The sequence below is a fragment of the Mycolicibacterium canariasense genome (genome assembly GCF_002101555.1).
GTDB lineage: Bacteria > Actinomycetota > Actinomycetes > Mycobacteriales > Mycobacteriaceae > Mycobacterium > Mycobacterium canariasense.
In genome coordinates, this window is the sequence record NZ_LQOL01000034.1 from 56,994 (window position 1) to 112,599 (window position 55,606).

The following is a 55,606-nucleotide window of genomic DNA, read 5'->3' on the forward strand; positions in this document are numbered from 1 at the left end:
GCCGAAGGCGATGCCCGCGATCCCGGCGACCACCGTCCACCACAGGGACAGGCCGAGGCTGGGGCCCACGAACCCCAGCGCCAGGGTGAAAGGCTGGAAGTTGCCGACGAACCAGAACGGACCCTGGTGGCCGACTTTGCCGTGCCGTTCGTCGTCGGGCACGTAGTCGATCGAGCGGGTCTCGATCAAGGTCCCGGACCGGTCGGTGCTGGGAATGGTCATGCGTGTTCTCCCTGTGTGGCGTTGGTCATACTGTCGCCGGATTCGCAGCCCGATGCCATAGCGATTTTGTTCAGTCTGCCCATTAGCATTGGACGATATGTACAACCGGTCGGTCCTGCGGTGATCACCGTCCGCGATGTCGCCACGGCGGCGTCACTGCACCTCACGGTGGTGGCCGGTGCGGCCGGACTGGACCGCGAGGTCGCCTCGGCGCACGTCTCGGAGCTGGTCTCCCCGGGAGACTGGTTGCAGGGCGGTGAGCTGTTGATGACGGTGGGCCTGCTGCTGCCGATGACCGACGAGGACTGCCGAGCCTACGTGTCCACCTGCGCGACGGCCGGCGTGGCGGCGCTGGCCCTGGGCGTCGGGCACGGCCTGCCGTACCGGGAGTGTCCGGAGCCGTTGCGCGCGGCGGCCGAGCAGGCCGGCATCACCATGCTGGTGGTGCCCGACCGAACCCCGTTCATCGCCGTGACCAAGTGGGTGTTCGAGACGATCGCCCGGCAGGAGCGGCGCGGCTTACAACAGGCCATGGAGAACAATCGCCGGCTCACTGCAGTGGCCACCAGTTCCGCGCCGCTGCCTGCGCTGCTGTCGGCCTGGGCGGCGACGAGCGCCACCCCGTGCGTGGTGTGTGACGGTGCGGGTGGCCTGGTGGCCGCGAGCCCCGGCACCCCGCCGGACATCGTCGAAAGGGCACGCGCGAGTTGCGGGCAGATGGACGGCCGCAGCTGGGCGGTGGTGGACGGGTTCGAGGTGCACGCCATCGGCGCCCGGGTACCGCTGGCCTATGTCGCGCTGGGGGCCGATATGGACGCCGCCACCCGGGCGTCGTCGACGGTGCTGGTCTCGCTCATCGCCGTGGACCGCGAGCGGCGCGAACTCTCCGACGAGCCCGAGCGCCGCCGGCGCGAGCAGGTGTTCGGGCAGCTGCTGCGGGCCGGCATGAAACGCGAACGCGCCCAACAACTGGCGGCCGGGGTGGGGCTGTCTGGCGAACACTGCCACGTCGCCGTGGTCGATGGCGCGGGCGAGGAGCTGGCCTTCCGGTTGCGGTCCACCCTCGACGGTGCACTGGTCCGGGTGAACGGCCCGACGGTCGAGATCGCGCACTGGGATCTGGGTGCCCTGACCGAGACCCTGGCCACCCACGCCGGTGGGCTGCCCACCGGCGTCGGCGCGGCGACCAGTCCGGAGACGCTCGGGGTGTCGGCCGCGCAGGCCCGGTCACTGGTGCCGGTCAGCCGGCGGCTGGGCCGCATCGTCACCGCGGGTGAGGGTGAGACGGTGTCGCTGCTGTTGTCGCTGGGGGAACCCGAGACGGTGCGCGGATTCGGTGACGCGGTGCTCGCACCGCTGGACCAACTCGAACCGGGGGAGCGGGTGGAGCTGTTGCGCACCCTTGACCAGTGGCTGCGGGTCAACGGGGCGTGGGATCCCGCCGCGGCCCGGTTGTCGGTGCACCGCAACACCGTTCGCAATCGCATCGAACGGATCGCCCAGCTGACGGGGCGACGCTTGGACGACGGCGACGACCGCATGGAGCTGTGGCTGGCGCTGAAGGCCCGCACCGCGCTGCCGTGACTACACTGCGCTGATGACCCGGATCGCATGTTGTCAGATCGCGCCCGTGTTCGGTGACTTGACGGCCAACACCGCCCTGGTCGTCGAGCAGATCCGCGCCGCGGTCACGGCCGGTGCCGATGTCGTGGTGCTGCCCGAACTGGTGACCTCCGGCTACATGTTCGCCGACGCCGACGAGGCTCGCGCGCTCGCGCAGCCGGCCACCGCGGACACGTTCGCCGAGTGGATCGCCGCGGCCGGTGACGCCGTCGTCGTCGGCGGCTTCCCGGAGAGCGGCCAGGACGGGCTGCTCTACAACAGTGCGGTGCTGCTCGACGGATCCGGTGTGCTGGCCTTCTACCGCAAATCGCATCTGTGGGACCGGGAGAAGTTGATCTTCACTCCCGGCGCGGCGGTGCCGGAGGTGGTTGCCACCCGGCACGGCGCCATCGCGGTGATGGTGTGCTATGACCTGGAATTCCCGGAACTGACCCGGCCGGTGGCGCTGGCCGGGGCCGAACTCATTGCCGCACCGGTCAATTGGCCACTGTTTCCCCGCCCCGACGGCGAACACTCCGGCGAGGTGATCAACGCGATGGCCACCGCCAGGGCCAGCAAGGTGGCCGTCGCCTGCTGTGACCGGGCGGGGGTGGAACGCGGGCAGGCGTGGACGGAGGGCAGTGCGGTGGTGTCCCCCGACGGGTGGGTGCTCTCGGCCGTGGGCTCCGGCGTGGGCATGGCGATCGCCGATGTCGACCTGAGCGTCACCCACAACAAGGCGCTCACCGAGTACGTGGATCTGTTCGGTGATCGGCGTCCCGAGTTGTACTGACCTGTCAGCGCGTGGATTTCACCAGTTGTGCGAAGTTGAACTGCCAGCGCTCCACGATGTGGAAGCCCATCCGCTCGGGCACCTGGTAGGCAGGCGCCCGGCTCAGCCGCGGTCCCGGGTCCAGTGCGGCGCCGCTCTGCCGGTCCGGGACGGCGCGATCGCGTTGGGATACCGTCCACAGTACGGTGCATGCGCGAACCCGGTCGGCCACCCCCCAGATGCCCAGATGCGCGTCCCACAACCGATTCCGGTCCGCGGCACGCATCCCGCGGCCGGGATCGATCAGCTTGGCGTAGGCCGCCGGTCGGGCCGCGGTCAGCGGACGGATCGGGCCAGGCATCCAGTTGGTGGTGTTGTCCACGATCAGGCAATCACCGGGTGCGGCGTGCGCGGTGATGACGTCGGCGACCTGGCTGAAATCCATGCCGCCCTTGGCGTACGGTCCGCGCTGGACGATCAGGAAATTCGGTGTCGCGGCGACGGCGAGGACGGCCAGCACCGCGGTGGCGCGCTCCCGCGTCCGTACGATGCCCACGATGCTCACCCCGAGCAGCAAGGCCATTGCCGGGGCGGTGTACGTGAGATAGCGCGGATAGTAGATCGGTTCGGCCACAAACGAATACGCCAGCAGCACCGCGGTGGGCAGCACCACCCAGGCCAGGCTGAGCCGAAGCAGCGTGCGCGCCCCGGGCTCGGTCGGCCGTAGCCGCCGGATGAACAACGGCAGCAGCAGGATCATCCCGGCGCACACCGCGAACGCCAGGCTGTCGTCGAAGTACTGCTCCTTGAGAATCTCGCCGACGGTATGTGCCGACGGCGGTGAGATCCACCGCACCTGGGCTATCTGGGTGCGGCAGAACAACACCAACGGCGCGACGGCGAGTACCGCGACGCCGGCGGCGCCGGCCCACGCCGCGGTGCGCCGGCGGTCACGCAGTGTCGCGACGAATACTCCGTGCGGCAACACCAGCAGCACCAAGAAGACGTTGAGCACGGCGGCCAGCGCCAAACCGGCGCCGTAGGCCACCCACAGGCGGGGCCGGCGCGTCGACGCGACCAACAGCACCGTCAGCCACACCGCGACGGCGGCCGTCAGCGCGTACGAGCGTGTCTCGATGCCGGCCCACGTGACCCTGGGCAAAATCGCGAACACCACACCCGCGGTGACCGCGGCCGAGCGGCCGACGAACCGCTTGCCCAGCGTCACCACTCCGGCCGCGGCGAGGCCGACGGCCAGGCAACTGGAGAATCGGGACCAGAACTCGGTGGCCGGGAACACCGCGAACCAGCCGTGCATCAGCAGGTAGTACGCGCCGTGCACGGCGTCGATGTTGCCCAGCAGGCGAGCGAGCTCCGGGATGGTGCGCGTGCTCGCGGAGATGGTGGCCGCCTCGTCGAACCAGAACGAGGGCCTGGCGGCACCGGCCGCGCTCACGGCGATCGCGAAGACCGCCACCAGCACCCCGTCCAGGCGGCCCGAACGCAGCAGCGCAGTCGATTCTCGCCGCGTGAGCAGGGACAATTCCACCTGGTCGACCCCCGTTCAGGTTGTGGGCGCAACCGTAATGCCCCCGCCGGTACCGGTCCAGTCGACGCCAGCGTGAGGTCAGTGGGGCTGGGGCGCAGGACCTTCCGGGCGTGCTGCCGATCGGCTTGGCCGCCCGCGTCGGTCCCGTCTCCAAACACCGGCGCGGCGAACGATATTGAGTGTCGATGTGATGGCCGCACAACGGGTGTCGACGGTTTGACCTCGGTCACGTCCGCGGCCCGTTACGGGCATGTCCTGCGTCACCAAAATGCCTGATCCGGGGGACGAGCCGATACCATCGGTACCCGAATGACGTCGCCGGGCGTGACCGGCGCGCCGGGTGTCGCCAATCGCGCCCCCGGTCGTCGAGCAAAGGGTTACTGTCTCGGGTGGCGTAGCTATGGAGAAGGTTCTGAGACTGGGAGGGCATGAATGAGCGCCTATCGGACCGTGGTCGTCGGTACGGACGGATCGGATTCGTCACTGCGTGCCGTGGAGCGTGCAGGGGAGATCGCGGCCAATGCCGGGGCAAAGCTGATCGTCGCGACGGCATATTTCCCGCAGAGTGAAGATCATCACGCCGCCGACGTCCTGAAGGACGAGGGCTACAAGATGACCGGCAACGCCCCCATCTACGCCATCCTCAAGGAGGCCAGCGACCGGGCCAAGGTCGCCGGAGCCACCGACATCGAGGAAAAGGCCATCGTCGGAGCGCCCGTCGACGCGCTGGTCGACCTGGCGAACGACTCCGGGGCCGACCTGCTGGTGGTCGGCAACGTCGGGCTGTCCACCATCGCCGGCCGGCTGCTGGGATCGGTGCCGGCCAACGTGGCGCGCCGCTCCAAGATCGACGTCCTCATCGTGCACACGTCCTGACACCGCCTCGATAAGCCAACGAAAGGCCCGGCGCTCGCGCCGGGCCTTTCGCGGTGTTCCGGCCGGAACCGGGGAACCGGCGAAAGGTCGGCCGAGACACCGGATCTGGTCTGCGGCCCAGCGGGCTCGCGGGGAGCTTGCGGCCGGGCGCCCTTGGACTTGCCGGCCTGAAATGTCCGACCCCTTCTGCAGAATTCGGCTACAGACAGCCGCACGTGGTGTCACACTCGGCCATGAGGGAGGTCGAGCCATGACCGCAACACTGCGCCATACCGGTATCGCACCCCGCCGCAACGGCGCACCGCCGCCCGAGGTGCCGTTGGCCGATATCGACCTCGGCTCGCTCGAGTTCTGGGAGTGGGACGACGACCACCGCGACGGCGCCTTCGCCACCCTGCGCCGGGAGTCGCCGATCACCTTCTTCTCGGTGCCCGAATTCGCCGGCTTCCCATCCGGCGCCGGACACTGGGCGTTCACCACCTACGAGGACGTGCGGCACGCCAGCCGCCATCCGGAGATCTTCAGTTCCAGCCCGACGAGCACGTCGTTGTCCGATGTGCCGGCCGAGATCGCCGAATTCTTCGGGTCGATGATCACCCTCGACGATCCGCGACACCTGCGGTTGCGGGGCATCGTCAACCGCGCGTTCACCCCCAAGGTGGTGGCCCGCATCGAGGACAGCGTGCGTGAGCGGGCGCGGCGCCTGGTCGCGCAGATGATGGATCGCCACCCGGACGGTGAAGCGGACTTCGTGGCCGAAGTGGCCGGGCAGCTTCCCCTGCAGATCATCTGCGACCTGATGGGCATCCCCGAACAGGACGAGGCTGACGTCTTCCATTGGACCACCGTGCTACTCGGCGCCGGGGACGACGAGGTCTCGGGCGACTACGACGAAATCGTCAAGGTATCAACGGATTTGGCAATGTACGGGATGGAACTGGCCGAGCAGCGGCGGGCGCGACCAGAAGAGGATCTGACCACCAACCTGGTGCAGGCCGAGGTCGACGGGGAACGGCTCAGCTCCGCCGAGATCGCCTCGTTCTTCATCCTGCTGTCGGCGGCCGGCAACGAGACCACCCGCAATGCGATCAGTCACGGCATGGTCGCGCTGACCCGCTATCCGGAACAGCGCGAAATCTGGTGGGGCGACTTCGACGCCGTCGCCCCGACCGCGGTCGAAGAGATCGTCCGGTGGGCATCGCCACTGATCTTCATGCGGCGCAACCTGACCGAGGACATCGAGATGCGCGGCATCTCCATGAAGGCCGGCGACAAGGTCTCGATGTGGTACGCCTCGGCCAACCGCGACGAGACGAAGTTCGCCGACCCGTACCGGTTCGACGTCACCAGGAACCCGAACCCGCAGATCGGCTACGGTGCCGGCGGCGCGCACTTCTGCCTGGGTGCGAACTTGGCCCGCCGCGAGATCCGGGTGCTCTTCGACGAACTGCGAGCACAGGTGCCCGAGATCGTGGCCATCGCCGAGCCGGCCATTCTGCGGTCGGCGTTCATTCACGGCATCAAACGGTTGCCCGTCGCTTGGACATAACCCGGCTGAACATGACCGGGGGGCAGGGCTGCTACCAGCCGCGCTGCTTCCACTCCGCCAGGTGCGGGCGTTCGGCGCCCAGGGTGGTGTCGTCGCCGTGGCCGGGATAGACCACGGTCGAGTCGGGGTAGCGGTCGAACACCTTGGTGCTGACATCGCCGAGCAGTCGTTCGAAGTCGCCGTCCTTCCAGGTCTTGCCCACCCCGCCGGGGAACAGGCAATCCCCGGTGAAGAGGTGGGTCACCTCACCGTCGGCGCCGCGCAGCGCCAGCGCGACCGAACCCTCGGTGTGGCCTTGCAGGTGGATGACGTCGAAGGTGAGCTTCCCGATGGGGACGGTGTCGCCGTCGGACAGGATCCGGTACGGGCGCACCGGTAGTGGTTCGGCGTCCAGCGGATGCGCGGCGGTCGGCGCCCCGGTGGCCTCGGCCACGGCTTGCAGCGCCTGCCAGTGGTCGGGATGCTGGTGGGTGGTCACAATGAGAGAGATGTCGGGAGCGTGGGTCCTGATCAGCTCGATGAGCCGGTCGGCGTCGTTGGCCGCGTCGATGAGCAGGGTTTTCCCGGTCTCGGAACAGGTGATCAGGTAGGCGTTGTTGTCCATCGGGCCGACCGAGGCCTTGATGATCGTGGCCGCGGGCAGGGTGCGCCGGGCGGCGGTGCCGGGGTCGAGGTGGCCGGTGTAGTCGTCACTGACGAGGTTGTGTGGACTGTTCACAGTGCCACGCTATCCGGCCCGACCGCGGCCGGCTCCAGCTTGGCTGGGTCTTGTCGGGGGGTACACCTAGCATGGCTGTGAATTCTGTCCTCAGGAGGAAAATCGGTGTCTGACCGTCTAGTCGTCAAGGGTGCGCGCGAACACAACCTGCGCGGCGTCGACCTTGACCTGCCCCGCGACGCGATGATCGTGTTCACCGGTCTATCGGGATCGGGGAAGTCGTCGCTGGCGTTCGACACGATCTTCGCCGAGGGGCAGCGCCGCTACGTCGAGTCGCTGTCGGCCTACGCGCGGCAGTTCCTCGGCCAGATGGACAAACCCGATGTCGATTTCATCGAGGGCCTGTCCCCGGCGGTGTCGATCGACCAGAAGTCCACCAACCGCAACCCGCGGTCGACCGTCGGCACCATCACCGAGGTGTACGACTACCTGCGTCTGCTCTACGCCAGGGCCGGCACGCCGCACTGCCCGGTCTGCGGTGAGCGCATCGCCCGGCAGACCCCGCAGCAGATCGTCGACCAGGTGCTCGCGATGGACGAAGGCCTGCGCTTCCAGGTGCTGGCCCCGGTGGTGCGCACCCGTAAGGGCGAGTTCGTGGACCTGTTCGACAAGCTCAACTCGCAGGGCTACAGCCGGGTGCGGGTGGACGGTGTGGTGCACCCGCTGACCGACCCGCCCAAGCTGAAGAAGCAGGAGAAGCACGATATCGAGGTGGTCGTCGACCGCCTCACCGTGAAGGCCAGCAGCAAACAGCGGCTCACCGATTCGGTGGAGACCGCGCTGGGTCTGGCCGACGGCATCGTCGTGCTCGAATTCGTCGACCGCGACGATGACCACCCGCACCGTGAACAGCGCTTCTCCGAGAAGCTGGCCTGCCCCAACGGGCACCCGCTGGCCGTCGACGACCTGGAACCGCGGTCGTTCTCCTTCAACTCGCCCTACGGCGCCTGCCCGGAATGCACCGGCTTGGGCATCAAGAAGGAGGTCGACCCGGAGCTCGTCGTCCCGGATCCGGAGCTGACGCTGGCCGAGGGGGCGGTGGCGCCCTGGTCCATGGGGCACACGTCGGAGTACTTCACCCGGATGATGGCCGGCCTCGGTGAGGAGATGGGGTTCGACGTCAATACACCGTGGAAGAAGCTCCCGGCCAAGGCGCGCAAGGCGATCCTGGAGGGCTCCGACCACCAGGTGCACGTCCGGTACAAGAACCGCTACGGGCGCACCCGGTCCTACTACGCCGACTTCGAGGGCGTGCTGGCCTTCCTGCAGCGGCGGATGGAGCAGACCGAGTCCGAGCAGATGAAGGAACGCTACGAGGGCTTCATGCGCGACATCCCGTGCCCGGTGTGTGCGGGCACCCGGCTCAAGCCGGAGATCCTCGCGGTCACCCTGGCCGCCGGTACCTACGGCGCCAAGTCGATCGCCGAGGTCGCCGAGCTCTCCATCGCCGACTGCGCGAACTTCCTCAACGCCTTGACCCTGGGCGCGCGTGAGCAGGCCATCGCCGGCCAGGTGCTCAAGGAGATCCAGTCCCGGCTGGGCTTCCTGCTCGACGTCGGGCTGGAGTACCTCTCGCTGTCCCGCGCGGCGGCCACCCTGTCCGGCGGCGAGGCGCAGCGCATCCGCCTGGCCACCCAGATCGGCTCCGGCCTGGTCGGCGTGCTGTACGTGCTCGACGAGCCCTCCATCGGGCTGCACCAGCGCGACAACCGCAAGCTCATCGACACCCTGGTCCGGCTGCGCAACCTGGGTAACACCCTGATCGTCGTCGAGCACGACCTGGACACCATCGCGCACGCCGACTGGGTCGTGGACATCGGTCCGGCCGCCGGTGAACACGGCGGACGCATCGTGCACAGCGGCACCTACCAGGATCTGCTGAAGAACACCGAATCGCTCACCGGCGCTTACCTTTCCGGCAAGGAGAGCATCGAGGTCCCGGCCATCCGCCGGCCGGTGGATCGCAAGCGGCAGCTCACCGTGGTCGGGGCCCGCGAGCACAACCTCAAAGAGGTCGACGTGGCCTTCCCGCTCGGGGTGCTCACCTCGGTGACCGGCGTATCCGGGTCCGGCAAATCCACCCTGGTCAACGACATCCTGGCCACGGTGCTGGCCAACAAGCTCAACGGGGCGCGGCAGGTGCCGGGTCGGCACACCCGGATCAACGGCATCGACCAGCTGGACAAACTGGTCCGGGTCGACCAATCGCCGATCGGTCGCACACCGCGTTCCAACCCGGCCACCTACACCGGTGTGTTCGACAAGATCCGCACGCTGTTCGCCGCGACCACCGAGGCCAAGGTGCGCGGCTACCAGCCGGGCCGGTTCTCGTTCAACGTCAAAGGTGGCCGCTGCGAAGCATGTTCGGGTGACGGCACGTTGAAGATCGAGATGAACTTCCTGCCGGATGTGTACGTGCCGTGCGAGGTGTGCCACGGCGCACGGTACAACCGGGAAACCCTGGAGGTGCACTACAAGGGCAAGACCATCTCCGAGGTGCTCGACATGCCCATCGAGGAGGCCACCGAGTTCTTCGAACCGATCTCCTCGATCCACCGTTATCTCAAGACACTGGTGGACGTCGGGCTGGGTTACGTCCGGCTGGGGCAGCCGGCGCCGACGCTGTCCGGCGGCGAGGCGCAACGCGTCAAGTTGGCCGCCGAACTGCAGAAGCGCTCGACCGGCCGCACCGTCTACATCCTCGACGAGCCGACCACCGGCCTGCATTTCGAGGACATCCGCAAGCTGCTCAGGGTGATCAACGGCCTTGTCGACAAAGGCAATACGGTCATCGTCATCGAGCACAACCTGGACGTCATCAAGACCTCCGACTGGATCGTCGACATGGGTCCCGAGGGCGGTGCGGGCGGCGGCACCGTCGTCGCGCAGGGTACCCCGGAAGACGTGGCGGCCACCCCGGGCAGCTACACCGGGCAGTTCCTCGCCGAAATGCTGGAGCCGCCCGCGGTGGCCCCGGCACCCACCCCAGCGCGCAAGCGGCGCAAGGTCAGCGCGTAGATCGAGTTCAGATGGCGCTCACGGCGCCAACGTTCGAGTAGCAACCGCCGCGCGGGCCACATCAACCGCTCTTGGTCAGCGGGGACGGGAACCGGGGCTTGACCTGCACCCCGTCCAGCCATTCGGTCAACTCGTCGGCCTTGTGCTGCAACCCTTTCAGGGTGTCCTTGGCGACGTCGGCGGTGAGCCGCAGCTGCACCCGGCCGTCGGCGTCGTGCACCCAGCCGCCGACCACTCGGCCGTCCGCCCAGGCGGTGGGACCGGCGTTGCCGTTGCGGTCGAACACCTGCTCACGATGCCCATCCAGATACCACTGCCGGTCGGACCAGCCCATCACCGTGACATCCAGGCCCGGCAGCAGCGCGCACCAGGGCTCGACAGGCGGTTCGGGTTCCAGGTCGTCGGGCAGCGCCACCCCCGGGGACCCGTGGAGGTCGACCTCGACGGCGCCGACGGCGGTCAGGGCTCGCCGCGTCCAGGTGAGGGTGTGGCCGAACCACCAGGCGATGTCCGTAACCGTGGCCGGGCCGAATGCCCGCAGCCAGGTCGCCACCAACGCGGCGCTGGCCGCATCGGCGTCGGCGGTCGCGCCGGCGCCCAGCCACGCGGTGCGTGATGCCCAGCGCGGCCGGGACACCGTCCATGCGCCGGTGTTCGGGCCACGCACGATATCGCCGCGCACCGCCAGCACCGTCAACACCCGAGGGGACACCGGAGTCGCTCCACCCCAAGACTTTCCGGGCGCCGGATCGTGGCTGCCCGCCAGCTCGGGCAGTGCCGCGCGCAACTCGGCCGCACCCGTCGGCCCACGTTCGTCCAAGTACTCGAGCACCGCGGCACATGCGGTGTCCAGCCAGGCCGCCCCGTCGGCGGCGATGCCGCCCTTCTCCACATCGGCGATCAGCTTGCGCCGCTCGTTGGCGGCCACCCGGTCGCTGGACGCCGCCTGCACGGTGTGCAGGTCCTCGGCAGGCACCACCCACAGCGTCCGGCGCATCGCGAGGTGCTTGACCAGCGAACGGCGTTCGTAGAGGGCATCGTCCAGTTCGGCGCGGGTGAATTCGGGCACGCGCGCCCACAACGACAGATACGGCGTGGCCGGATCGGTGGCGTGCAGGCCGACCAGGGCCGCGGTGACGGTCTCCGCGGTGCCGCCCTGCGGTGCGAGGAAATGTCGCCGGGCCAGCCGGGCGCGTCGTTCCTCGACGCCGAACACCCGCTCAGGCGTCACTGGGTTCTTCCGGACGGGCGTCCGGCTGTCCCATCGATTCCCTGATCTGGCGTAGCCGCTCGGCGGCCGCCTCCTGACGCCGCTCGTACTGCTCGGCCACCGACCGGCCCTCGGGAGTCTCCTGGGCCAGCTCGGTGGCGCCGATCGCCGTGCCGAACCGGTTTTCGATCTTCTCCCGAACGGCGTCGAAGGTGGGCACTCCGCCGGCGTCGTACTCCGGATCGGGTGGGCAAGGCTGCTGGTCATCGGCCATATCGTCACGATACCCACCGCAAAGGTTGGGATCGGTAGCAATGGCGTCCGCATGTACTTGTCCTACGCCGCGCCACTGGGGCGCAGGGCGAGACGAAGGGACTCAAGGGAAATGACGAAGAATCGCGTACTGGTCGCGGGCATCGGGATGATCGCGGCGGCCGCGGTCTTGGTCGGCTGCTCCGACGACAACTCGGCCAACTCGACCAAGGGCAGCGCACCCTCTGCCGGCAACGGCAACACCCAGGTCAGCACCGGCGGCAACACCGAGGTCAAGGTCGAGGGTCAGGACCTGGCCGGCCTGGACGTCAAGACCGTGACCTGTGTGAAGCAGGGCGGCAAGATCAACATCGCCAGCGGCGCGATCGGTGGCCAGCAGGGTCTGGGGGTCGTGATGACCGATGAGGCCACCCCGAAGGTCGAGTCGCTGGGCCTGGTGGTGGACGGCAATGCGCTGGCGGTGGCCGCCATGGGCGGTGCGAGCTCCGGTTCGGCCGATGTGAAGGTGGACGGCAATACCTACACCATCACCGGTGAGGCCACCGGCGCCGACCTGAAGAACCCCATGGCCGGGATGATCAGCAAGAAGTTCGAGATCAAGGTCTCCTGCAACTGATCGGGTATCGACGGGATCGACCCCGAAGGCGGCAGGCGCACTGCGCCCGCCGCCTTCGGCTGCCGCCTTATGATGGCGCGATGTCGATACCCGACGATTTGGAGCGGGCTCGTTCGTTGGCCTTCGCCTCCGATGAAGTCGGTGCCAAAGAGCTGCTGCTGTCGTTGATGGCGCCCATCGAGGCGGCTGATCGGGACGACCTGATGCTCGAAGTTCTGGCCCAGCTCGGCGAGCTCTACCTGGTGCGGACGGCCTACGACGGGGTGACCGAGGCCGTCAAACGCGTCGATGACTGCCTGCGGATCTATCGGGAGATCCGGGCCGGCACACGACCCGATCTCGCGGCGCAGACCACCATGACCGACGCCGAGATCGACCACATGGTCGCCCGGTACACCCGGCGCGTCCAGTTTCTGCGGACCGGATTGGCCGCCGCCCACGGTGAGCACGAGGCCGCGGCCGCGGCCCTGCAGTTGCTCGTCGACGATCCAACGCCATTCGACGACCTCACCACGGAGCATGCTTATCTGGTGACGCACGCGCGCATTCTGTGCGCGGTCGCCCTGTGTGACGATGATCTGCACGTCCAGTCAGTTCCACTGTGGGAGAAGGTGTTCGATGCCCTCGAAGGCCCGGGCGATGGCAGCGAGTTCGACGACAGCCTGCGCGTGCTGGCCGCCACCGGCTACGGCCGGTTCTGTGTCGAGACGGGCCGCCTGACCGAAGCCGAACCGTGGCTGCGCCGAGCCGGTGCCCGGGCCAAGGCGCGCGAATGGCACCTGGCCACGGCCAGAACAGAATTGGAACGTGCCACCGCGGCGTGGGCGGCGGGAGACCGGGCCCGCGCTCAGGAGCTGGTGCACGGTGCCTACCCGGTGATCGCCGAGCACGCCCGCGCCCACGACGTTTCGCGCAGCTGGCTGTACCTCGGTCTGATCAGCATCTCGGTGGGAGCCCTCGACGACGCCGACGAACGGTTCGGCCATGCCGAGCGGCACTGGCGCGAGGTGGAAAAGCCACTGCATATTCACCGGATCCTGTTGCAGCGCAGCTGGGTCGATATCCTTCGCGGTGACTTCGCGGCTGCCACCGACCGGACCAACGCCGCGCGTGCACTGCTTGACGGCTGGCCCCGGCACAGCTGGCTCCAGTACGCCAGGCTCGACGATCACCTGGGCTCGATCCTGCGTGCCGAGGCACTCGCCGACCCGGCAAACGCCGATGAGAAGTTCGCTCAGGCCGCCGAACTCAAACTGCCCGCCGCACTGGCGGTCGACACGGTGCGATACGCCATCACCGACGCCGACGCGCGGATGCGATGGGCGACCCACGTCTCGGCGCGGCTGCTGGCGGGGGCATTCGCCGTCGCCTGGGAATGGGGGAACACCACGCTGGTCAGCGAACTCATCGAATATCACTGCGCCCGAGGCGCACTCAGCGTGCCGGAGGCAACACATGCGGTGGATTGGGCGGACACCGCGACCGCTGCGGTGCCCGTCGACGAGTCGGAGGACTATGCGCTGGTCGCGTCCGGACCCGTCTCGGTGGCCCGCGGCTCGCTGACCCGGCTGGGGGCACTGCCACCGCTGCGAATGGATCCGACCACCGCGCCGGTTCTGGCGCGCTACCGTGAACTCGCACAACAACGTTACGGGATCACCGTCACATCCACCGACGCCGAATGGGCCACTTGGCCGTGACCGAGCCGCTCACCCTGGTGTTGCGCTACGCCGATGTCGGTGTCGCCAGTTACGCCAGCCTGCGCATCGTCGGGCAGCCCGAACGGACCGTCACCTGGGTGGTGGCCGAGCAGGTTCTCGTTGCCGTACACGATGAACTCGGCGCGGCATTACCGGATCCCCGTCACGACGAAACGCCGCTGGAGGGATTGGCGCGCGCGCTGTCGGAGGGCGCCTTCACCACACCGTCGACCGAGCTGTCGCTGGCCTACCGTCTCGGCGCGCTGCTCATCTCCGAACAGGCATGGCAGCTGCTGACCGAATGCGTGACGTCGCCGCGGGCCGTGCTCTTCATCGCACCGAGCGCCCGCCTGGGCCGCGTGCCATGGAGTCTGCTGGCCAAGCCGACGTCGTTCCCTGCGGCGGCCGACGTGCTGGAGAACCGCACCGAGGCCGTCACAGTCGAACTCACCGAGGGTTACCGGCTGATGGAGCTCGTCGACGTACTGATGGCGGTACCCACGAACATCGCCGCGTCGCGCCGCGCCACCGCACCACCGGCCGGCGGTGACCCGCTGTTGATCCTCGATCCGCGGGTGCCCGGCCAGCGCCCGGACTCGACCCTGGGTTCGGTCTTGGGGCGTCCGGCCCCGGACACCCTGTTGGCCCGCCACTATGCGGGCGTCCTGCAGCGGCAACCGGTGCTGCCACGCGTCGACACCGCCGTGGAACTGTTCCGGCGCACCGACGCCGACCGCAGCTGGCTGGCACGCATGCTCGCGCAGCGTCCGGGACGGTTGGTGTTCGTCGGACATGCCAGCGTCGCCGACGGCGATGTCGGGCATGCCGACCGGGCGGCCCTGCACTTGGCCTGCCATGCGAGCACGCCGGGTCTGGCCGAGCCGATCGGGGACCACCGACCCCTCACCGCGGCGGACCTGATGGCCGCCGACCTGGTGTTCCCGTGCCGGGTTGCCTTGCTGGCCTGTGCCTCCGGCGGCGACTACCGGTTCGACGAGGCCACCGGCCTGGTGGCCGCGATGGTGCTGGGCGGCGCCCAGATCGTCACCGCCACGTTGTGGTCGTTGCCCACCACGGCCGGCTACCGGCGGTTCGCCGACTCAGCCGATCACGCCGATCCGATGGGCGAGGTGATCGCCGCGGTCGACACCGCCCACCAGCAGGAGTCCGTCGCGGAGGCCGGTCGCGCGGTGAACCGCTGGCAACGTGAACAGATGCGCCGCTGGCGTGACGGGGACACCTCGGCCAGTCCGGTGTACTGGGCCGCACTGGCGACCTTCGCCCTGTCTCAGGCCGGCGGCACGCACACCGCGACCGCCGACTCGTCGCCGCGGCGATAGTAGGCGTCCACGATGCTGCCCGGGCAGATCCGGTCCAGCGCCGTCACCGGGATCAGTGCGGTCTCGTGCGCCGGGAACTGACCACCCTCGGGTTTGCGCACCATCAGATCGAGCACCACCTCGCGGTGTTCTTCTCGGGTGGTGCCGGTCGGTTGTGACGCGGTCACCACGCCGCGGCTCCTGGTGCCGTGCCGGATGAGTTCCAGCTGGGCATCGGTCACCAAACCCTTGTCGAGCAGCATCCGGTCGAATGTCGCTCGCGCCGCTGTGATCTCGTCGGGCCGGATGAGTCGTTCGGCGGCCGCGGGATAGGTTTCGGCCGCCGGTTCGGTGGCGCGGCGCAGGAATGCCAGCGCCAACAGTGCGGCCCCGGTGGCGCCGGCGACGATCAGCAGCACCAGCATCATGGCTTCGAACATGCAGACCAGCATCGGGGTAACCGTCGGCTACCGAACCCAAGTTTTGCCGGCGCACCCTATCCTGGGTCGATGGCCACCCAGGCGAGCGAAGCGACGGGGGATGTCGCCCAGGCGAGCGAAGCGACGGGCGTCGTTACGCCGGACGCCGCGCAGCGGGCGTCCGCGGCCCGCCGCGCCGTGATCGACCGGGCCTGGCGGGCACTGGGCCCGGGTGTCGAGGTGCTGAGCGCCGACGACGGCGGACCCCTCAGCCGGACCGTCAAGCGCATCCTGGATCCGCTGGTGCTGCGGCTGCGGTCCAATCCGCAGTATTCGACACCGGTGGTCACCGCCGAGGTGGCCGACGAGATGCACCAGCTGATCCTGGCCCACGCCGGCCGGTTGCGCGCAACCGCCGAGTGGTTCACGGTGCTCAAGGCGCACCGGCGGCGGCTGCGGCTGACCACCGGTAACGCCCAGGAGCTGTATTTCCCGGTGTGTTTCGAGTTGGCCGTCACCAATGGCGAACCGGGGCAAGGGGACGATCTCTCGGAGATCGCCGAGCGGGTTCTGCGCGGTGTGCACGGGGATCGGGATCGCACCGCCATCGAGGTCCTCAACCGGTACGTGACCGATGCCGGTGCGATGACAGCGTTGTCGGCGCAGTTGCAGCGCAGCTGGCGCGATGTGCGTCCGTCGGACGCCATCACCGAGCCGTTTCTGGCCGGTTTGGCCACCGTTCTCGGTGACGCCGACGGTCATTCGGCACAGGCGGCCCGGCAGCGGGTGTGGACGGCGCTGGTGGCCGACGCCACGCCCTACAACCTCGGCGCACGCGCCCACGGCCCGGATCCGCAGCTGCCCTGGTCGATCGTCGAACTCGGCCTGAGTTCGACTGTGCCGCAACCCCCGCCACCGGTGGATGGGGGATCCGACGGTGACCGTCCGCTCGACCGCAGTGTGGTAGACCGGGTCCGGGCCACGCTGCGGCGCGCCCTCGACCGCGACGAGTTGCCCGACGTGCCGATGCTGTGCTCGGAGGAGGTGGACCGGGCGTGTGCGCCGTGGGGTCTGCTCGCCGAGGACATGCAGGCGACCCTGGTGGCCGGGGTGGAGGTGGCCGTCGAGCTGGCGCCGCTGAGCGAGAACGCCGCGCCGCGCTACCGGCTGGCGGCGCAGATCCAGGCCCGGTTGCGCAAGGAGGCCTATGTGCTGCACGCGCGCCGCTATCTGAGCGCCGATGCGGCGTTACACCCGCGTCAGCAACAGGTCACCGACGAGTTGGCCGCCTTCGCCAGGCCCTATCTGAACCGGTTGTGGGCGCGCCTGCACGGCCGCGACGTCTGGCAGGAATCCTGCACCGATGTCGACGATGTCCGCACCCTGCTGGAAGGCGTGGCCCGCTCGGTCAGTCTGGATCACCGGCAGCGCATCAAGGCCATGCTGGAATTGGCGGCGGCACGATGAAACTCGTTGCCGAACAGGGGTTGTGGACCACCGGCCGGCCGGCCGCCGCGCCACCTGCGGTCGCCGTCCTCGAGGTCGCGGGCGCGGTCCTGGCGTGGACCGTCGACGACTCGCTGGCGCCGGTCGCCGTCACTTTCACCGACGTGGCCGCCGCCGACTGGCTGTGGCGGGTGCTGGGCGAGGCCGGCCATGTCAGCGTCGTCGAAGCGCTGTCCGGACCGCCGGCGCACTCAGCGGCCGCAGTGGACCTCGTCGACGTGCAGTGGGCCGCCGCCGCGCTGGCTCCGCTGCGCCGGCTGGCGCTGGGACACTGGCTGCGCCGCTGGTGGCCGGCCAGCGTGCGCGACGGTATTGCTGACCTCGACGCTGCGCTGCTTGACGTCGAGATCGCCGTGCTCACCGCGGCGGCCGAAGAGTTCTTCGCCGACGACACCTTCGATTCCGACGTGACCGGGCTTCTCGAGCCGCATCGCGCGGCGCTGGCGGCCCTGTTGGCCGACGGTGACCCGCGGGTGGCCGCGCTCGTCGCATCGGTGGCCGATTGGGTTGACCTGAACGAGATTCCGGCACAGCGCAGGCAACAGGATTACGCGCTGGCCGCAGGCGGCGTAGGGGTACAGCGGCCCGGCACGATCGCGTCGGGCAGCGCATCCGTTCCGTGGAGTGCGGTGCCGCCCGGCGTGTTCGACGCGGCCGAGGACACCGTGTCCTGGGCGGTGACGGCCGCGGCGGGCGCGGTGCGTGCCGAGATTCGCACCGAATTGATCGGCCCGTCAACAGGTATCCCGGTGACTTTCGACGGCGTCGTGGGGGCGTTGGATGCCCAGGGCCGCGCCACGCTGACCCTGCCGATCTCGGAATCGGCTGCCTGGGAACGGGATTGGTCTTCGTCGGTGATCGGTGTCGGCGGTTCGGCCGGTCCCGGTGACACCCGCGAGGTCCGGGAGCGGCTCCGTGCGTTCGCGCGGGCACGGCTCGCCGGCCCGGCCACCGATGCTTTCCTGGCCGAGATCCTGGCCGCCGAATCGGATTACTGACCGCTCAGCGGGCCACCCCGGGCCCGGAGGCCTGCAAGGTCGGTGGGCCCGAGCGGGGCAGCGGGATCCGCGCCACGCCCGGCGTGCCGATCTGACCGGCAAGCCACGGCAGGGCGGCCTCGAACGCGCGTGACGCGAACGGCCAGTCGTGTTTACCGGGCTGGACGATCACCGCGCAATCGATGCCGTTGGTGCTGCCCAGACCGCACAGCGACTGGGCGGCGACGGCCTGATCACTGGCCCGCGGATGGGAGCCCGGCGGTGTACCGGGGTCGTTGACGGCGAACCAGCCGGCGAGACCGGAGTAGCGGCCGTGCCGGTTCATCACCGTGGTGGGGTCGAACGAGGCGTACTGCGCGACGTTTCCGCCGAACAGCCGGTCGATGGTTTGCGCCTTGTTCCCCGAGTTGGGGCTGATGTCACCGGCGATGTCCTCGAACACCGAGAACATGTCCGGGTGCATCACCGTCAGGTCGACGGCGCACGTGCCGCCCATGGACCAGCCGACCGAGCCCCAGTTGGCGGGCGCGGGGCTCACCCCGAATTTCGAGATCATGGTCGGCACCACGTCCTTGGTGAGATGGTCGGCGGCTTTGCCGCGCAACCCGTTCACGCATTCGGTGTCGTTGTTGAACGCCCCGCCGGAGTCGACGAACACCAACACCGGCGCGTTGCCGTTGTGTGCGGCGGCGAACCGGTCCACCACACGGATCGCGTCACCGGCACGCAGCCAGTCGGCGGGGGTGTTGAATTCGCCGCCGATCATCATCAGGGTCGGCAGCTTCGGCGGGGGATTGGTGGCGTACCAGGCCGGAGGGAGGTACACGAGTTCGCCGCGGTGCCGGAAGCCGGACCCGGCGTCACCGGTGTCGACCGGGACCACGGTGCCGTTGGCGGGGATCATCCGCTGCTGCTGCATGGCGGTGACGGTGGCCATGTCGGTCTGGTCCGGCAGCGGTCCTTCGGTCAGTTGGCTCCAGGCGGTTTGCGCCGTCGGGAAGTAGCCGACCCACAGGTTCAATGCCAGCGCGGCGCACAGGGCGCACAACGGTACCGCCAGTGCGGTGGCACCACGGCGCCACCAGCCGGTGCGCCGCCAGCCGGTCACCAGCACGGCGGCCATGAAACCGATCAGGCCAACCCAGATCCACAACGCACGCGGTGCGGGGTCACCGGCCAACCCCTGGCTGCTGATGTACCAGTGCACGGCGGTAGCCACGGCCACCCCGGCCACCAGTGATATCGGCAGCCCGAGTTGGTGCCAGCGCCTGCTGCGCCAGCCGACGGCGGCGATCACCACGGCCGCGGCGACCAACTGCACGATCACCGGAAGCCAACCGTGCATCAGTGAAATGTGCTGCAAGAATTCGTTATTGGCGTCGGCCATCGAGGGTGCGGCGACCGTCGTCGTCGAAGGTGTCACGCCACCATGGTGGCCGCCGATCCTTGGGGATGGCTGTGAGTTCGCTCCGACGTGTCCTCAGCGCGGTTTTGCCAGCGGGAACGGCAGCGTCTCGCGAATGCTGCGCCCGGTGATGAGCATGACCACGCGATCCACCCCGACCCCCAGTCCGCCGGTCGGCGGCATCGCGTACTCCATCGCCTGCAGGAAGTCCTCGTCGAGCTCCATCGCCTCCGGGTCGCCGCCGGCGGCCAGCGTGGACTGTTCCTGCAGCCGCCTACGCTGCTCGACGGGGTCGGTGAGTTCGCTGTAGGCCGTACCGAGCTCGACGCCCCACGCCACCAGATCCCAGCGTTCGGCGACGCCGGCGATGCTGCGGTGCGGGCGCGTCAGCGGCGATACCGAGGTGGGGAAGTCCTTGTAGAACGTCGGGTGCTCGGTCTGGCCTTCGACCAGCCGTTCGTAGAGTTCGAGCACCACCGCCCCGGCATCCCAGTGCTTCAGGTACGGCACGCCCGCGCCGTCGCACAGCTCGCGCAACCGGGTCAGCTCGGTGTCCGGACCGATGTCCTCGCCCAGTGCCTCCGAGACCGCGCCGTGCACCGTCTTCACCGGCCACACCCCCGAGATGTCCACCGGCTCCAGCACTCCGTCGGCACCCGGCCGCATGACGACCTGCGAACCGTTGGCCGCCTGCGCGGCGTTCTGGATCAGCTCGCGGCAACCGTCGATCCACACGTTGTAGTCGGCATGCGCCTGATAGGCCTCCAGCAGCGTGAACTCGGGATTGTGGCTGAAATCCACACCCTCGTTGCGGAACGCGCGACCGAGTTCGAAGACGCGCTCGACGCCGCCCACGCACAACCGCTTGAGATACAGCTCCGGGGCGATGCGCAGATACAGATCCAGGTCGTAGGCGTTGATGTGGGTCTGGAACGGGCGGGCGTTGGCGCCGCCGTGGATCTGCTGCAAGATCGGCGTCTCGACCTCCAGGAAACCCTTGCCCACCAGCGTCTCCCGGATGGCGTGCAGGATGGCGCTGCGCGCGGTGATCAGGTCACGCGCATCGGTGTTGATTGCCAGGTCGACGTACCGGGTGCGGACCCGTGCCTCGGGATCGGTGAGCCCCTTCCACTTGTCGGGCAACGGGCGCAGGCATTTGCCGATCATCCGCCAGTCGGTCACCAGCAGCGAGGGGGTGCCGTTGCGGCTGTGTCCCATGGTGCCGGTCACCTCGACCAGGTCACCGAGATCGACCGACGCGCCGAAGTCCGGATTGTCCTGGGCGGCCGCGGGGCCGTCGAGCAGCAGCTGCACCTCCCCGGACCAGTCGCGCAGCACGGCGAACAGCACGCCGCCGTAGTCGCGGATCCGCAGGATGCGCCCAGCCACGCTGACGACGTTCGTCGGATCGGTGATGCCCAACGCGGCGGCGACGGTGTGGCTGGGTGGCTGACCCACCGGATAGGCGTCCACCCCCTGGTCTTTCAGACCCTTCAGCTTGGCCATCCGGACGCGCACCTGCTCGGGCAAGCGGTGCACGTCGTCGGCGGGTAGGTCGGCGCGCAGCCCGCTGACGTCCGGCGCGCTGCCGTCCTGGTGCAGCAGTCCGCTGTCCACCAACCGCTGCGGGGCGGCGATGTGCTCGCCGGTGTGATCCTTGCGCCGGGAGAACGGCAGCACCAGAAAGCCTTCGGCGATCACCGAGGCGACGCCGACCCGGGGGATGAGCCGGGCATCTTCGTAGCAGGCGAACCGCGGCACCCATTCCGGCTGATACTTCATGTTCGAGCGGTACAGGGTCTCCAGCTGCCACCACCGGGAGAAGAACACCAGCAGGGCCCGCCAGAGTCGCGCGATCGGGCCGGCGCCCAGCTGGGCGCCCTGCTCGAACGCCGACCGGAACATCGCGAAATTCAATGAGATGCGGGCGATCCCGAGCTCCTCGGCCTGCAGGCAGAGCTCGCTGACCATCAATTCGATGGTGCCGTTGGGGGATTGGGGCGAGCGGCGCATCACGTCCAGCGACACGCCGTTGCTGCCCCACGGGACCAGGGACAGCAACGCCACCACGTCGTCGGCTGCACCGTCGCCGCCGGCCTTGATGGCCTCGACCAACAGGCAGTCGCTGTCGGCGGGGTCGCCGAGCCGACCCAGCGCCATCGAGAACCCGCGCTCGGTCTCGGTGTCGCGCCACTGGTCGGCCCGCGTGATCACCTGGGCCATCTCCTCGGCGGTCAGCTCGCGGTGCCTGCGGATGCGCACCGTCAGCCCGGCGCGGCGGGCCCGGGTGACCGCCTGGCGGACCGGCTTCATGTCGGGGCCGGACAACCGGAAGTTGTCGGGATACAGGATTGCCTCGTCGCCGAGTTCCAGGGCGTTCAGGCCGGCTTCGCGGAACGCCTGCGCCCCCGCGGCGCTGGCCCCCATCACCCCGGGTGCCCACCCGTAGGTCTCGCACAGGCGCAACCAGGTCTCGATGGCGGCCGGCCAGGCCCGCGGATCGCCGACCGGGTCACCGCTGGCCAGGCAGACGCCGACCTCGACACGGTAGGTGATGGCGGCGCGGCCGTTGGGCGCGAACACCACCGACTTGTCCCGGCGGGTGGCGAAGTACCCCAGTGAATCGTTCTTGCCGAACAGTTCCAGCAGACCGCGGATGGCGGATTCGTCCTCACCGGTCAACGCATTGGCGGCGCGCTGAGACTGGAACAGCACCACCGCGGCGACGATCAGCGCGAGCGCGCCGAACAGCCCGAGCAGCGCGTTGACCAGACCGTGCGGATGCCCGCTGAACGCGTCGGCGTCGGCACCGGCGAACGCGCTGACCCGGTTCAGCGCGTACCAGGGCCGGTCGCCCTGGGCCAATGAACCCGGGAACAGCTCCAGCAGCCCCCAACCGACGAGGGTGCCGACGGCCATGCCGGCGACCAGGGTGGCGGCGGCCTTGAACAGCGCCCCGCGGCGCACCTTGGCCCAGAACTGAGGCCGGGCCAGTACCAGCGCGCCGATGGAGGCGACGTGGAACACCAGGCCGATGACCTCGCCGACCTCCTCGGCGAGCGTTTCGTCGCCGGTGGCCAGGTCGCCGAGATTCCAGCCGACCGCGGCCACCATGTAGAGCACCAGGATCCACCACGCGATGCGCTTGCGGGCGGCCAGCGCGGCGGCCAGCAGGGCCAACACCACCGCCCACGCGAAGCTGGTGTCGGGGAAGTTGAAGATGTAGTCGTTGACGAACTCCCGCGGCACCCGGATCACGGTGCGCACCAGCGGCGAGACGCTGGCCAACAACGACAGCGTGGCGATGACGCCGACGATCCAGCCGGCGACGGCGGGCACCCACGTGAATCGGGACCGGTGGCCGGTTCTCGACGGCTGCGGGGCGATTGTCGAGGTCATAGGCCGCGAGGATATGCCTTCGGCCATTGAATTTCGTGTGAGTGGCTACCAGACGGGGCCGGTGTATTTTTCGCCAGGGCCTTTACCGGGTTCTTCGGGGGCGGCGCTGGCTTCCCGGAACGCCAACTGAAGGCCCTTCAGTCCGTCCCGGAGCGGGCCCGCGTGCAGGCCGAGGAATTCCGCCGACGCGGTGACCAATCCGGCCAACGCGGTGATCAGCCGGCGGGCTTCGTCCAGGTCGCGGTGCGGGCTCTCGTCGGGATCCTCGGACGCCAGACCGAGCTTTTCGGCGGCCGCGCTCATCAGCATCACGGCCGAACGCGTGATCACTTCGACCGCCGGGATCTCGGCGAGTTCCCTCACCTGCGGGTCTGCAGCGGCTGGAGTTTTCTGATCGTCGGTCATGCCTGATAGACTGGCATGATCGACCGTCCCGGCGAACGCCAGGGACAGCAAGTGGAGTCCCGCTCCCACCGCAGACCATACCGGTCCAGCGGTCCGGTCGCAGGCATCTGCGGATGTCCTGTTCTGCGCACAGCGCAGACGGCGAAAGCCGTGATCGGTCGGCATCGGGCCCTGCTATATGCAGGGCCTTTCTGTTCGGGAGAACAGAGTGCTGATGGCGTTGGATTCCCCGCTGGCCCGTCGTCTCCCCACGGTCGTGGACGAGAAGACAACGTAGGAGGCCCCATCAGCACTGAGACCCGCATCAACGAGCGCATTCGCGTACCTGAAGTCCGCCTGATCGGACCGGGTGGTGAACAGGTAGGCATCGTGCGCATCGAAGATGCGCTCCGCGTCGCCGTCGACGCCGATCTCGACCTTGTCGAAGTAGCTCCGGACGCCAAACCACCGGTTTGCAAGATCATGGACTACGGCAAGTTCAAGTACGAGACGGCACTCAAGGAGCGCGAGTCTCGCAAGAACCAGCAGCAGACCGTCGTCAAGGAACAGAAGCTGCGGCCGAAGATCGACGATCACGACTACCAGACGAAGAAGGGCCACGTGGTCCGCTTCCTGGAGGCCGGGTCCAAGGTCAAGGTCACGATCATGTTCCGCGGTCGTGAGCAGTCCCGCCCTGAACTGGGTTACCGACTGCTGCAACGCCTGGGCGCCGACGTCGCCGATTACGGCTTCGTCGAGACGTCAGCCAAACAGGACGGCCGCAACATGACGATGGTGCTGGCGCCGCACCGCGGCGCGAAGACTCGCGCCAAGGCGGCCCACGACGCCGATGCGCCACCAGCCCAGCGCGGCACCGCCGAGACCGGCGAGAACCAAGAACCATCGAGTTAGAACTGAGGACACATGCCCAAGGCAAAGACCCACAGCGGAGCTTCGAAGCGCTTCCGTAAGACCGGCACCGGCAAGATCGTGCGCCAGAAGGCGAACCGCCGCCACCTGCTGGAGCACAAGGCCACCAAGCGCACCCGTCGCCTCGATGGTCGCACCGTGGTCGCCGCCAGCGACGCAGGCCGTATCAACAAGCTGCTGAACGGCTAACAGCCGCTTCACCTTTGAACCTTCCCCCGCAAGAATAGGAACACTCCCATGGCACGCGTGAAGCGCGCACTCAATGCCCAGAAGAAGCGGCGCACAGTTCTCAAGGCGTCGAAGGGTTACCGCGGGCAGCGCTCGCGGCTCTACCGCAAGGCCAAGGAACAGCAGCTGCACTCCTTGACCTACGCCTACCGCGACCGCCGCGCCCGCAAGGGTGAGTTCCGCAAGCTGTGGATCTCGCGTATCAACGCCGCAGCCCGCGCCAACGACATCACCTACAACCGCCTCATCCAGGGCCTCAAGGCCGCCGGTGTCGAGGTGGACCGCAAGAACCTCGCCGAGATCGCCGTGAGCGACCCGGCCGCGTTCACCGCGCTGGTGGAGGTCGCCAAGGCCGCGCTGCCCGCCGATGTGAATGCGCCGTCGACGTCCTCTGACGAGGCCGCCTGAGCATCACCCCGCTGACCGAGCGGGCCGACCGCGTCGCCGCAGCCGTCAAGCTGCACCGCGCCGTCGCACGTCGCCGCGCCGCACGCTTTCTCGCCGAAGGCCCCAACCTCGTCGAGGCAGCGCTGCGGCGCGGTGTCGTATCCGAGGTGTTCGCCACCGCGGCGGCGCTCGATCGCTTCGGCGACCTGCTCGCCGACGCGCCCGTGTACGAGGTGACCGAACGCGCCGCGAAAGCGTTGTCGGACACCGTGACCCCGGTGGGTCTGGTGGCGGTATGCCGACTGCCCGAGGTGTCCGTCGCCGACGTGTTGACCGGCGCGCGGCTGGTGGCGGTGGCGGTGGAGACCTCCGAACCGGGTAATGCCGGCACCCTCATCCGGCTCGCCGACGCCATGGGCGCCGATGCGGTGGTCCTGGCCGGTAATTCGGTCGACCCGTACAACGGCAAATGCCTGCGGTCATCGGCGGGCAGCATCTTCGCCGTGCCGGTGGTGCAGGCCGAGGACACGCTGGATCTCATCGCCGCGATGCGCGACGCCGGGTTGCAGGTGCTGGCCACCACGCTGGACGGCGAGACGCCGCTGCCTGCAGCCGATCTGGCCGCGCCGACGGCGTGGCTGTTCGGCTCCGAGGCCCATGGGCTCGCGCCCGCCGTCGTCGCCGCCGCCGATGCCCGGGTGACCATCCCGATGCACGGCAGCGCCGAAAGCCTCAACGTCGCCGCGGCCGCGGCGATCTGTCTGTACGCCAGTTCGCAGGCTCTCTGATGCCGAATGTCGGTTTCAGGCACGCTTTTTTGCGTCATGTGTGACGCAATCGGACACTCGCCGGCTTTCACACGTTGACATCGAAGCCCAGGTCGACGTCGCAGGCCGCTTGACCGCCGCGGATACCCCAGTTCTCCAGGGAGCTCTCCCGCAGCAGGATGGTGACGTGGTCGCGCGGAATGCCCAAGGCGTGCAGCGCGTCGGTGATCTCGCGGTAGAGGTTGCGCTTGGCCTGGACCGTGCGGCCGGCGAAACAATCGATGCCGACGAAGGTGTACAGCTCCGGTGTCGCGAGGCCGGGTGGTACAGCGAACCGGTGCGGTTCGTGAGACACCAGCCGAACGTGCTTGTCGACAACAGGGATCCGGAATGCCGCTACCAGCGCGCAGTGCACTGCGTCGATGATGGCGCCTTCTTCGGCTGGCGTGTATCGCCGTCGGACTTCGATGATGGTGCTGGGCATAGCGGATTTTCACACGGCGTACTGACGCCGGTCGCGCGAATATTCACGCGTCCCGCAACAACCCCTTCGCCACGTGCGTGATCTGCACCTCGTTGCTGCCGGCATAGATCATCAGTGACTTCGCGTCGCGCGCCAGCTGTTCGACCCGGTATTCGGTCATGTAACCGTTACCGCCGAACAACTGCACCGCTTCCATCGCCACATCGGTGGCCGCCTGCGAGCAGTACCACTTGATCGCCGATGCTTCGGCCAGGGAAATCGGGACGCCCTGCTTGGCCGACTCGATCACCCGGAACAGCATGTTGCGCACGTTCATCCGCGCGACCTCCATGCCGGCCAGCTTCAGCTGGATCAACTGGAATTGGCCGATCTCCTTACCCCACAACACCCGGTTCTTGGCGTAGTCCACCGACAGCCGCAGACACTCCTCGATGACGCCCAGGGCCATCGCGGCGACGCCGATGCGCTCGGCGGAGAAGCTGGACCGTGCGCTGTCGCGGCCGTCTCCCGAGCTGTTGTCCTCGGTCTCGCCCAACAGGCGGTCACGGCCCAACCGCACGTTGTTGAAGAACAGCTCACCGGTCCGGGATGAGTGGATCCCCATCTTGCGGAACGGTTTCGACTGTACGAAGCCGTCCATCCCGCGGTCCAGCACGAACGTCAGCACCTTGCGGTCACGCTTGTCGCGTGCGTCGCCCTCGTCGAGCTTGGCGTACACCACCACGACATCGGCATCCGGCCCGTTGGTGATGAACGTCTTCTGCCCGTTGAGGATGTAGTCGTCACCGTCGCGCGCGACGTACGACTTCATCCCGCCGAACGCGTCCGACCCGGAATCGGGCTCGGTGATGGCCCATGCGCCGATCTTCTCGTAGGTCACCAACCCGGGCAGCCAGCGTTCCTGCTGTGCCAGGGTGCCGCGGCTCTGGATGGTGGGCACCGTCAAGCCGAGGCTGACACCCATTCCCGTCACCAAACCCATGGATACCCGGCACAATTCGCTGATCAGGACGAAGCCCATGCCGGCCTGGTCGGGTCCGCCGCCGAACATGCTGCCGGAGGATTTGCCGGCCTTCCCGGTCTCTCCGGCCCGCAGCCGCGCCAGCCTGCGCTCCAGCGCTTCGCGCGCCATCGCGTCGATGCCGAAGGTGGCGAACAACTTCCGGACGACGGGGTAGGGCTCCATATCGCCGTCTTCGAGGGCGTCGATATTCGGCCGGATCTCCTTGTCGATGAATTCGCGCACCGCGTCGCGCACGGCGATATCGACGTCAGACCAGTCCAGCATCGTGTCAGGCTGCCTTTCGTTTGGCCGCCGGCCTTCTGGGCGACGGGAGCCGGCCCAGCCCGGCCAGCGAGAAGGTGGTGTGCACCAGCGATCCGGCGCGGTCCAGCAGCGTCTTGTGCGGCGGCTGATAGTGCATGGACAGCCCGCGGCGGTCCTTCGGTGGCGCCATGAAGGCCGGCGCCTCCACCAGCGGGGCATCCTCGGGCAGCTTGCCCGCGGCACGACGGTAGGCGGCCACCGCGCGGGGATGCAGCCGAATCTCGTCGGGCACCGCGAGGAAGGCCAGCTCGACCATCTTGCCCAGCAGTCGCAGCACCACCTCGTCGCCCGGTGTCCAGCGCATCCCGGCCTTCTCCCGCAGTGCCGGATCGAACAGCCCGGCGGCCACCCAGCGCTGCGCCCCGACCATCGGCTTGAACAGCTGATCCCAGACCGGGGTCGGCATCAGCACGAACCACGGCTTGGGAATGCGGATGCTGAAGATGTCCATGGTGGCTCGGTTGATCTCGAGTTCGTCGCGGCACTTGTGGTCCCAGTACTCGCAGAAGTCCTCCCAGGTGGCCGGCACGGGCCGCATGCTCATCCCGTACATCCGGTACCACTGCACGTGCTCGTCGAACAGTTGTCGTTTCTCGGCCTCGGTCAGCCCGCCGCAGAAGTACTCCGCCGTCTTGATGATGAGCATGAAGAAGGTGGCGTGCGCCCAATAGAAGGTCTCCGGATTGAGCGCGTGGTAGCGCCGGCCGGTGTCGTCGACACCCTTGATGTCGTGATGGAAGCTCTTGATCTGCTCCCCGGTCTCGGCGGCACGGTCACCGTCGTAGACCACGCCCATGATCGGGTACACCGATCGGGCCACCCGCTGCAACGGTTCGCGCAGCAGGATCGAGTGCTCCTCCACCGCGGCACCGAGTTGCGGGTACATGTTCTGGATCGACCCGATCCACACCCCGAGCAATCCCGTCCGCAGATCGCCGAAGTACTTCCAGGTGAGCGAGTCGGGGCCGAGCGGGATGCCGGGCTGAGTATCGGTACCGGCGCGGGAGTGTGCTGTTGTCATGGCGTCCTCGCTGACGAAACCCACGGTTGTCCGGCCAGCCTATTCTTGACAACGTGCGTTGTCCATCACCTCCGTGACGCTGTGACGGACCGGCGATCAGGCCGCCGCACGGCCGTGACCTGCCGCTTTCGACATGTGAGCAAGGTCGTCCCAGGACGCGATTGCCGCTACCGGTGGTGCCACCTATCGTGGCGTCGTGGACGCTGAACGGTTGGACGAACCGGCCGGCGGCATAGGACAAGCGGTTGATCTGCCCCGCCCGGTCGGGCCGCTGGGCGGACCGCTGGAATGGCTCAAGGGCACGAACCACAATCCCGGGGTGATCGCGCTGATCCGGCGGGTACGCCGCGCGCTACCCGGCGACCCAGACTTCGGCGATCCGTTGTCGGCCGCCGGTGACGGCGGTCCGCGCGCCGCCGCCCGCGCTGCCGATCGGCTACTCGAACGCGACGCCGCGTCGCGGGAAGCCAGCCTGGGCGCGCTTCAGGTGTGGCAGGCGCTCACCGAGCGGGTCTCGGGCCGGCCGGCCAACCGCGAGGTCACGCTGGTCTTCACCGATCTGGTCGGCTTCTCGGACTGGTCCCTACGCGCCGGTGACGACGCCACGCTGCGGCTGCTGCGCCGGGTCACCTCCGTCGTCGAGCCGCCCCTGCTGGCGGCCGGCGGTCGCATCGTGAAGCGGATGGGCGACGGCGCCATGGTGGTCTTCCGGGATCCGGTGCCCGCGGTGCGTGCGGTGCTGACCGCGCTGGAGGCGGCGGGTGGCGTCGAGGTGGACGGCTATACGCCGACGATGCGGGCCGGGATCCACACCGGCAGGCCCCAGCGCATCGGGTCGGACTGGCTGGGCGTCGACGTCAACATCGCCTCCCGGGTCATGGAGCGGGCCACCAAGGGCGGCCTGGTGGTATCGCAGTCGACGCTGGACGGCATCTCCGGCGAGGATTTCGCGGCCATGCGCCTACAGGCCAAGCGGGTGCGCAAACAGCTGTTCGGTGCGAGACCCAGCGGCGTCCCCGACGATCTGCAGATGTACTGGCTGCGCGCCAGGCCCGAGGAGGCCGGCGTGGACGCCGAGGACGACACCACCGCCGGCGGCTGAACCATGCCGGTGAAATGGGTGTGGAGCTTGCGGGTGACCATCGGCTACGCCGCCGCCCTGGTGACCGTCGCCGCGATCCTCGCCGCGCTGGGGCCGACGGTGCACGACCGGGTGATCCGGCACGCGAGTACCAATCTGCACAACCTGGCGCACGGCCGGGTCGGCACGCTGCTCGGCAGCGCCTTCGTCGTCGACGTCGGCGCCATGGCGCTGTGGCTGCCCGGACTGGTGTGCCTGCTGGCCCTGGCCGAGTTGCTGTGGCGCAGCCGCAAACTGCTGGCCACCTTCCTGATCGCCCATATCGGTGCCACGCTGGTGATCGCGGCCGCGCTGGCCGTCGCCGTGCAGCAGGGCTGGATGCCCCGCTCGATCACCCGGGCCACCGACGTCGGGATGAGTTACGGCGCGATGGGCGTGCTCGGCATGCTGACGGCGGCCATCCCGCCGCGCTGGCGCCCAGCCTGGCTGTGCTGGTGGATCACGCTGGGGGCGGCGGTGGTGGCGGCCAGCCGCGACTTCACCGACGCCGGTCATCTGGTCGCGTTGCTGCTCGGCATGCTCGTCTCGACCCGGCTGGGCGGCCCCGCCCGCTGGACCCGCCCCCGACTGGGGCTGCTGGCCGTCGGGTCGCTCTTCGGCTACCTGGTGGTCGTCGCTTACGCGCCCGCCGTCGCGACGGCGATCGCCGCCGCGGCAGCGCTGGCGGCGGGTGCGCGGCCGGCCGTCGCTATGATCGCCGGGTGGCTGTCCAGACTGAACGACAAGGCGAGCCCGCGGATCTCTCGGAAGAAGCCCTGAGCCAGGCTGTCGATGCGGCCCGCGCGGCGTTCGACGCTGCCGCCGATCTGGACGCACTGGCCCGGGCCAAGACCGAACACCTCGGCGACCGTTCGCCGATCGCGTTGGCCCGGCAGGCCCTCGGCACGCTGCCCAAGACCGATCGCGCCGATGCGGGCAAGCGGGTCAACGTCGCGCGCGGCGCCGCCCAGCAGTTGTTCGACGACCGGCTGGCCGTGCTGCGTGCCGAACGCGATGCCGCCGTGCTGGTCGCCGAACGCATCGACGTGACCCTGCCGTCTACCCGGCAGCCGGTCGGCGCCCGGCATCCCATCACCCTGCTCACCGAGCGCATCGCCGACACGTTCGTGGCGATGGGCTGGGAGCTGGCCGAGGGGCCCGAGGTCGAAACCGAGCAGTTCAATTTCGATGCGCTGAACTTCCCGCCGGACCACCCCGCGCGCAGCGAGCAGGACACCTTCCAGATCGCCCCCGAGGGCTCACGTCAGGTGCTGCGCACCCACACCTCGCCGGTGCAGATTCGCGCGCTGCTGGAACGCGAGTTGCCGGTGTACATCATCTCGTTGGGCCGCACCTTCCGCACCGACGAACTGGACGCCACCCACACCCCGGTGTTCCATCAGGTGGAGGGGCTGGCGGTCGACAAGGGCCTGACCATGGCGCACCTGCGCGGCACGCTGGACGCGCTGGCCCGCGCCGAGTTCGGCCCGGCGGGCCGCACCCGGTTCCGGCCGCACTTCTTCCCGTTCACCGAGCCGTCGGCCGAGGTCGACGTGTGGTTCGAGAACAAGAAGGGCGGCCCCGGATGGGTGGAATGGGGCGGCTGCGGCATGGTGAACCCGAATGTGCTGCGCGCCTGCGGTATCGACCCGACCGAGTACTCGGGCTTTGCCTTCGGTATGGGATTGGAGCGAACCCTGCAGTTCCGCAACGGAATTCCCGATATGCGCGACATGGTGGAGGGTGACGTGCGCTTCTCCCTGCCGTTCGGAGTGGGCGCCTGATGCGTATTCCGTACAGCTGGCTCCGCGACGTGATCCGGGCCGGCGCGCCGGGCTGGGATGTGGGTGTCGACGAGCTGGAGCAGACGCTGATCCGCATCGGCCACGAGGTCGAGGAGATCCTGCCGGTCGGTCCGGTCACCGGTCCGCTCACCGTGGGGCGGGTCGTCGAGATCGAGGAGCTCACCGAGTTCAAGAAGCCGATCCGGGCCTGCAAGGTCGACGTCGGCGAAGCCGAGCCGCGCGACATCGTCTGCGGGGCACGCAACTTCGCGGTCGGCGACCTGGTGGCGGTGGCTCTGCCGGGCACCACGCTTCCCGGGGACTTCACCATCGCCAAGCGCAAGACGTACGGCCGCACCTCCGACGGGATGATCTGCTCGGCCGCCGAACTGAACCTGGGCGCCGACCAGTCCGGCATCATCGTGCTCCCGCCGGGCACCGCCGAACCGGGGGACTCGGGCATCGAGGTGCTCGGGCTCGACGACGTGGTGTTCAACTTGGCGATCACGCCGGACCGCGGGTACTGCCTGTCCATCCGCGGCATGGCCCGCGATATCGCCTGCGCGTTGGACCTCGACTTCGTCGACCCCGCCGACGTCCCGGCGCTGCCCGTGCAGGGGGAGGCCTGGCCGCTGACCGTGCAGCCCGGCACCGGCGTGCAGCGGTTCGGGCTGCGGCCCGTCACCGGCATCGACCCGGCCGCGGTGTCGCCGTGGTGGTTGCAGCGCCGGCTGCTGCTGTCCGGGATCCGGGCCATCTCGCCCGCGGTGGATGTCACCAACTACGTCATGCTCGAGATCGGGCATCCGATGCACGCGCACGACCGGTCGCTGATCACCGGCGGGTTCACCGTGCGCTTCGCCGAGCAGGGGGAGAAGGTGGTGACGCTCGACGACGTCACCCGCACCCTCAACGCCGGTGATGTGCTGATCGTCGACGACGTGGCCACCGCGGCCATCGGCGGTGTGATGGGCGCCGGCACCACCGAGGTGCGCGACACCACCACCGATGTGCTGTTGGAGGCCGCGGTGTGGGATCCGGCCGCGGTGTCGCGTACCCAACGCCGCCTGCACCTGACCAGCGAGGCCGGCCGTCGTTACGAGCGCACAGTGGACCCGGCCATCTCGGTCGCGGCCCTGGACCGCTGCGCCAGCCTGCTGGCCGAGATTGCCGGTGGCACAGTCGAACCCACCCTGACCGATTGGCGCGGTGACCCGCCGCGCGAGGACTGGTCACACCCGCCGGTGAGCATGCCGCTGGATCTGCCCGACCGCACCGCAGGCGTGACCTACGCCGAGGGTGTGACGCCGAGGCGGCTGCGTCAGATCGGCGCGCAGGTGTCGGTGGCCGACGGTGTGGTGACCGCGGTGCCGCCGAGCTGGCGCCCCGACCTGCGGGAACCCGCCGACCTGGTCGAGGAGGTGCTGCGCCTGGAAGGGCTGGACCTCATTCCGTCGGTGCTGCCGCACGCCCCGGCCGGGCGCGGGCTGACCCCGATCCAGAAGCGCAGGCGTGCGGTGGGCAAGTCGCTCGCCCTGACCGGTTTCGTCGAGGTGCTGCCGACGCCGTTCCTGCCCGCCGGGGTGTTCGACACCTGGGGTCTGGACCCGAGCGATCCGCGTTGCAACACCACCCGGGTACTCAACCCGCTGGAGGCCGACCGGCCCGAGCTGGCGACGACACTGCTTCCCGGCCTGCTGGAGGCGTTGGCGCGCAACGTGTCCCGCGGTGCGGTGGACGCCGCGCTGTTCGCCATCGCCGAGGTGGTGCTGCCGACGCCGCAGACCCGCGCGGTGGACCGCATCCCGACCGACCGGCGACCCACCGACGAGGAGATCGCCGCGCTGGACGCCTCACTACCGCGTCAACCCGAACATGTCGGCGTGGTGCTCACCGGGCTGCGCGAACCGGCCGGCCCGTGGGGGCCGGGACGCAAGGTGGAGGCGGCCGACGCCTTCGAGGCGGTGCGGGTGATCGGCCGGGCCGCCGGCGTCGACCTCACGCTGCGCGCCGCCCAGGAATTGCCGTGGCATCCGGGCCGCTGCGCCGAGGTGTTCGCCGGGGAGGTGTCCGTCGGTTTCGCCGGGCAATTGCACCCCGCCGTCATCGAGCGGATGGGCCTGCCCAAGGGCACCTGCGCCGTGGAGTTGGACCTGGATGCCGTGCCGATCGTGGAACGGCTGCCCGCCCCGGCGGTGTCGCCGTTCCCGGCGGTCTTCCAGGATGTCAGCCTCGTCGTCGCCGAGGACGTCGCGGCTCAGTCGGTCATCGACGTGGTCCGGGCCGGGGCCGGTGAGCTGCTGGAGGATGTCCGGCTGTTCGACGTCTACACCGGTCCGCAGATCGGGGAGGGGCGCAAGTCCCTGACGTTGGCGCTGCGGTTCCGCGCCGCCGACCGCACCCTGACCGAGGACGAGGCCAGCGCCGCCCGCGACGCCGCCGTGGCCGCCGCCGCGACCCAACTCGACGCCACCCAGCGCGCCTGACCCGTCCCCGCCCAATTGTGCAAACGGGCGGAAAAGTGCGAGTGGAATCGGGCGAAACGTCAATCTCGGCGCGAGCCCGATCTAATGAGTTTGCATCTCGGTGCATAACGATGCAAAGATCGGGATATGACTTCGGTAGCCGTCGCCGGCGCCAGCGGATACGCCGGCGGTGAGATCCTGCGCCTATTGCTCGGTCACCCCGCCTACGCCGACGGGCGCCTGACCATCGGCGCCCTCACCGCGGCCGCCAGCGCAGGCACCACCCTGGCCGAGCACCACCCGCACCTGCTGCCGCTGGCCGGCCGGGTGCTGGAGGCCACCGACGCCGACCTGCTGGCCCAGCACGACGTGGTGTTCCTCGGCCTGCCGCACGGGCACTCCGCGGCCCTGGCCGAGCAACTCGGCGACACCGTCATCATCGACTGCGGCGCCGATTTCCGGCTCACCGACGCCACCGACTGGGAGCGGTTCTACGGATCCGCACACGCCGGCACCTGGCCCTACGGCCTGCCCGAACTGCCCGGCGCGCGGGACAAACTGCGGGGCGCCACCCGGATCGCGGTGCCCGGCTGCTATCCGACCGCCGCGTTGCTGGCACTGTTGCCCGCCGTCGCCGCCGATCTGGTCGAACCGAACGTGACGGTCGTCGCCGTCAGCGGCACCTCGGGGGCGGGCAGGTCGGCCAAGGTCGACCTGCTGGGCTCCGAGGTCATCGGATCGGCGCGGGCGTACAACGTCGGGGGTAAGCACCGGCACACCCCGGAGATCGCCCAGGGGTTGCGCAGCGTCACCGCCAAGGACGTCACCGTGTCGTTCACCCCGGTGTTGATCCCCACCGCCCGTGGCATCCTGGCCACCTGCACCGCCCGCACCGAGGCGCCCGAGCAGGAGATCCGCGCCGCCTACGAAAAGGCGTACGGCGACGAGCCGTTCATCCACCTGCTGCCGGAGGGGCAGTTGCCCAAGACCGGCTCGGTGATCGGCAGCAACGCCGCCCAGCTGGCCGTCGCGGTGGACTCCGACGCCAAGACGCTGGTCGCGATCAGCGCGATCGACAACCTGACCAAGGGCACCGGAGGTGCCGCCGTGCAATCGATGAACCTGGCCCTCGGTTGGCCCGAAACAGAAGGACTGTCCATCGTGGGAGTGGCACCGTGACATCACAAGCGGCGACCGGCAATCTCGTTCGGACCCAGGGCGTCACCGCCCCGGCAGGTTTCCGGGCCACCGGAATCTCGGCAGGTATCAAGGCATCCGGTGCACTCGACCTGGCGCTGGTGTTCAACGAGGGGCCGGATTACGGCGCCGCCGCAGTGTTCACCCGCAACCAGATCAAGGCCGCACCGGTGCAGTGGTCGCAGCAGGTGCTCACCACCGGCCGGCTGCGGGCGGTCATCCTCAATTCCGGTGGCGCCAACGCCTGCACCGGCGCCCTGGGTTTCCAGGACACCCATGCCACCGCCGAGGCCGTGGCCGCCGCGCTGAGCGACTGGGGCACCGAGACCGGTGCCATCGAGGTCGCGGTCTGCTCCACCGGATTGATCGGTGATCGGCTGCCGATGGACAAGGTGCTGGCCGGTGTCACCGAGATCGTCCACGAGATGGCCGGCGGGCTGACCGGCGGTGAAGAGGCGGCGCGGGCCATCATGACCACCGATACCGTGCCCAAACAGGTGGCGCTGCACCACCCGGGGGATTGGACCGTCGGCGGCATGGCCAAGGGCGCGGGCATGCTGGCCCCGTCGTTGGCGACGATGCTGGTGGTGCTCACCACCGATGCCGTCGCCGACGCGCAAGCACTCGACACGGCCTTGCGCAGGGCCGCGGCCCGCACGTTCGACCGCCTCGATGTGGACGGCAGCTGCTCCACCAACGACACCGTGCTGTTGCTGGCCTCCGGTGCCAGCGAGATCACGCCCAGCCAGGCCGAACTCGACGAGGCCGTGTTCGCGGTGTGCGACGACCTGTGCGCCCAGCTGCAGGCCGACGCCGAAGGCGTCACCAAGCGGGTCACCATCACCGTGCGGGGCGCCGCGGGCGAGGACGACGCCGTGGTCGCCGCCCGCGCCGTGGCCCGCGACAGCCTGGTCAAGACCGCGCTGTTCGGTTCCGATCCGAATTGGGGCCGGGTGCTGGCCGCCGTCGGGATCGCGCCGGTGAAACTGGATCCGCAGCGGATCGGCGTGTCGTTCAACGGTTTTCCGGTCTGCATCGACGGCGCCGGCGCGCCGGGTGCGCGGGAGGTGGACCTGTCCGGTGCCGATATCGAGGTTGTCATCGATCTCGCGGTCGGCGCCGACTCGGCCTCCATCAGGACCACCGATCTGTCGCACGGGTACGTCGAAGAGAATTCGGCCTACTCATCGTGACCACCGGGTCGACGTCCACCAGCACCAAGGCACAGGTACTGGCCGAAGCGCTGCCCTGGCTCAAACAACTCCACGGCAAGATCGTCGTGATCAAGTACGGCGGCAACGCCATGACCGACGACACCCTCAAGGCCGCCTTCGCCGCCGACATGGTGTACCTGCGCAACTGCGGTGTGCACCCCGTCGTGGTGCACGGCGGCGGCCCGCAGATCAGCGCCATGCTCAAGAAACTCGGCATCGACGGTGAGTTCAAGGGTGGATTCCGGGTCACCACACCGGAGGTGCTCGACGTGGCGCGGATGGTGTTGTTCGGTCAGGTGGGTCGTGAGCTGGTCGGCTTGATCAACGCCCACGGCCCGTACGCAGTCGGGATCACCGGTGAGGATGCCCACCTGCTCACCGCGGTACGGCGCAGTGTCCTGGTCGACGGCGTGCCCACCGATATCGGACTGGTCGGCGACGTCGAGCAGGTCAACGCCGCGGCTGTGCTGGATCTCATTGCGGCTGGGCGGATTCCGGTGATCTCCACCATCGCCCCCGACAAGGACGGCGTGGTGCACAACATCAACGCCGACACCGCGGCGGCCGCGGTGGCCGAGGCGCTCGGCGCCGAGAAGCTGCTGATGCTCACCGATGTCGAAGGGCTGTACACGGACTGGCCGGACCGCGCGTCGCTGGTCAGCGAAATCGACACCGCAGCACTGACCCAGCTGCTGCCGAAACTGGAATCGGGCATGGTGCCCAAGATCGAGGCGTGCCTGCGGGCCGTGAACAACGGGGTGCCGAGCGCACACGTCATCGACGGCCGCGTCGAACATTGTGTCCTCGTCGAACTTTTCACCGACGAAGGCACCGGAACCAAGGTGGTGAACCCCTCGTGACACTGCAGCAGCGCTGGGAAGCGGTGATGATGAACAACTACGGCACCCCGCCGCTGGCCCTGGCCGGCGGGGAGGGTGCGGTGGTCACCGACACCGACGGCAAGTCCTACCTGGACCTGCTCGGCGGTATCGCGGTCAATGTGCTGGGCCACCGCCACCCCGCGGTCATCGAGGCCGTCACCACCCAGCTCAACACCCTGGGGCACACCTCGAATCTGTATGCCACCGAACCCGGTATCGCGCTGGCCGAGAAACTCGTCGACTATCTGGGGGCTTCAGGGGCGAGCGAAGCGACGGGGAAAGCCGGAGCGCGAGCATTCTTCTGCAACTCCGGCACCGAGGCCAACGAGGTCGCGTTCAAGATCACCCGGCTCACCGGCCGGACCAAAGTCGTTGCGGCAGAGGGTGGATTCCACGGCCGCACGATGGGGTCGCTGGCCCTGACCGGGCAGCCGGCCAAGCGTGCACCGTTCGAGCCGCTGCCCGGTGAGGTCACCTTCGTGCCCTACGGCGATGTCGACGCGCTCGAGCGCGCCGTCGACGACAGCACCGCCGCGGTGTTCCTGGAACCGATCATGGGGGAGGGCGGTGTGGTCGTCCCGCCCGCCGGCTACCTGGTCAAGGCCCGCGAGATCACCGCCGAACACGGTGCGCTGCTGGTACTCGACGAGGTGCAGACCGGCGTCGGGCGCACCGGTGCCTTCTACGCACACCAGCACGACGGCATCACCCCGGACATCGTCACGCTGGCCAAGGGGCTGGGTGGTGGCCTGCCGATCGGCGCCTGCCTGGCCCTCGGCACGACCGGCGATCTGCTCACCCCCGGCCTGCACGGCAGCACCTTCGGCGGCAACCCGGTATGCACCGCGGCCGCGCTCGGGGTGCTCAAGGCGCTCGACGAGCACGACCTGGTCGCCAAGGCCGGCGTGCTCGGCAAAGTCCTGAGCCACGGCATCGAGGAACTCGGCCACCCGCTGGTCGACCACGTCCGCGGCAAGGGTCTGCTGCAGGGCATCGTGCTGACCCAGCCCAACGCCAAGGCCGTCGAGACCAACGCCCGCGACGCCGGATTCCTGGTGAACGCCGCCGCGCCCGACGTGGTGCGGCTGGCCCCGCCGCTGATCATCACGGAAGCGCAGATCGAGCAGTTCCTCACCGCCCTTCCCGAGATACTGGATGCCTCATGACGCTGCGACACTTCCTCCGCGACGACGATCTGAGCCCGGCCGAACAGTCCGAGGTGCTGGCCCTGGCCGCCGAGTTGAAGAAGGAACCGTTCAGCCGCCGGCCGCTGGAGGGCCCGCGCGGGGTGGCGGTGATCTTCGAGAAGAACTCGACCCGCACCCGGTTCTCGTTCGAGATGGGGATCGCCCAGCTGGGCGGGCACGCCATCGTCGTCGACGGGCGCAGCACCCAGCTCGGGCGCGAGGAAACGCTCGAGGACACCGGGGTGGTGCTGTCCCGGTATGTCGACGCCATCGTGTGGCGCACCTTCGCCCAGGAACGCCTGACCGCCATGGCCAGTGGCGCCTCGGTGCCGATCGTCAACGCGCTGTCCGACGAGTTCCACCCGTGCCAGGTGCTGGCCGATCTGCAGACCCTGGCCGAACGCAAGGGTGAGCTGACGGGTCTGAAGATGACCTATTTCGGCGACGGCGCCAACAACATGGCGCATTCGCTGATGCTGGGTGGGGTGACCGCGGGCATCCACGTCACCATCGCCGCGCCCGCCGGCTTCGAACCGCATCCGCAGTTCGTCGACGCCGCCAGGCGCCGCGCCGCCGAAACGGGCGCCACCGTGACCCTCTGCAGCGATCCGAAGGTCGCCGCGGAGGGTGTGGACGTGCTGGTCACCGACACCTGGACGTCGATGGGGCAGGAGAACGACGGGCTGGACCGGGTGCGGCCGTTCCGCCCGTTCCAGGTCAACAGTGAGCTGCTCACCCTCGCCGACCCGGAAGCCGTTGTGCTGCACTGCCTTCCGGCGCACCGCGGACACGAGATCACCGATGAGGTGATCGACGGTCCGCAGAGCGCGGTGTTCGACGAGGCCGAGAACCGGTTGCACGCGCAGAAGGCGTTGCTGGTCTGGTTGCTGGAGCGATAGCCCATGAGCACCCCGACCCGGGTCGGACGCCAGGCCCGCATCGTAGCGCTGCTGTCCGCGAACGCGGTGAGCAGTCAGGGCGAGCTGGCCGCGATGCTCGCCGCGGAGGGCATCGAGGTCACCCAGGCGACGCTGTCGCGTGACCTGGAGGAGCTCGGTGCGGTCAAGCTGCGCGGCGCCGACGGCGGTGTGGGCGTGTACGTGGTGCCCGAGGACGGCAGCCCGGTGCGCGGGGTGTCCGGCGGCACCGAACGGGTGACCAAGCTGCTGGGCGAACTGTTGGTGTCCACCGACGCCAGCGCCAACCTGGCCGTGCTGCGCACCCCGCCGGGGGCGGCGCACTACCTGGCCAGCGCCATCGACCGGGCATCGTTGCCCCAGGTGGTGGGCACCATCGCCGGTGATGACACCATCTTCGTGATAGCGCGGGAGCCGATGACCGGTGCCGAGCTCGCGACCATGTTCGAAAACTTGAAATAGCAGTTCAGAGAAATAAGGGAGATCAACGAATGTCCGAACGCGTCATCCTGGCGTATTCCGGCGGTCTGGACACCTCGGTCGCGATCAGCTGGATCGGCAAGGAGACCGGGCGCGAGGTGGTGGCCGTGGCCATCGACCTGGGCCAGGGCGGCGAGGATATGGAGGTCGTGCGGCAGCGTGCGCTGGACTGCGGCGCCGTCGAGGCCGTCGTCGTCGACGCGCGGGACGAGTTCGCCAACGAGTACTGCCTGCCGACCATCCAGTCCAACGCGCTGTACATGGACCGCTACCCGCTGGTGTCGGCCATCAGCCGGCCGCTGATCGTCAAGCATCTGGTCAAGGCCGCCCGCGAGCACGGCGGCGGCACCGTCGCGCACGGCTGCACCGGTAAGGGCAACGACCAGGTGCGCTTCGAGGTCGGCTTTGCGTCGCTGGCACCGGATCTGCAGGTGCTGGCCCCCGTCCGGGATTACGCGTGGACCCGGGAGAAGGCCATCGCCTTCGCCGAGGAAAACGACATCCCGATCAACGTCACCAAACGGTCGCCGTTCTCGATCGACCAGAACGTGTGGGGCCGCGCGGTGGAAACCGGCTTCCTGGAACACCTCTGGAACGCGCCGACCAAGGACGTCTACGACTACACCGAGGACCCGACGCTCAACTGGAGCACTCCCGACGAGGTGATCGTCGGCTTCGACAAGGGTGTGCCGACCTCCATCGACGGCAGGCCCGTCACGGTGCTGGAGGCCATCGTCGAGCTCAACCGCCGTGCCGGGGCCCAGGGCGTGGGCCGGCTCGACGTGGTGGAGGACCGCCTGGTCGGCATCAAGAGCCGCGAGATCTACGAGGCCCCGGGGGCGATGGTGCTCATCACCGCGCACACCGAGCTGGAACACGTCACCCTGGAGCGTGAACTGGGCCGCTACAAGCGCGGCACCGACCAGAAGTGGGGCGAGCTGGTCTACGACGGCCTCTGGTACTCGCCGCTCAAGCGCGCCCTGGAGGCGTTCGTCGCGCACACCCAGGAGCACGTCACCGGCGAGATCCGGCTGGTGCTGCACGGCGGGCACATCGCCGTCAACGGCCGGCGCAGCCCGACCTCGCTGTACGACTTCAACCTGGCCACCTACGACGAAGGTGACAGCTTCGACCAGTCGTCGGCCAAGGGTTTCGTGCACGTGCACGGCCTGTCGTCGAAGATCTCGGCCAAGCGCGACCTCGGTCTGTAGATGAGTACCAACGAGGGCTCCCTGTGGGGCGGCCGGTTCGCCGACGGCCCGTCCGAAGCCCTTGCCGCACTGAGCAAATCGACGCATTTCGACTGGGTGCTGGCGCCGTACGACGTCACCGCGTCCAAGGCGCACGCCCGGGTGCTGCACCGCGCCGGGCTGCTCACCGACGAGCAGCGCGATGGCCTGCTCGCCGGTCTGGACAGCCTGGGCTCCGACGTCGTCGACGGCAGCTTCGGTCCGCTGCCCACCGACGAGGATGTGCACGGCGCGCTGGAACGCGGCCTGATCGACCGGGTGGGCCCCGAACTGGGCGGCCGGTTGCGGGCCGGCCGGTCGCGAAACGACCAGGTCGCCACCCTGTTCCGGATGTGGCTGCGTGACGCCATCAAGGCGGTCGGTGCCGGCGTGCTCGACGTGGCGGCCGCGCTGGCCACCCAGGCCGCCGCCCACCCGACGGCGATCATGCCGGGCAAGACGCACCTGCAGTCGGCACAGCCCGTGCTGCTGGCGCATCATCTGCTGGCCCACGCGCACCCACTGTTGCGCGACGCCGACCGGCTGATCGATCTGGACAAGCGGGCCGCGGTGTCGCCGTACGGATCCGGCGCACTGGCCGGGTCGTCGCTGGGTCTGGATCCCGACGCGATCGCCGACGAACTCGGATTCGCCACGGCCGCAGACAATTCCATCGACGCCACCGCGGCGCGGGATTTCGCCGCCGAGGCGGCCTTCGTGTTCGCGATGATCGCGGTGGATCTGTCCCGGCTGGCCGAGGACATCATCCTGTGGAGCACCACCGAATTCGGCTACGTGAAATTGCACGACGCGTGGTCGACCGGCAGTTCGATCATGCCGCAGAAGAAGAACCCGGACATCGCCGAACTCGCCCGCGGTAAGTCCGGCCGGCTGATCGGAAATCTGGCCGGGCTGCTGGCCACGCTGAAGGCGCAACCGCTGGCCTACAACCGGGACCTGCAGGAGGACAAGGAGCCCGTCTTCGACTCGGTGGCGCAGCTCAACCTGTTGCTCCCCGCGATGGCCGGGCTGGTGGGCACCCTCACCTTCGACACCGACCGGATGGCGCAGTTGGCGCCGCTGGGCTACACGCTGGCCACCGATATCGCCGAATGGATGGTGCGCCAAGGTATTCCGTTCCGCGTGGCGCACGAAGCCGCCGGAGCGGCGGTCAAGGCGGCCGAGTCCAGAGGCGTCGGACTGGAGGAACTCGCCGACGACGAGCTCGCCGGTATCCATCCCGGCTTGACCGCCCAGGTGCGCGAGGTGCTCACCATCGCGGGCTCGGTCGATTCCCGGGACGCCAGGGGCGGCACCGCACCGGTCCAGGTGGCCCGCCAGCTCGGCGTCGTGCGAGACACGCTGGATCGACTGCGGATCGGACTGCGCTAGGTACTATCGGCAGCCATGGAGCCCGGGGGGAGCGCCGCCACACCGACCGTGGGCGTCCGGCAGCGTCTGTGGCGCTGGGTCTCGGGGTGGGGCTTCAAGGAGTGGCGCCGGGTGGCATTGGTGGCCGTGCTCGCCGGCACGGCGGCATTCGGCGGACTGGACACCGTCAACGACCACATCACCGACATCGCGCCCGGCGAGGCGTTCAACACCGGTGAATTCGAGATGACGGTGCAGCGCGCCACCCTGGTCACCGAGGTGCGGGCGGGCGATCGCGTGCTCTTCGCGGCGAAGCCGGGCAGCCACTACCTCGGCCTGGTGGTCACCGCGCACAACATCGGCACCCTGCCCGGTGTCGTCGACAAGCCGATCCGGCTGATCGACCAGCCCGCCGCCGAAGCGCTGGCCCCCATGCGGATGGCCGACGGCACGATCGCCGGACGGCTGGGACCCGGGCTCACCGACGAGATCGTGCTGCTGTGGCGGCTGCCCGAGCACGCGCTCGCCGTCGGCGCGCAGCTGCCGGTCCGGGTCTACAAAGAAGTACGCAAGGCCAGCGTCACCGCGGGACAGGCCTGGGTGCGCGGCGACGACTACGCCCAGTTGACGGTGCCCGTGCGAGGCCGACCGTGAGGCGGGCGCTGTATGCGGCGGTCAGCACCGTGGTGATCGCGGCGGCGGCGTGGATGTGGCACAACCTGCCCACCCCCGACGACGTGTACGCCTCCTTCGACGTGCATGCCGGCATGGGCGAGCGTGCCACCGGCGACGCGATCACGGCCCAAGTCACCGGCGTGCGCATCGGCCCGCGGATCCACAAGAAGCTGAACCGGCCCGCCCTCGTCGACGCCCTCGGCACCTGGGTCGCCATCGACGGGGAGGCCATGACCACCCGGACCGACCAAGTGCCCACCGTCGACCTGCTCGTCGGTCCGAACACCTACGTGCCGACCAACCGGCTCGGCTTCACCGCACTCACCGGCAACCTGACCCCCGGTATCGCCGTCCGCAGTTCGTGGATCTTCGACGTCCCGCCGGAGCTCGTGGCGCCCGGCGCACCGACCATCACCCTGCGGGTCTGGGTGAACGACTGGCGCCAGGACTCACGCCTGGTCATGGCGATCCCGCTCGACGATCCACGGGTACAGCGCACCGACGTCATCGACTTCGCACCCGCCACGCAGGTCGGAACATGACCGTCCGGCTCTGGCAGCGCAACCTCATCGGTACCGCGATCGCGGCAGCGGCGCTGGCGGTCATCTGGGTGACCACCGTGCGACCGGCGTGGCAGAACTACGAGCGCACCGTGCAGCCGGCCCACATCGCCGCACCCCACCAATCGATCGAGGTCGACGGGCAGACCTGGTCGGTACGCACCGTCAGCCGTTCGACGCGGGCCGCCGGCTCCGGTGCCGCGCTACCCGAGGGCACCGTCCTGATGAACGTCGTCGTCGAACGATCGGGAGCACCGGCGGACGGCTTCGGCTGCACCGGCTACCTGGTCCAAGGCGACCGGTCCTGGCGGGTGTCGGCCGGACCGCCGTGCGGTGCGGCGGTGACGATGCCGTGGAGCTTCCTCATTCCGGCCAGCGCGGAACCCGACGCCGTGGACGTCACGAAATCGGATGGCTCGATTCTGATTCGACTGCGGTTGTAGCCGGCGACGGCGCGGCGGTGTGCTGCAGGCACCAGGCCAGCGTGGTGGCGATCAGGCAGATTCGCAACGGCTCGATGATCGAATGCGAGACCAGCGCCAGGGCGTCCCAGGTGCCGTACCAGTACGTGACGTCATGCGGGCCCAGCAACCAGGCCATCCCGCGCAGCAGATAGCCCGAACCCAGCTGCGCGCGGTAGAAGCTACCCGACACGTCCAGCCACGACAGCCCCAGATAGGCCAGCACGTAAAGTGCCAGCGCGAGCACACCGCCGGCCGCGATGACGTGCGCCGAGTCGGTGATCGGCTTGAATTTGCCGATCTGACCGGTCAGCTGGTCGTATACCTCGGTGCGGACCCTGCCCGGGACGCGTTTCCACCCGGTGCTCAGCCGGGTGCGGGTGGTCTGGGAACGGTCGATCCAGCGGCCCAACCGCTCGCCGCCGACGCGCCGCGCCGCGGCCTGCCAGTCGGTTTTCGTGGTCGCGCCGTAGACGATGCACGCCACCGCAAGCCAGATCAGTGGGACCGCGGCTCCGCCGAACGCGGTCTTGACCGCCCACACCGCGCCGTCCCACAGCGCCTCCAACGGTGTGAAATGCGAGAAAACGCTTTCCCGAGTGTGGTTGAACCACACGATGATCCGGCGTTCGGACAGCCACGCCGACGGATTGATCAGCAGTGTCAGACCGTGACTGGCCGACACCGTCAGCACCAGGAACACCCACAGCGCGTCCAGATACACCCGGATCGGTAGCAGCCAGCCCGGCGCCCGGTCCTTGAGTCGCCCGAAAACCAGCCGGGCCACCAGCGCGACGACGATGACGGCGATGGTCACCGCGCTGACCGGCAGCATGTTCGGTTCCAGCTCGACGGGTGCGTTCGAGGTGAGCACCTCGTCGAGTCGATAGTCACCGGCGCGGTAGACGAAGGTCAGCCAGTCCTCCCGGAACATCTGCCAGGCGAGGTAGATCGCGAAGAACGGCACGATGATGGTCGCGAAGATGTCGATCTGCCGTACCGAGCGCGGCGGCAGTCCGGCCAGCACCGGAATACCCGGCCGGATCACCATGAACATCGCGACGTAGGACCCGAGCCGCGCCATACCGGCCAGCGGCATGATCAGCGACGCCCACAGGTAGTTGTCGTAGCCGGCCCACGCCGCCCACTCGATGGCCCCGATCCGGCCGAGGTAGCCGAGCAGGTAACACGCCAACAACTGCGGGAAATAACGCACGCACAGCGTCACCGGCATCAGCAGATAGCGCACCGCGTCATAGTAGCGAGGTCAGCCCAACTGTTCGGTGAGCTCCAGCCACTTCTCCTCGAGCTGTTCGACTTCGGCCTCCAGTTCGCGCAGCTCACCGGTAAGCCGTTGCAGCCCTTCGTAATCGCCCTGGTCGTGCTCCGCCAGGCGGTGGTGGGCGGTGTCGATCAGGCCGGTCAGCTTCTCCAACCGGCGCTCGATCGAGGTGATCTCCTTCTGCGCGGCCCGCAGATCGGCACCGGAGAGCCCTGCCTGGGCCACGGGTTTGGCCGGCGCGGGGCCGGTCTGGGCGGCATGCGAGGCGCGCAACCGGAGGTACTCGTCCACGCCGCCGGGCAGGTGCCGCAACCGGCCGCCGAGGATGCCGTACTGCTGATCGGTGACCCGCTCCAGGAAGTACCGGTCGTGGCTCACCACGATCAGCGTTCCCGGCCAGGAATCCAGCAGGTCTTCCATCGCCGCCAGCATGTCGGTGTCCAGGTCGTTGGTCGGCTCGTCCAGGATCAGCACGTTGGGCTGCTCGAGCAGGATGAGCAGTAGCTGCAGCCGACGCTGCTGACCACCGGAGAGGTCCTTGACCGGGGTGGACAGTTGCGCGCTGGCGAATCCGAGCCGCTCCAGCAGCTGGCTGGGGGTCAGCTCCTGGGCCCGGGAACCCGCCCCGAACGTGTAGGTGGTGGCCAGCCGGGCCAGCACCACCCGCACCGGTTCGTCCAGATGCTCGGCCAACTTGTCCACACCCTGGGTCAGCGCCGCCACCTTCACCGTCTTCCCGCGTTTCACCCGGCCCGCGGTCGGCTCCACCGTGCCGTCGATCAGGCCCAGCAGCGTGGACTTGCCCGCACCGTTGACGCCCAGGATGCCGGTGCGTTCGCCGGGGGCGATGCGCCATTCGACCTCGTGCAGCACCTCCCGGCCGTCGTAGCTGACCGATGCGTCGAGCAGGTCGACGACCTGCTTGCCCAATCGGGTGACCGCCAGCGATTGCAGCGCCACCTTGTCGCGGATCTCCGGCACGTCGGCGATCAGGGCGTTGGCCGCGTCGATGCGGAACTTCGGCTTGGATGTCCGCGCGGGAGCGCCGCGGCGCAGCCAGGCCAATTCCTTGCGGGCCAGGTTCTGCCGGCGCGCCTCCACCGCGGCGGCCTGCCGGTCCCGCTCCACGCGCTGCAGGATGTACGCCGCGTAGCCGCCCTCGAACGGTTCGACGATGCGGTCGTGCACCTCCCACGTGGCCGTGCAGATCTCGTCGAGGAACCAGCGGTCGTGGGTCACCACCAGCAGTCCGCCGGCGTTGGCGCTCCACCGTCGCTTCAGGTGATCGGCCAGCCAGGTGATGGCCTCCACGTCGAGATGGTTGGTGGGCTCGTCGAGCGCCAGCACGTCGTGATCGCCGGCCAGCAGACGGGCCAGCGCGACGCGCCGGCGCTGCCCACCCGACAAGGTGCCCAGCGCCGCGCCCCAGTCCAGGTCGCCGAGCAGTCCGGCGATGACGTCGCGCCCGCGCGGGTCGCCCGCCCATACGTGCTCGGGGACATCACCGACCACGGCGTGCCCGACGGTGTCGGTCGGGTCCAGCGTGTCGGCCTGGTCGAGGACGCCGACACGCACCCCACCCCGCACGGTGACCCGTCCGCCGTCGGGGCGCACCCGTCCGGCCAGCATGCCGAGCAGGCTGGATTTGCCGTCGCCGTTGCGACCGACGATGCCGATGCGGTCACCTTCGTTCACGCCGAGGGAGACGGAGTCGAAGACGACCTTGGTGGGGTATTCCAGGTGGAGGGCCTCGGCCCCGAGAAGATGCGCCATGTCCCCATAAGGCTAGGCGGGCGCCGGGCCGGACATTCACCCACCATATTCGCGATGGCCGCCCGGTGCCGCTATGCCATGATGGCGGGGCGTCGGGGGAATGGACTACAGGCTTTAGGGGAGCGGACGTTGGTCGATTTCTCACTGATCACCGGACCGGTCGGCCGTCTTCTGGCCACCGCGCAGAACGGGATCGAGGTGCTCCGCTACGGCGGGCTGGAGACCGGCGCGGTGCCCTCACCGTTCCAGATCATCGAGAGCGTCCCGATGTACAAGCTGCGCCGGTACTTTCCGCCGGACAGCCGGCCCGGCGCGGCGACGCCCGGGCCGCCGGTGCTCATGGTGCACCCGATGATGATGTCCGCCGATATGTGGGACGTGACCCGGGCCGACGGCGCGGCGGGCATCCTGCACACCGCCGGCCTCGACCCGTGGGTCATCGACTTCGGGTCACCCGATCAGATCGAGGGCGGGATGCAGCGCAATCTCGCCGATCACGTGGTGGCGCTCAGCGAGGCCATCGACACCGTCAAGAAGGTGACCGAACGCGACGTGCACCTGGCCGGCTACTCGCAGGGCGGCATGTTCTGCTATCAGACGGCGGCCTACCGGCGGGCGCAGGACCTGGCCAGCATCATCACCTTCGGTTCCCCGGTGGACACCCTGGCCGCGCTGCCGATGGGTATCCCGCCCAATATGGGTGCGGTGGCGGCCAACTTCATGGCCGACCACGTGTTCTCCCGTATCGACATCCCTGGGTGGTTGGCGCGCACCGGGTTTCAGATGCTCGACCCCCTCAAGACCGCGCAGGCCCGGCTGGACTTCCTGCGTCAGCTGCATGATCGGGAGGCGTTGCTGCCGCGCGAACAGCAGCGTCGTTTCCTGGATTCGGAGGGCTGGATCGCGTGGTCCGGGCCGGCGATCTCCGAGCTGCTCAAGCAGTTCATCGCCCACAACCGGATGATGTCCGGCGGGTTCTCCATCCGCGGCGACCTGGTGACCCTCGCCGATATCGACTGTCCGATCCTGGCGGTGGTCGGCGAGGTCGACGATATCGGCCAGCCGGCCGCGGTGCGCGGTATCAGGGGCGCGGCGCCCAAGGCCGACGTATACGAATATCTGATCAGGGCAGGGCATTTCGGCCTGGTCGTCGGGTCGAAGGCCGCCACTCAGACCTGGCCGACGGTGGCCGCATGGGTCAAGTGGCGCAACGGTGAGGGGCCGTTGCCCGAGGATGTCGTCCCGATGGCGCACCGCCCGCCGACCGCGGCCGCCGAAAGCGGTGTCCCGCTGGCCTCCCGGGTGGCCGCGGGCACCGCGGCGGCCACCGAGGTGGCGTTCGGCCTGGCCCGCACGGCCGCGGATGCCGTTCTGGCAGCGCAGAAGTCGGCACGGACGCTGGCGGTGGAAACCGCACGCACGCTGCCCAGGCTGGCGCGCCTCGGTCAGGTCAACGATCACACCCGGATCTCGCTGGGCCGCATCATGTCCGAGCAGGCCGAGCACAATCCGCATGGCGAGTTCCTGCTGTTCGACGGGCGGGTGCACACCTACGAGGCGGTGGACCGCCGGGTCAACAACGTGGTGCGCGGTCTCATCGAGGTGGGGATCCGCCAGGGTGTGCGGGTCGGTGTGCTGATGGAGACCCGTCCCAGTGCGCTGGTGGCCATCGCCGCGCTGTCCCGGCTCGGTGCGGTGGCGGTGCTGATCCCGCCGGACGCCAACCTGGCCGACGTGGTCCGCATCGGCGGGATCGCCCACGTGCTCGCCGATCCCGGCAACCTCGAGGTGGCTCGCGGCCTGGGGATCCGGGTGTTGGTGCTCGGCGGCGGCGAAACGCGTGACCTGCATCTGCCCGGTGACGCCGACGATGTGGTGGACATGGAGCAGATCGATCCCGACAAGGTCATCCTGCCCGGCTGGTACAGGCCGAATCCGGGATTCGCCCGCGATCTGGCCTACGTCGCGTTCGCCGGTGCGGGCGGCCAGTTGGTGGCCCGCCAGATCACCAACTTCCGCTGGGCGCTCTCGGCGTTCGGCACGGCCTCGGCGGCCAACCTGGGCAACCGTGACACGGTCTACTGCCTGACCCCGCTGCACCATCAGTCGGGTCTGCTGGTCAGTCTCGGCGGCGCCGTGGTCGGCGGGGCCCGCATCGCCCTGTCCCGGGGGCTGTCACCGGACCGTTTCCTGCACGAGATCCGGCAGTACGGGGTGACGGTGGTGTCCTACACCTGGGCGATGCTCGGTGAGGTGATCGACGATCCGGCGTTCCGGCTGTCCGGGAACCACCCGGTGCGGCTGTTCATCGGGTCCGGAATGCCGACCGGGCTGTGGCGCCGGGTGGTCGAGGTGTTCGATCCGGCGCACGTGGTGGAGTTCTTCGCCACCACCGACGGGCAGGCGGTGCTGGCCAACGTGTCCGGGGCCAAGTTCGGTAGCAAGGGCCGACCGTTGCCCGGCGGTGGTCGGGTGCAGCTGGCCGCCTACGACGCCGCCGACGACTCGATCCTGGAGGACGAGCACGGTTTCGTGCGGCTGGCGCAGACCAACGAGGTCGGCGTGCTGCTCGCGCAGCCGCGCGGCCCGGTGGACCCGACGGCGTCGGTCAAGCGCGGCGTTTTCGCCCCCGCCGACACCTGGGTGTCCACCGAGTCGCTGTTTCGCCGCGACGAGGACGGTGACTACTGGCTCGTCGACAACCGCAGCGCCGTCATCCGCACCGCACGCGGTCCAGTCTTCACCGCCGCGGTAAACGACGCCGTCAGTCAGGTGGAATCGGTCGACCTGGCCGTCACCTACAGCCTGGACCTACCGTACCGCTGCCTGGCGGTGACGGCGGTGACGCTGCGCCCGGGCGGCAGCGTGCCCAGTGCCGAACTCAACGACGCGCTGGCGGCGCTGCCCGTGGGCGCCGGACCGGACATCGTGTACGTGACGCCGGGTATGACGCTCAGCGCGTCCTACCGTCCGATGGTCGGTCCGCTGCGTGCGGCGGGCCTCCCCAAGGCCTCGCGTAACGCCTGGTATTTGGACGCCGATACGAGTCAGTACAAGCGCCTGACGGCGGCGGTTCGGGCTGAGCTCGGGGATCTTTGACGGTGCCCGGCACCCACCACGCTGTTAGGCTCCCCGTGACGACGCAACGCAATGGAGGATCTATGGCACCGGAGTCACAGCGGGCGACCGGCTGGCGACGCGCGATCGCAGGCGTCGCGGTGGCGACCGGCTTGATGGCCGCCTTCGGATCCGGGATCGCCAGCGCCGACGTGCTCGACGACATCGCCGCCGAGTACGACACCGGCGCCGGTGGCGGTCAGATCTCCAACCTGATCCACGATGCGCTCAAGTTGCGGGCGCTCGGCTTCATGCCGTCGAAGGGCAACTACTCCGAACTGAAGGACGGCCTGGACAGGCGGCCGAATCAGGTTCCGCTGATCAATGCGCTCAAGGCGACAGTGGACTTCCAGCGCAAGACGCAGGCGCGCACCGTCCAGCCGTCCAACCCGACCACGATCGGGATCAACACCTACAACCCCGCCAACGACAGTGTGCTGGGTGGCTTCACCATCAGCGGCCCGCCGCTGGGTGGCGGATAACCTGCGGTCGTGGTCGATTCCAAACTGCTGAGCATCCTGGTCTGCCCGCAAGATCGCGGACCGCTGGTGTACGTCGCCGGCGAGTGCCTGTACAACCCGCGGTTGCGGCGGGCGTATCCGATCGTCGACGACATCCCGGTGCTGCTGATCGACGAAGCCGTCGCGGTGACCGACGACGCCGAGCATGACCGCCTGGTCAGCTCAGGCCAGGCAGCTCCCCGGTGAGATAACGCTGCAGGTTCGGCGCGATCGTCTTGGCGATCGCCTCGGGCGGCAGCGAGGCGAACGGCTCGAGCTCCAGGATGTAGCGCGCCACCACCACACCGACCAGCTGGGACACCACGAATTGCACCCGGATCGGCCCGGAGCCCGGTGGGTCGTCCACCCGGGAGCCGACCTCGACGGCGATCACCTCCTGGAGGAACGTGCGCACCAGGCTGACGTCCGCGCCGCCGAGGATCGAGCGCAGCGTCGCGATGAGACCCTTGCCCATCTCCGAATCCCACAGCGGCAGCAGCAGCGATGGCAGCATCAGGCCGATCTCGTCCACCGGCGTCTCGCGCAGCGGTCCGATCACCTGCATCGGGTCGATCGGGATCTGGATGGCGGCGGCGAACAGTTGCTGCTTGGTGCCGTAGTAGTGATGCACCAGGGCGCCGTCCACGCCGGCGGCCGTCGCGATCGCGCGGATCGAAGTCTTGTCGAAACCGTTGCGGGAGAACAGTTCCCGAGCGCTTTCCAAGATCCGATCGCGGGTGTCGGACGCCCCGGGCGGGCGCCCGGGGCGTTTGGGTTCGGTGTTGTGGGTGGTCACGGTCTCCTCATGGGGTACGGCGCCGAAGGGTCGCCGCTGCCAGCGCCAGGGCCAGGATCGCGAATCCGATGACCACCGCGATATCACGGACCGCGATCGCCGTGGGTTCGCTGTACGCGCCGACCTGTTGCAGTGCCTCCAGAGCGTAGCTGGCCGGCAGCGCATTGCTGATCCACTGCAGCCATTCGGGCAGCACCTCGCGTGGCACGATGATGCCGCACAGCAGCAGCTGCGGGACGATCACCACGGGCATGAATTGCACGGCCTGGAACTCGGTGCGGGCGAACGCGCTGCACAACAGGCCCAGGCCCACGCCCAGCACCGCGTTGACGATGGCGATGAGGAACACCAGGGCCGGGCTGCCCGCGGTGTCGAAACCCAGCAACCAGAACGCCACCAGGCAGGCCAGCGTGGCCTGGACGGCCGCCGCGATGGAGAAGGCCGTGCCATAGGCGGCGAGCAGGTCGAACCGGCGCAGCGGCGTGGTCAAGATCCGTTCGAGCGTGCCGGACACCCGTTCGCGCTGCATGGTGATCGAGGTGATCAGGAACATCACGATCAGCGGGAAGACGCCGAGCATGATCAGGCAGGCGTTGTTGAACGGCGACGGCGTGCCCGGCCGGTGCGGCACGTTATCGAACATGAAGTACATCAGCGTGATGATCAGCGTGGGCACCACCACGATCATCGCCACGCTGCGGTGGTCACCGGCCAGCTGGCGCAGGATCCGGCCGGTGGTGGCCAGGTATGCCCGCGGGCTCAGCCTGCTCGGCCTTTTCAGGCTGCGGTGCTGTGCCGGATGACGGACAGGAACGCTTCCTCCAGTGACGAACATCCTGTGTCCTCTCGCAATCGGGTGGGGGTGGTGTGGGCGAGCAACCGGCCTTCGCGCATGAGCAGGAGGTCGCCGCAATGGTCGGCCTCGTCCATGACATGGCTGGAGACCAGCAGGGTGGTTCCGGCTCTGGCCAGCCGATGGAACTGCTCCCAGAGATCGACGCGCAGCACCGGGTCCAGTCCGACGGTCGGCTCGTCGAGCACCAGCAGGTCCGGATGCGAGACCAACGCGCAGGCCAGTGACACCCGGGTCCGCTGACCGCCGGAAAGGTTGTCGCACAACGCGGTTCGATGATCGCTCAGGCCCACCGCGGCAATGGCGTCCTCGGCGGCCTGCGCGTCGGTGCCGTACAGGGCGGCGAAGTAGCGGGCGTTGTCGATCACCCGCAGGTCACGGTAGATGGTGGCGTCCTGGGTCACGTAGCCGACGCGGTGGCGTAATTCGGGGGACCCCGCGGGATGTCCCAGCACCGTCACCGATCCCGAGGCGACGATCTGGGTGCCGACGATGGTCCGCATCAGGGTGGTCTTCCCGCAGCCCGAGGGTCCCAGCAGCCCGGTGATGGTGCCCCGCGAGATCTGCACGGACAGATCGCGCACGGCCCGGCGCTTACCGCGGGTCACCTGGAGATTCTCGATGCGGACCGCCGGTTCGGCGTCCCGTCGAGATAATTCATCGGTCGATGAAGTCATCATGCGATGAATAATGCGCCCGTGATGAGGAGGTGTCAAGGGGCCGGGCACAATGCGGTGTTGTGGGGCGAGCGGAGCGGCGGGATGTGGGTGACGGGCGAGCGGAGCGACGGGATGTGGGTGACGGGCGAGCGGAGCGACGGGATTTAGCTGATGCGCTGGCGGTGGACCCGGTGACCGCGGCGCGGTTGTTGTTGGGTGCCGAGCTGGGCAGTCGTGGCGTGGTCGCCAGGATCGTCGAGGTCGAGGCCTACGGCGGGCCGGTGGACGAGCCCTGGCCGGATCCGGCGGCGCATTCCTACCGCGGTCCGCGGCCGCGCAACCTCGTGATGTTCGGGCCCGCCGGCCGGATGTACACCTACCGCAGCCACGGGATCCATGTGTGCGCGAATGTCGTCTGCGGGCCCGAGGGTGTCGCGGCCGCCGTGCTCTTGCGGGCGGCGGTGGTGACCGACGGTGAGGACGTGGCCCGTACCCGCCGGGGTGTGGCCGTACCGACCCCTGCACTGGCGCGCGGGCCCGGGAACTTGTGTTCGGCATTGGGAATCCTCATGGAGGACAACGGTATTGACCTCGGTGACGAAGCCAGTCCGGTGCGACTGCGGCTGAATCCGGTCACCGGGGCCGTGCCCGGCCCGCGGGTGGGTGTGAGCACCGCCGCGGACCGGCCGTGGCGGTTCTGGCTGGCGGGCCATCCGGAGGTGTCGGCCTACCGGCGCAGTCCGCGGGCGCCGGTGCCGGGAAGCAGCGACTGATGCAGGAAGATGGCACCGTGAGCACGGGCATCCTCGAAGAGCTGGAATGGCGCGGCCTGATCGCGCAGTCGACCGACCGGGACGCGCTGGCGTCCGACCTGGCCACCGGCCCCATGACGGTCTATTCCGGATTCGACCCCACCGCGCCCAGCCTGCACGCCGGCCATCTCATCCCACTGCTCACGCTGCGTCGATTCCAGCAGGCCGGACATCGGCCGATCGTGCTGGCCGGGGGAGCGACCGGGATGATCGGCGACCCGCGCGACACCGGGGAGCGGACCCTGAACACCGCCGATACCGTGGCCGACTGGGCCGACCGGATACGCGGCCAGTTGGAGCGGTTCGTCGAGTTCGATACGTCGCCGACCGGTGCCATCGTGGAGAACAACCTGTCCTGGACCGGGCCACTGTCGGCCATCGAGTTCCTGCGGGATATCGGCAAGTACTTCTCGGTCAACGTGATGCTCGACCGCGACACGGTCCGGCGCCGGCTCGAAGGCGACGGCATCTCGTACACCGAATTCAGCTACATGCTGCTGCAGGCCAACGACTTCGTGGAGTTGCATCGCCGGCATGGCTGCGCGCTGCAGATCGGCGGGTCCGACCAGTGGGGCAACATCGTCGCCGGTGCCCGCCTGGTGCGGCAGAAGTCCGGGGCGACCGTGCATGCGCTGACGACCCCGCTGGTCACCGACTCCGAGGGCAAGAAGTTCGGCAAGTCCACCGGTGGCGGCAACCTGTGGCTGGACCCGGAACTCACGTCGCCGTATGCCTGGTACCAGTACTTCGTCAACACCGGCGACGCGGACGTCATCGGCTATCTGCGCTGGTTCACCTTCCTGGACGCCGAGGAACTGGGCGCGTTGCAGACGGCGACCGAGGAACGCCCACATGAACGGGCCGCGCAACGCCGGCTGGCCCGGGAGCTCACGACGCTGGTGCACGGACAGGCCGCCACCGATGCGGTGGAGCTGGCCAGTCAGGCGCTGTTCGGGCGTGCGGAACTGGCCGACCTCGACGAACCGACTCTTGCGGCGGCACTCAGCGAGGCCGGCAACGGGGAGGTCGCCGAGCTGACACCGGGCGGACCCGATGCGATCACCGACCTGCTGGTCACGACGGGACTGTCGAAGAGTCGCGGTGAGGCCAAGCGGGCCGTCGCCGAGGGCGGCGTGTACGTCAACAACGCGCGGGTGGAAAGCGCCGAGTGGATACCACAATCGACGGATTTCCTACGTGACCGTTGGCTGGTGTTGCGGCGTGGCAAGCGCCACATCGCCGGGGTGCGCCGAGTGACTGCCTCTGACCAGCAAAAATAGGGCGCTGACCTGGGGATTTGACTCGCTGTTAGCCCTGACGTAACTTATTCCAGGTCAGAGCGACACGGCCTCGGCCGGAGAGCGAAGACCAAATCCGAGAGTGACACCCCTTAACGGGGGAGTACCTCACTGCCCGCACTACGGACCGCGGCTTTTAGCCGCGGACTTGTTGCGCGGTCGGAATCGGGCGTGTTGTTTGAGAACTCAATAGTGTGTTTGGTGGTTTTTGTTTGTTGTTTTTTGGCCATCTTGGTGGGGGACTCCCCGTCTTCCTGCTACGTGGGATGGTTGTTTTTTTGATGCCAGTTTTTGGC

51 protein-coding genes (1 of these 51 running past the window's edge) are annotated in these 55,606 nt (G+C 68.8%); 34 read left to right on the top strand and 17 right to left on the bottom strand.

Going from position 1 to position 55,606, the window contains the following annotated elements; genetic code table 11:
* A protein-coding gene (locus AWB94_RS06400; RefSeq protein ID WP_062658957.1) for a purine-cytosine permease family protein crosses the window boundary here: on the bottom strand, positions 1-222 show its beginning. It extends 1,242 nt beyond the left edge of the window; the window shows 222 of its 1,464 coding nt (coding positions 1-222); its start codon is at positions 220-222; the stop codon falls past the left edge of the window.
* A gap of 120 nt (positions 223-342) precedes the next feature.
* On the opposite strand from AWB94_RS06400, the gene AWB94_RS06405 reads away from it, so the two are divergent.
* Both AWB94_RS06405 and AWB94_RS06410 read left to right on the top strand, forming a co-directional pair.
* Positions 343-1,806, top strand: coding sequence for a PucR family transcriptional regulator (locus AWB94_RS06405; protein WP_062658956.1), 1,464 nt, complete (start codon positions 343-345; stop codon positions 1,804-1,806).
* Positions 1,807-1,819: 13 nt separating this feature from the next.
* Positions 1,820-2,617 (top strand): nitrilase-related carbon-nitrogen hydrolase, encoded by a 798-nt coding sequence (locus AWB94_RS06410; protein WP_062658955.1) that lies wholly within the window; start codon positions 1,820-1,822, stop codon positions 2,615-2,617.
* A gap of 4 nt (positions 2,618-2,621) precedes the next feature.
* On the opposite strand, the gene AWB94_RS06415 is transcribed toward AWB94_RS06410, so the two are convergent.
* Positions 2,622-4,145, bottom strand: coding sequence for a glycosyltransferase family 39 protein (locus AWB94_RS06415; RefSeq protein WP_201029605.1), 1,524 nt, complete (start codon positions 4,143-4,145; stop codon positions 2,622-2,624).
* Positions 4,146-4,577: 432 nt separating this feature from the next.
* Between AWB94_RS06415 and AWB94_RS06420 the strand changes: the two genes are divergently transcribed.
* Both AWB94_RS06420 and AWB94_RS06425 read left to right on the top strand, forming a co-directional pair.
* Positions 4,578-5,021 carry a universal stress protein gene (locus AWB94_RS06420; RefSeq protein WP_062658954.1) on the top strand — a complete coding sequence of 148 codons (444 nt, stop codon included), beginning with the start codon at positions 4,578-4,580 and terminating at the stop codon, positions 5,019-5,021.
* Positions 5,022-5,271: 250 nt separating this feature from the next.
* Positions 5,272-6,570: a cytochrome P450 gene (locus AWB94_RS06425; RefSeq protein ID WP_062658953.1), complete on the top strand. Its 1,299-nt coding sequence runs from the start codon at positions 5,272-5,274 to the stop codon at positions 6,568-6,570.
* Positions 6,571-6,601: 31 nt separating this feature from the next.
* On the opposite strand, the gene AWB94_RS06430 is transcribed toward AWB94_RS06425, so the two are convergent.
* Positions 6,602-7,288, bottom strand: a complete 687-nt coding sequence (locus AWB94_RS06430) for an MBL fold metallo-hydrolase (RefSeq protein ID WP_062658952.1) — start codon at positions 7,286-7,288, stop codon at positions 6,602-6,604.
* A 105-nt stretch (positions 7,289-7,393) separates the two neighbouring features.
* Between AWB94_RS06430 and uvrA the strand changes: the two genes are divergently transcribed.
* On the top strand, positions 7,394-10,306 hold the full coding sequence (gene uvrA, locus AWB94_RS06435; RefSeq protein WP_062658951.1) for an excinuclease ABC subunit UvrA: 2,913 nt from the start codon (positions 7,394-7,396) through the stop codon (positions 10,304-10,306).
* Between the two features lie 61 nt (positions 10,307-10,367).
* Here the strand turns inward: uvrA and AWB94_RS06440 are convergent, their stop codons facing one another.
* Both AWB94_RS06440 and AWB94_RS06445 read right to left on the bottom strand, forming a co-directional pair.
* A complete protein-coding gene (locus tag AWB94_RS06440) occupies positions 10,368-11,537 on the bottom strand; it encodes a winged helix DNA-binding domain-containing protein (RefSeq protein WP_109762523.1) in 1,170 nt (389 codons plus the stop codon).
* The gene (locus AWB94_RS06445; protein WP_062658950.1) at positions 11,527-11,790 is read right to left on the bottom strand and encodes a hypothetical protein; all 264 of its coding nucleotides are present in this window, start codon (positions 11,788-11,790) and stop codon (positions 11,527-11,529) included. Before AWB94_RS06445 ends, AWB94_RS06440 begins: the two co-directional genes overlap by 11 nt.
* Before the next feature lie 111 nt (positions 11,791-11,901).
* Between AWB94_RS06445 and AWB94_RS06450 the strand changes: the two genes are divergently transcribed.
* The 3 genes from AWB94_RS06450 to AWB94_RS06460 all read left to right on the top strand — a co-directional run bounded on the left by AWB94_RS06450 (position 11,902) and on the right by AWB94_RS06460 (position 15,445).
* The gene (locus AWB94_RS06450; protein ID WP_062658949.1) at positions 11,902-12,405 is read left to right on the top strand and encodes a lipoprotein LpqH; all 504 of its coding nucleotides are present in this window, start codon (positions 11,902-11,904) and stop codon (positions 12,403-12,405) included.
* Positions 12,406-12,485: 80 nt separating this feature from the next.
* A complete protein-coding gene (locus AWB94_RS06455) occupies positions 12,486-14,105 on the top strand; it encodes a hypothetical protein (RefSeq protein ID WP_062658948.1) in 1,620 nt (539 codons plus the stop codon).
* A complete protein-coding gene (locus AWB94_RS06460; RefSeq protein ID WP_062658947.1) occupies positions 14,087-15,445 on the top strand; it encodes a CHAT domain-containing protein in 1,359 nt (452 codons plus the stop codon). Before AWB94_RS06455 ends, AWB94_RS06460 begins: the two co-directional genes overlap by 19 nt.
* Here the strand turns inward: AWB94_RS06460 and AWB94_RS06465 are convergent.
* Positions 15,394-15,864, bottom strand: coding sequence for a hypothetical protein (locus tag AWB94_RS06465; RefSeq protein WP_062659005.1), 471 nt, complete (start codon positions 15,862-15,864; stop codon positions 15,394-15,396). The two genes, AWB94_RS06460 and AWB94_RS06465, sit on opposite strands and share 52 nt — an antisense overlap.
* Positions 15,865-15,933: 69 nt before the next feature.
* Here AWB94_RS06465 and AWB94_RS06470 point away from each other — a divergent pair, with 69 nt between their 5' ends.
* Positions 15,934-17,310: a hypothetical protein gene (locus tag AWB94_RS06470; RefSeq protein WP_062658946.1), complete on the top strand. Its 1,377-nt coding sequence runs from the start codon at positions 15,934-15,936 to the stop codon at positions 17,308-17,310.
* A complete protein-coding gene (locus tag AWB94_RS06475; protein WP_062658945.1) occupies positions 17,307-18,347 on the top strand; it encodes a hypothetical protein in 1,041 nt (346 codons plus the stop codon). The genes AWB94_RS06470 and AWB94_RS06475 overlap by 4 nt, the downstream gene beginning before the upstream one ends.
* 4 nt (positions 18,348-18,351) lie before the next feature.
* On the opposite strand, the gene AWB94_RS06480 is transcribed toward AWB94_RS06475, so the two are convergent.
* From AWB94_RS06480 to AWB94_RS06490, 3 genes are all read right to left on the bottom strand, one after another.
* Positions 18,352-19,734, bottom strand: coding sequence for an alpha/beta hydrolase (locus AWB94_RS06480; RefSeq protein ID WP_201029607.1), 1,383 nt, complete (start codon positions 19,732-19,734; stop codon positions 18,352-18,354).
* A gap of 93 nt (positions 19,735-19,827) precedes the next feature.
* Positions 19,828-23,151, bottom strand: coding sequence for a bifunctional lysylphosphatidylglycerol synthetase/lysine--tRNA ligase LysX (gene lysX / locus AWB94_RS06485; RefSeq protein WP_062658944.1), 3,324 nt, complete (start codon positions 23,149-23,151; stop codon positions 19,828-19,830).
* Between the two features lie 45 nt (positions 23,152-23,196).
* Complete coding sequence (locus tag AWB94_RS06490) at positions 23,197-23,556, bottom strand: DUF1844 domain-containing protein (protein ID WP_062658943.1); 360 nt, start codon at positions 23,554-23,556, stop codon at positions 23,197-23,199.
* A 285-nt stretch (positions 23,557-23,841) separates the two neighbouring features.
* Between AWB94_RS06490 and infC the strand changes: the two genes are divergently transcribed.
* Genes infC through AWB94_RS06510 form a run of 4 tightly spaced genes read left to right on the top strand, consistent with a single transcriptional unit; the run spans position 23,842 to position 25,868 of the window.
* On the top strand, positions 23,842-24,447 hold the full coding sequence (infC, locus tag AWB94_RS06495) for a translation initiation factor IF-3 (RefSeq protein WP_084395420.1): 606 nt from the start codon (positions 23,842-23,844) through the stop codon (positions 24,445-24,447).
* Between the two features lie 12 nt (positions 24,448-24,459).
* The gene (gene rpmI, locus AWB94_RS06500) at positions 24,460-24,654 is read left to right on the top strand and encodes a 50S ribosomal protein L35 (protein ID WP_024451873.1); all 195 of its coding nucleotides are present in this window, start codon (positions 24,460-24,462) and stop codon (positions 24,652-24,654) included.
* Positions 24,655-24,702: 48 nt separating this feature from the next.
* The gene (gene rplT / locus AWB94_RS06505) at positions 24,703-25,101 is read left to right on the top strand and encodes a 50S ribosomal protein L20 (protein ID WP_062658941.1); all 399 of its coding nucleotides are present in this window, start codon (positions 24,703-24,705) and stop codon (positions 25,099-25,101) included.
* 11 nt (positions 25,102-25,112) lie between these two features.
* A complete protein-coding gene (locus AWB94_RS06510; RefSeq protein ID WP_062658940.1) occupies positions 25,113-25,868 on the top strand; it encodes a TrmH family RNA methyltransferase in 756 nt (251 codons plus the stop codon).
* 67 nt (positions 25,869-25,935) lie between these two features.
* Here the strand turns inward: AWB94_RS06510 and AWB94_RS06515 are convergent, their stop codons facing one another.
* The 3 genes from AWB94_RS06515 to AWB94_RS06525 are packed head-to-tail and all read right to left on the bottom strand — an operon-like array spanning position 25,936 to position 28,679.
* Positions 25,936-26,331, bottom strand: coding sequence for a tautomerase family protein (locus AWB94_RS06515; protein WP_062658939.1), 396 nt, complete (start codon positions 26,329-26,331; stop codon positions 25,936-25,938).
* A gap of 43 nt (positions 26,332-26,374) precedes the next feature.
* A complete protein-coding gene (locus AWB94_RS06520) occupies positions 26,375-27,619 on the bottom strand; it encodes an acyl-CoA dehydrogenase family protein (protein WP_062658938.1) in 1,245 nt (414 codons plus the stop codon).
* Positions 27,620-27,623: 4 nt separating this feature from the next.
* Complete coding sequence (locus tag AWB94_RS06525) at positions 27,624-28,679, bottom strand: oxygenase MpaB family protein (protein WP_062659003.1); 1,056 nt, start codon at positions 28,677-28,679, stop codon at positions 27,624-27,626.
* Between the two features lie 196 nt (positions 28,680-28,875).
* Between AWB94_RS06525 and AWB94_RS06530 the strand changes: the two genes are divergently transcribed.
* The 15 genes from AWB94_RS06530 (at position 28,876) to AWB94_RS06600 (ending at position 44,202) form a co-directional block, all read left to right on the top strand.
* The gene (locus AWB94_RS06530; RefSeq protein ID WP_062658937.1) at positions 28,876-29,781 is read left to right on the top strand and encodes an adenylate/guanylate cyclase domain-containing protein; all 906 of its coding nucleotides are present in this window, start codon (positions 28,876-28,878) and stop codon (positions 29,779-29,781) included.
* 3 nt (positions 29,782-29,784) lie between these two features.
* Positions 29,785-30,579, top strand: coding sequence for a rhomboid-like protein (locus AWB94_RS06535; RefSeq protein ID WP_062658936.1), 795 nt, complete (start codon positions 29,785-29,787; stop codon positions 30,577-30,579).
* Positions 30,522-31,583, top strand: a complete 1,062-nt coding sequence (gene pheS, locus AWB94_RS06540) for a phenylalanine--tRNA ligase subunit alpha (RefSeq protein WP_062658935.1) — start codon at positions 30,522-30,524, stop codon at positions 31,581-31,583. The genes AWB94_RS06535 and pheS overlap by 58 nt, the downstream gene beginning before the upstream one ends.
* Positions 31,583-34,069, top strand: coding sequence for a phenylalanine--tRNA ligase subunit beta (gene pheT, locus AWB94_RS06545; protein ID WP_062658934.1), 2,487 nt, complete (start codon positions 31,583-31,585; stop codon positions 34,067-34,069). The genes pheS and pheT overlap by 1 nt, the downstream gene beginning before the upstream one ends.
* Positions 34,070-34,195: 126 nt before the next feature.
* On the top strand, positions 34,196-35,227 hold the full coding sequence (gene argC, locus AWB94_RS06550) for an N-acetyl-gamma-glutamyl-phosphate reductase (protein ID WP_062658933.1): 1,032 nt from the start codon (positions 34,196-34,198) through the stop codon (positions 35,225-35,227).
* Positions 35,224-36,438 (top strand): bifunctional glutamate N-acetyltransferase/amino-acid acetyltransferase ArgJ, encoded by a 1,215-nt coding sequence (gene argJ, locus AWB94_RS06555; RefSeq protein WP_062658932.1) that lies wholly within the window; start codon positions 35,224-35,226, stop codon positions 36,436-36,438. Before argC ends, argJ begins: the two co-directional genes overlap by 4 nt.
* Positions 36,435-37,319: an acetylglutamate kinase gene (gene argB, locus AWB94_RS06560; protein WP_062658931.1), complete on the top strand. Its 885-nt coding sequence runs from the start codon at positions 36,435-36,437 to the stop codon at positions 37,317-37,319. Before argJ ends, argB begins: the two co-directional genes overlap by 4 nt.
* Positions 37,316-38,506 (top strand): acetylornithine transaminase, encoded by a 1,191-nt coding sequence (locus tag AWB94_RS06565; RefSeq protein WP_062658930.1) that lies wholly within the window; start codon positions 37,316-37,318, stop codon positions 38,504-38,506. Before argB ends, AWB94_RS06565 begins: the two co-directional genes overlap by 4 nt.
* On the top strand, positions 38,503-39,426 hold the full coding sequence (gene argF, locus AWB94_RS06570) for an ornithine carbamoyltransferase (protein WP_062658929.1): 924 nt from the start codon (positions 38,503-38,505) through the stop codon (positions 39,424-39,426). Before AWB94_RS06565 ends, argF begins: the two co-directional genes overlap by 4 nt.
* A 3-nt stretch (positions 39,427-39,429) precedes the next feature.
* A complete protein-coding gene (locus AWB94_RS06575; protein ID WP_062658928.1) occupies positions 39,430-39,906 on the top strand; it encodes an arginine repressor in 477 nt (158 codons plus the stop codon).
* 29 nt (positions 39,907-39,935) lie between these two features.
* Entirely contained in the window at positions 39,936-41,135 is a 1,200-nt protein-coding gene (locus AWB94_RS06580) for an argininosuccinate synthase (protein ID WP_062658927.1), read from the top strand.
* Positions 41,136-42,545, top strand: a complete 1,410-nt coding sequence (argH, locus tag AWB94_RS06585; RefSeq protein WP_062658926.1) for an argininosuccinate lyase — start codon at positions 41,136-41,138, stop codon at positions 42,543-42,545.
* Between the two features lie 15 nt (positions 42,546-42,560).
* Complete coding sequence (locus AWB94_RS06590) at positions 42,561-43,178, top strand: hypothetical protein (protein ID WP_062658925.1); 618 nt, start codon at positions 42,561-42,563, stop codon at positions 43,176-43,178.
* Positions 43,175-43,741, top strand: a complete 567-nt coding sequence (locus tag AWB94_RS06595; RefSeq protein ID WP_062658924.1) for a hypothetical protein — start codon at positions 43,175-43,177, stop codon at positions 43,739-43,741. The genes AWB94_RS06590 and AWB94_RS06595 overlap by 4 nt, the downstream gene beginning before the upstream one ends.
* Positions 43,738-44,202 carry a hypothetical protein gene (locus AWB94_RS06600; RefSeq protein WP_062658923.1) on the top strand — a complete coding sequence of 155 codons (465 nt, stop codon included), beginning with the start codon at positions 43,738-43,740 and terminating at the stop codon, positions 44,200-44,202. Before AWB94_RS06595 ends, AWB94_RS06600 begins: the two co-directional genes overlap by 4 nt.
* On the opposite strand, the gene AWB94_RS06605 is transcribed toward AWB94_RS06600, so the two are convergent.
* Together AWB94_RS06605 and AWB94_RS06610 are read right to left on the bottom strand one after the other, a co-directional pair.
* A complete protein-coding gene (locus AWB94_RS06605; RefSeq protein WP_234811642.1) occupies positions 44,159-45,469 on the bottom strand; it encodes a hypothetical protein in 1,311 nt (436 codons plus the stop codon). The two genes, AWB94_RS06600 and AWB94_RS06605, sit on opposite strands and share 44 nt — an antisense overlap.
* Positions 45,470-45,487: 18 nt before the next feature.
* The gene (locus AWB94_RS06610; protein WP_062658922.1) at positions 45,488-47,275 is read right to left on the bottom strand and encodes an ABC-F family ATP-binding cassette domain-containing protein; all 1,788 of its coding nucleotides are present in this window, start codon (positions 47,273-47,275) and stop codon (positions 45,488-45,490) included.
* Positions 47,276-47,404: 129 nt separating this feature from the next.
* Here AWB94_RS06610 and AWB94_RS06615 point away from each other — a divergent pair, with 129 nt between their 5' ends.
* The 3 genes from AWB94_RS06615 (at position 47,405) to AWB94_RS06625 (ending at position 51,099) form a co-directional block, all read left to right on the top strand.
* Positions 47,405-50,374 carry an acyl-CoA synthetase gene (locus tag AWB94_RS06615; protein ID WP_062658921.1) on the top strand — a complete coding sequence of 990 codons (2,970 nt, stop codon included), beginning with the start codon at positions 47,405-47,407 and terminating at the stop codon, positions 50,372-50,374.
* Between the two features lie 62 nt (positions 50,375-50,436).
* Positions 50,437-50,874 (top strand): hypothetical protein, encoded by a 438-nt coding sequence (locus tag AWB94_RS06620; RefSeq protein WP_062658920.1) that lies wholly within the window; start codon positions 50,437-50,439, stop codon positions 50,872-50,874.
* A gap of 9 nt (positions 50,875-50,883) precedes the next feature.
* On the top strand, positions 50,884-51,099 hold the full coding sequence (locus AWB94_RS06625; RefSeq protein ID WP_062658919.1) for a Trm112 family protein: 216 nt from the start codon (positions 50,884-50,886) through the stop codon (positions 51,097-51,099).
* On the opposite strand, the gene AWB94_RS06630 is transcribed toward AWB94_RS06625, so the two are convergent.
* Genes AWB94_RS06630 through AWB94_RS06640 form a run of 3 tightly spaced genes read right to left on the bottom strand, consistent with a single transcriptional unit; the run spans position 51,071 to position 53,221 of the window.
* Positions 51,071-51,688 carry a TetR/AcrR family transcriptional regulator gene (locus AWB94_RS06630; protein ID WP_062658918.1) on the bottom strand — a complete coding sequence of 206 codons (618 nt, stop codon included), beginning with the start codon at positions 51,686-51,688 and terminating at the stop codon, positions 51,071-51,073. The two genes, AWB94_RS06625 and AWB94_RS06630, sit on opposite strands and share 29 nt — an antisense overlap.
* Positions 51,689-51,695: 7 nt before the next feature.
* Positions 51,696-52,523, bottom strand: coding sequence for an ABC transporter permease (locus AWB94_RS06635; protein ID WP_084395415.1), 828 nt, complete (start codon positions 52,521-52,523; stop codon positions 51,696-51,698).
* Entirely contained in the window at positions 52,466-53,221 is a 756-nt protein-coding gene (locus AWB94_RS06640; protein WP_062658916.1) for an ABC transporter ATP-binding protein, read from the bottom strand. Before AWB94_RS06640 ends, AWB94_RS06635 begins: the two co-directional genes overlap by 58 nt.
* 113 nt (positions 53,222-53,334) lie before the next feature.
* Between AWB94_RS06640 and AWB94_RS06645 the strand changes: the two genes are divergently transcribed.
* Both AWB94_RS06645 and tyrS read left to right on the top strand, forming a co-directional pair.
* Entirely contained in the window at positions 53,335-53,973 is a 639-nt protein-coding gene (locus tag AWB94_RS06645; protein ID WP_062658915.1) for a DNA-3-methyladenine glycosylase, read from the top strand.
* Positions 53,973-55,292, top strand: a complete 1,320-nt coding sequence (gene tyrS, locus AWB94_RS06650) for a tyrosine--tRNA ligase (RefSeq protein WP_062658914.1) — start codon at positions 53,973-53,975, stop codon at positions 55,290-55,292. The genes AWB94_RS06645 and tyrS overlap by 1 nt, the downstream gene beginning before the upstream one ends.
* The last annotated feature ends 314 nt before the right edge of the window (positions 55,293-55,606 follow it).

Bases quoted from the DNA above. Each gene is read 5' to 3' on its own strand.
- AWB94_RS06635 (WP_084395415.1), bottom strand. From the start codon at position 52,523: ATGTTCGTCACTGGAGGAAGCGTTCCTGTCCGTCATCCGGCACAGCAC.
- AWB94_RS06465 (WP_062659005.1), bottom strand. From the start codon at position 15,864: ATGTTCGAAGCCATGATGCTGGTGCTGCTGATCGTCGCCGGCGCCACC.
- AWB94_RS06470 (WP_062658946.1), top strand. From the start codon at position 15,934: ATGGCCACCCAGGCGAGCGAAGCGACGGGGGATGTCGCCCAGGCGAGC.
- argH (WP_062658926.1), top strand. From the start codon at position 41,136: ATGAGTACCAACGAGGGCTCCCTGTGGGGCGGCCGGTTCGCCGACGGC.
- argF (WP_062658929.1), top strand. From the start codon at position 38,503: ATGACGCTGCGACACTTCCTCCGCGACGACGATCTGAGCCCGGCCGAA.
- AWB94_RS06425 (WP_062658953.1), top strand. From the start codon at position 5,272: ATGACCGCAACACTGCGCCATACCGGTATCGCACCCCGCCGCAACGGC.
- argC (WP_062658933.1), top strand. From the start codon at position 34,196: ATGACTTCGGTAGCCGTCGCCGGCGCCAGCGGATACGCCGGCGGTGAG.
- AWB94_RS06420 (WP_062658954.1), top strand. From the start codon at position 4,578: ATGAGCGCCTATCGGACCGTGGTCGTCGGTACGGACGGATCGGATTCG.
- AWB94_RS06410 (WP_062658955.1), top strand. From the start codon at position 1,820: ATGACCCGGATCGCATGTTGTCAGATCGCGCCCGTGTTCGGTGACTTG.
- rpmI (WP_024451873.1), top strand. From the start codon at position 24,460: ATGCCCAAGGCAAAGACCCACAGCGGAGCTTCGAAGCGCTTCCGTAAG.
- AWB94_RS06610 (WP_062658922.1), bottom strand. From the start codon at position 47,275: ATGGCGCATCTTCTCGGGGCCGAGGCCCTCCACCTGGAATACCCCACC.
- AWB94_RS06600 (WP_062658923.1), top strand. From the start codon at position 43,738: ATGACCGTCCGGCTCTGGCAGCGCAACCTCATCGGTACCGCGATCGCG.
- AWB94_RS06460 (WP_062658947.1), top strand. From the start codon at position 14,087: ATGGGCCACTTGGCCGTGACCGAGCCGCTCACCCTGGTGTTGCGCTAC.
- AWB94_RS06620 (WP_062658920.1), top strand. From the start codon at position 50,437: ATGGCACCGGAGTCACAGCGGGCGACCGGCTGGCGACGCGCGATCGCA.
- AWB94_RS06480 (WP_201029607.1), bottom strand. From the start codon at position 19,734: ATGGCCGACGCCAATAACGAATTCTTGCAGCACATTTCACTGATGCAC.
- AWB94_RS06590 (WP_062658925.1), top strand. From the start codon at position 42,561: ATGGAGCCCGGGGGGAGCGCCGCCACACCGACCGTGGGCGTCCGGCAG.
- AWB94_RS06490 (WP_062658943.1), bottom strand. From the start codon at position 23,556: ATGACCGACGATCAGAAAACTCCAGCCGCTGCAGACCCGCAGGTGAGG.
- AWB94_RS06520 (WP_062658938.1), bottom strand. From the start codon at position 27,619: ATGCTGGACTGGTCTGACGTCGATATCGCCGTGCGCGACGCGGTGCGC.
- AWB94_RS06580 (WP_062658927.1), top strand. From the start codon at position 39,936: ATGTCCGAACGCGTCATCCTGGCGTATTCCGGCGGTCTGGACACCTCG.
- rplT (WP_062658941.1), top strand. From the start codon at position 24,703: ATGGCACGCGTGAAGCGCGCACTCAATGCCCAGAAGAAGCGGCGCACA.
- tyrS (WP_062658914.1), top strand. From the start codon at position 53,973: ATGCAGGAAGATGGCACCGTGAGCACGGGCATCCTCGAAGAGCTGGAA.
- pheT (WP_062658934.1), top strand. From the start codon at position 31,583: ATGCGTATTCCGTACAGCTGGCTCCGCGACGTGATCCGGGCCGGCGCG.
- AWB94_RS06455 (WP_062658948.1), top strand. From the start codon at position 12,486: ATGTCGATACCCGACGATTTGGAGCGGGCTCGTTCGTTGGCCTTCGCC.
- AWB94_RS06640 (WP_062658916.1), bottom strand. From the start codon at position 53,221: ATGATGACTTCATCGACCGATGAATTATCTCGACGGGACGCCGAACCG.
- lysX (WP_062658944.1), bottom strand. From the start codon at position 23,151: ATGACCTCGACAATCGCCCCGCAGCCGTCGAGAACCGGCCACCGGTCC.
- AWB94_RS06575 (WP_062658928.1), top strand. From the start codon at position 39,430: ATGAGCACCCCGACCCGGGTCGGACGCCAGGCCCGCATCGTAGCGCTG.
- AWB94_RS06525 (WP_062659003.1), bottom strand. From the start codon at position 28,679: ATGACAACAGCACACTCCCGCGCCGGTACCGATACTCAGCCCGGCATC.
- AWB94_RS06515 (WP_062658939.1), bottom strand. From the start codon at position 26,331: ATGCCCAGCACCATCATCGAAGTCCGACGGCGATACACGCCAGCCGAA.
- AWB94_RS06475 (WP_062658945.1), top strand. From the start codon at position 17,307: ATGAAACTCGTTGCCGAACAGGGGTTGTGGACCACCGGCCGGCCGGCC.
- AWB94_RS06450 (WP_062658949.1), top strand. From the start codon at position 11,902: ATGACGAAGAATCGCGTACTGGTCGCGGGCATCGGGATGATCGCGGCG.
- AWB94_RS06535 (WP_062658936.1), top strand. From the start codon at position 29,785: ATGCCGGTGAAATGGGTGTGGAGCTTGCGGGTGACCATCGGCTACGCC.
- AWB94_RS06445 (WP_062658950.1), bottom strand. From the start codon at position 11,790: ATGGCCGATGACCAGCAGCCTTGCCCACCCGATCCGGAGTACGACGCC.